A 57,671-nucleotide genomic window follows, 5' to 3' on the forward strand; every position below is an offset into this window, starting at 1 on the left:
TGCTGGTTGTTGTCTCGGTCATCATGACTCCTCCTGCCCTTGCGGGCGATGGAGCCACTTACACCATTTCCAGGACAGTCCCGTGCCCTGGCGGGTCCCGGCATCGATCTCGGCCTGGTTCACCCACCGGCGCAAGGATTCCTTGCCAACCCCCTCCTGACGGGCCACCGCCTCCAACGCCTTCGACACCGTCGGGTACTCCGCTCGGTGCTCCTGCACCAACCGCACCGCCCGGGCACGGACCTTCTCATCGACAACTTTCGGCATGCTGACATCCTCTCGAACTCACAAGGATGCGGCATCAAACCTGGGGCGCTTCAACGACGGCGTCGACTGGCGCACCACACCGACCATCAAGACCGCACTGGCAGGCGGCCACTGCCTTCGCGCGCCAGCCCAAGGAGCCTGCAGCTACGCCAACATCTGCGAGAACTGCACCAGCTTCCACACCACCCGCACCTACCTGCCCGTCCTCCAAGCCCAACGCGACGACGCCAGAGCCCTCGCCGACGACGCCCAACACCGCGGATGGGACCCCGAAACCGAACGCCACCTCCGCCTGATCAACCGCCTCAACACCCTCATGGACCACATCGCCTGAACAGAGCACCGAAACAGGCCCTGACCAGCCCCGATTAGCCGGATAATGCTTCGACAACGCCGCCGCCGAGGCGTTCTTCTCCTCCCTGGAGTGGGAAGTCCTGTCCCGGCACGAGTTCGACACCCGGGCCCAGGCCCGGGCCGTCGTCATCGACTGGGCCTACGGGTTCTACAACCACCAACGCCGGCACAGCGCCGCTGGCATGATGCCACCGGTCAATTACGAGCAGACCACCGCGACGCCCGTCCCGGACGCCGCGTAGCCGCAAGCCCTCCACGATCTGGGGGGAACCGCAGACGGCCATGACCTACGACACGTGGGGTCGTCAGCTCACCTACACCAACACCCCCGCCGGGCAGCCGGCCGACACAGCGACGACCACCTACGACGCGCTCGGCCAAGTCACCAAGGTGGCCGACAACAACGGCAGCCAGACCTTCACCTACGACGGCACGGATGCCAACGGTCACGCCGAGACCCGTGGCCTGGTCACCAAGACCGAGGTCAGTTCCGGTGGCATCACACACTCGGCGACGGCCGCCTACGACGCCCAGGGCGCCGCGACGGTGGAGAAGCTGCCGGGTGGGATCATTCGTCGGCACTCCTATGACCCGGCCGGTGAGCTGGTCGATTTGACATATTCCGGGAAGGGTACGGATCCGGAGACGGGCGCGGCGGTGGCTGATCAGCAGTGGTTTGGCTGGTCAAGTCGTAGTGATGCTGCGGGCCGGACGGTGCGGGAGTGGTCCACCGATGGCGGGTCGGCCTACACCGCCGCCGAGGGGGCGCGGGCCGTCAGTTCGGATCGCCGGTTCGGTTATGACAAGGCCGGCCGTCTGACCAGGGTTGACGAAACCCTCAACACACAGGCCGGGGCGCCGTTGTGTACGCGTCGTGGGTACAGGTTCGATGTGAATGGCAATCGCACCAGCCAGAGCAGCTCCAGCAACCCGGTTGACTGCGCCGACACTGGAGCGGCGACGGTGACGCGGGCCTACAACCAGGCCGATCAGCCCACCACCGGCGCCAATGGGCAGGGCAGCTACGTGTACGACCCATTGGGTCGTCAGACCAGTATCCCCGCCGCGGACACCATCAAGCCCGCCAACGGGGCGATGAGCTTGGCGTACTACGACTCCGACGCGGCGCAGTCCGTAGCGCAGGGCGATGTGAAGGTCACGTTCACCCTGGATGGTGCCGGCAGGCGCCTGCTGCAGAACACCACCGTCGGACCCGTCATCACACCCAATGTGGTGGCGGGGGCGGTGACGCGACACTACACCGATGCGTCGGACAACCCCGCCTGGACCGTCGACCAGCGTGGCGGCCAGCAGGTGACCACCCGGTTTGCTGGGTTGACCGGGGACGGGATGGGCATCACCTTCACCACGATCAACGGCACCACCACCGCGGAGTTGGCCCTGGCCGGTCTGCGAGGGGATGTGAACGCGACCGTCAAGCTCGACGGCACCAACCCCGCCAACGGGATCGACACCTGGAGTGACTACACCGAATACGGCCAACCCACCACCACCAAGACCGCCACCGCGGGTGGCGCGGCCAGTGCCGGCTACGGCTGGCTCGGAGCCCACGAACGCGCCACCCTCGACGCCCTCGGCATCACCCTGATGGGCGCCCGGTTGTACAACCAGGCCACCGGCCTGTTCACCTCCTTGGACCCCATCTATGGCGGGAACGAGTCACCATATGGGTATCCGAATGACCCCATCAATTCAACAGACATTTCGGGCCAAGGGCGTCTTCGAGACTTCTGGAGGAATCATCGACGGGCGATCATTCGTGAAGCGGCGTTCACTGCCATCGGATTCATCCCGGGTGTCGGGGCTGCAGCATGGGGATACCGCGCTTACCGTGGGTACAAGCTGGCTCGGGGTGGAGTTTATGTTGTGAGAACTGCGAGGGGTGGCAGCTACGTAGGGCAGTCTGGTCATGTTGGACGGAGACTGTCTCGGCACGTTGCGTCTGGCAAGATTACCAAATGGCAGGCGCGAACGGCTCGTGTCTATCGGGTGAAGGGTGGGAAGACACGACGTGAGGTTGCAGAGCAGAGGATGATAAATCGATTGGGTGGTATTCGAAGACTTGATAATCGGGTGAATCCCATTGGCCGGAGGCGCCAGCATTTGATGTCTTATTACCATAGAAACTGGAGAGGACTCTAGTAAATGCCGATCAGAAGAATTGGTGGAGCCAGGTACTGGGTTGTTGAAAATGGCGCCGACGTACGTCTGCCTCGTTTCGCCCCGCGCAACATTCAAGTCGATTCAGATCGACCATTGCCGGATCTGGGGTGGGTGCCGCTATCTACGCGTAAGTTGATGGTGGGAAGTGCTGTGGACGACCTCTCACGTATTCAAGACCTGCGCCATCTGGTAGAGCTGGATATTTTTCCAGGGAGGACGCGGACGCAGGGCTTGGATTTATCTCAACTGAAATCGCTGGAAGTTCTTGCGTCGGGGAGGGGGTTGGTGGACTATTTGACGGTCTGCGCATCTTCTTTGAGATTCCTCCAGGTGGAGGGGGTGGGAAGTCGAGATGAATACGGACATCTCTCTCAGCTTGAAGTGTTGCGGGTCACGCGGCTGAGTCGCAATTTGATGGTCCCGTCTGGTCTTCATGAGCTTGAGCTGACCCATATGACTTGGAGGGGGGGAATTACGGTCCCTTGTCGGCCGGTGCGGCTTGCGCTGGATTCCGTTCACGGCCTGCGTGACTTGGCGGATCTAGGGATCGATCTGGAGGCGGTCGAAAATCTCTACATCGAGAACTGTCCAGAATTGATGCACGCGACAGGGTTGTCGCAGAGGGCGCAAGTTCGTGTTGTGAATGTACCGAATTGGGTGGGCTGAACACGGTTATAACTGGCGTTTGGAGAAGCGGATTTAGGTGGGCATATCAGCAGTGGTTTGGCTGGCCTGCCAAGACTGATGCGGCGGGACCCGACCAGTCGGGCCTACCACGACCGCAAACGGGCTCTTCGCCGTTGCGGTGGGGAGTGAGGGGTTCGGCGGGTTGAGCGGCGGGTGGGGGTCGAGGTCCCCGAGGATCAGGAGCGACCAAGCTGCCCGATTCGTTCTCGAGGACCTCGACGTGTCTCACGCTACGGGGTGCGCCGACGCGCGCACGACCACCGATCCCTGCGCTCGCTGCGATCTTCTGTTCGGGCTCGATGGCGTTCGAGTCGAGCGGGTTGATCGCGACCCGATCACCATGCGGGTGACGGTCTCGACGCCCTGGCAGCTGGCGGGCTGCCCGGACTGCGGGGTCGTCGCGCTCAGCCGCGGCCGGCGGGTGCGGGTGCTGCGCGACGTGCCGCACGGCGACGTTCGGGTCCAGATCGTCTGGCGGCAACGACGTTGGCGCTGCGGCGAGGTCGAGTGCCCGCGGGGGACGTTCGCCGAGCAGGTCCCGACCCTGGTCGCCGCTCGCGGCGTCCTGACCCGCCGCGCGGTGAGGTGGGCGGTCGGGCAGCTGCGCCGCGAGCACGCCACGATCGCTGGGCTCGCCCGCCGGTTGGGGGTCGGCTGGGCGACGCTGTGGCGCGCGGTCAAGCCCGAGCTCGAATGTCTGGCCGGTGACCCGACCAGGTTTGCCGGTGTGACGTCTCTGGGGGTCGATGAGCACATCTGGCACCACGGTGACGTGCGTGAGCGCGGCCCGAAGGAGTTGACCGGGATGGTCGACCTGACCCGTGACCAGGCCGGACGCGTGCACGCCCGGCTCCTGGACCTGGTGCCCGGCCGCTCGAAGAAGGCCTACACCGACTGGCTGCTCGACCGCGGCGTCGACTTCCGCGCGCGGATCGAGGTCGCTGCCCTGGACCCGTTCGGTGGCTACAAGTCCGCGATCGACGCCGAGCTCGCCGACGCCACCGCCGTCCTGGACGCGTTCCACGTCGTCAAGCTCGGCACGCAGGTTGTCGACGAGGTACGCCGCCGAGTCCAGCAGGACACCACCGGGCACCGCGGCCGCAAGGGCGACCCCCTGTTCGGAATCCAGACCATCCTGCGCGCCGGCGCCGAGAACCTCACCGACCGCCAGCTCGCCCGCCTCGAGACCGCGATCTTGGCCGATCCCGCCCACGAGGAGGTCTACGTCGCCTGGCGCTGCGCCCAAGACCTCCGAGCCGCCTACCGCGCGAAGGACACGACCAAGGGCCGTCGCCGCGCCGAGAAGATCCTGGACGCGTTCCACACCTGCCCGATCCCCGAGGTCGCCCGCCTGGGACGCACCCTGCGCCGCTGGCGGCAGGCGTTCTTGGCCTACTTCGACACCGACCGCGCGAACAACGGCGGCACCGAGGCCGTCTGTGAGTCTGGGGGTGGCTGGTCCGGGATCGGCTGGTCAGGATGGTGTTGGTCGTGCTGACGCGGATGTGACCCTCGAAGCTATTGGCCCATCACGGTGGTGCCTTTCCGTTGAATTGTCCATCCCGTCGGCGCGGCCGGCATCGTCCGGCCCACCTCGATGACTTGATCAGGAGACTGTCCAACGTAACGGTTGTGACCCATCACAGATGTGTCTCGAAGTGACCTCTTCCCGAACGATGCCGGCCGCGGGCGACCACCGCCCGCCCATTCACCATCCAGGAGGCCACCGATCACCATGACCATCGTCGCTCACCATCACCCGTTCGTCATTGGCGTGGACACCCACGCCCGCACCCACGCGCTGGCGATCCTTGCCTGTCCCACCGCCGAAGTCGTTGACCAGGCACAATTCCCGACCACCACCGCCGGCCTGCGACGAGCGTTGGCCTGGGTCGGTCGTCGCACCGCTGGAGACCTCAATGTCCTGTGGGTCATTGAGGGCACTGGGACCTATGGGGCACGACTGGCGCACGCCGCCACCGAAACCGGCTACACCGTGGTCGAGGCGCCCCGGATGGACTCCCGCAACAACCGCGGCCTGGGCAAGTCCGACCCGCTCGACGCCCAACGCATCGCCGCTGCAGCGTTGCCGCTGGATCATCTCAAGCTACGCATGCCGCGAGCCGACGACGGCGTCAGAGCTGCGATCAAGGTGCTACTGGCCTCCCGCGACCACATGAGTACCGAACGCACCGCCACCATCAACGCCCTGACCGCGCTGCTTCGCATCGTCGATCTGGGCATCGACGCGCGAGGGCCCCTCAACCACAGCCAGATCACTACCGCATCCACCTGGCGACCCCGCAGCGAAGACCTAGCCTCTGCAACCGCCCGCGGTGAAGCCACACGCCTGGCGAGACGGATCATAGACCTCGACCACGACCTTGCCACCGCGACCAGACGCATCCTCGAACTCCTGCGCATGAGCCCTGCCTCCGTGCTGCTCGAGGAACCAGGGATCGGGCCCATCACCGCGGCCGTCGCATTCACAGCATGGTCGCATCCCGGACGGGTCCGCTCCGAAGCCGCCTTCGCCAGCCTCGCCGGGACAAGCCCGATCCCAGCATCCTCCGGCAACACACAACGTCACCGCATCAACCCCGGCGGGGATCGCCGTCTCAACCAAGCACTCCATATGGCAACGGTCACACGCATGCGCATGGATCCCCGCACTCGCGCCTACGTCGAACGCCGCAGCGCCGAAGGACGAACACCCCGAGAGATCCGCCGCTGTCTCAAGCGCTACCTCGCTCGAAACATCTACCGAAAACTCAACACGGCCGCAGCCAACTGCACCCCGAGCCCTGCTTGACAGACATAGGAGATTCAACGGGCTGATCGAACTCCACCGCCGCATCGCCAGAGGCTTCCGCAACCGCGACAACTACCGACTACGCTGCCTACTCATCGCCGGCGGCCTGGACACCTGATCCACCCCCAAGTCCGAAGAGCCGGCATCACCCGAGTGCCCCGGAGTCAGCCGAGCACAAGTGGCTGGCTGAGACCGTCATACGGATTGCACTCGCGGCAGGACACCTCTCCGCCCAGAAAGAGGTGCGACTGGGAGCTGCCGTCCGAGCAGATGTCTTCGTCCCAGATGTTCCCCGAAGCCGCATCGAAATCCAGCGTGGCCAGACTGACATCCAAGAACGCACGAGGCTGCACCCCGACGTCCTGTGGCTCCTGCGGATGTCGCATGACGACGCGAACACGCGCTGGTTGTTCGACCAGCCATGCGTTCAGGTACGCATTCGCCATTGTTCCTTCGCCATGAACTCGGACCGCTTCTTCACGTCGAGGCCCCTACCCCTACAGATTTTCCTGGAGCAGGTGTGGCGAGGGGAACGGGCCTGGGTCCCCCGAGGTCGGTGTCACAGGACAGCCGGATGGGTCTTGACGAAAGACCTCGCGGCACACGACGAATGGTGCGCATCCCGTGCCCAAGCTGCAGCGACGCAGCCTCCAACCGTCATGACAACCGCTCAGGAGAAGCCGATCAGCACGGACGCCGCTTCGAAGGAGCTCGTCGCAGATGAGCCTGCGCCCGAGGTAGCCGTCGAAGACGAGGCCGAGTGCCGGACTGAGCGCCGCCTGACCAGCTCGACAGAAGACGCGACGGTCCTGTCCGACATGACCATTCCTCATTACAACGTGACTACAATCATGAGCTGTAGTCATGAGAGACAGCAGCGGCATGGACGCCAAGGCGGTCGTTGACGAACTGCGCCGGATTGGCGTCGAGACGGCCAGGACCGAGGTGAAGGCCGCAACTGGTGGCTATCCCACGTCGGTCCGCGAAACCCTGTCAGCCTTCGCCAACACCAACGGCGGTACCGTCCTCCTCGGCGTCGACGACACGTCGCTGCAACCCGTGGACATCGACGCGTCCCGCATCCGTGACGCACTTGCCGGGATGGCGGCCAATGACATGACCCCGCCGGTACGCGGCGAAATCTCCATCGAACAGATCGACGGAGACCACCCGGTCGTCGTCATGGAAGTCCCCGAGCTCGCCTCCGAAGAGAAGCCCTGCTACATCACCACCCGCGGCAAGTACGGGGGTTCCTTCACCCGAGTCGACGAGGGAGACCGTCGGCTCACCGACTATGAAGTGGACAGGCTCACCGAGCAGCGCACCCAGCCCACCTGTGACCGCGAACCCGTGCACGACGCCACCGTGGACGATCTGGACCCCACGGCGGTGGCAGCGCTGATCACCCGCATGCAACAGCGCAAGCCACGAGCCTTCGCGGGCCTGGACACGGAGAGCTGTCTGCGCCGCCTCAACGTCGTCTGCCTCGACCACGGCATTCTCCGCCCCACGCTCGCTGGGCTCCTGACCTTCGGAACCTACCCCCAGCAGTTCCATCCCCAGCTGGGCATGTCCGTGATGGTCCACCCAACCGTCGCCAGCGGCGACACGGGCGCCATGGGAGAGCGTTTCACCGACAATCAGACCGTGGACGGATCCCTCGCAGAAATGGTGGAGCGAGCCCTGGAGATCCTGGTCCGCCATATGTCCAGGGCCTCGGTCGTCGAGGCCCACGGCCGGACCGACCGCCTCGAATACCCGCTGGGGGTGGTGCGCGAATTGCTCGTCAACGCGGTCATGCACCGTGACTACTCCCCAGGAGCCCGCGGCACGCAGGTGCAGGTGGAACTGTTCGCAGACCGGCTCGTGGTGCGCAGCCCCGGCGGCTTCTACGGACCGATCGATCCCACACGCTTCGGTCAGCCCGACGTGTCGTCCTCCCGGAACACCGTGTTGGCCCGGCTCCTCTCCGAGAGCCCCACGTCCGATGGACGCATGCTCGCCGAGAACCGCGGCTCGGGAATCCCCACCATCTTCCGCCAGCTGAACCGAGCCGGGATGCTGCCACCGGACTTCGACGGGAACCTGACCCGCGTCCAGGTAACCGTCCCCCACCACGCCCTGATGACTCCCGAGGTCCTCGACTGGATCTCATCCTTGGGTCAAGAAGGCCTCAGCCAACACCAGACGCAGGCCCTCGCACTCCTGCACGCCGGCCGCCCAGTCCGCAACCAGACACTGCAGAACTGGGGCGCCCACCCCAGCGACGCCACGCGCGCACTGGGAGACCTGGTCCACCGAGGACTGGTCCTGAGAACAGGGGGTCGCCGCGGAGCCCAGTACCTGCTCAACCCCGGCGATGAAGCACCACATCGGCGAAGGGCCCGCACCGACCGGCAGGAAGTGGTGCTGACAGCTCTGGAACGAGAAGGGGAACTGACGTCGCACGCCATCGCCGACCTGCTCGAGGTGTCCTATGTCACAGCGGTGAACGAACTCAATGCCCTGATCGACCAAGGGCTCGTCGAAGCCACTGCGCCTCCCCGCAGCCGCAACAGGCGCTACCGGCCCCGCTAAGGCCGAGACGATCACCACGATGAACAAGAACAGAACTTTAGAGGCGTAAAGTTTCGCCAACTGAGCAGGAAACCAACCTTAGGAGCCAGCGATGGGCACGTGGCACGACGCCGAGTGGGTCAACACCCTCAGCTCTGGCGTCCCGGTACGCGACCGTCGATCCGGCCGATTCCAGTGGTTCCTGCCCGGTCCCTTGTGCGGACTGGCCATCCGCCCGCCCGCCACGCTGGACCATCGGCTGGCCCGGGCCGAACGCGCCGTGCGACAGCTGAACAATGGTCCTGGCGCCGAGGACCTTGCGGGTCTGGCGCGGTTCCTGCTGCGTTCCGAGGCGATCGCATCCTCGCGCATCGAGGGCATCGCTCCCGCAGCGCGGCAGGTTGCCTTCGCCGAGCTTGCCCAGGAGGAGGAGATCCACGGATACAGCGAGCAGGCGCAGCTGGTGGCGCGCAACATGACACTCGTCCGCGAGGCATCCACCCGCCTCGCGTCAGCCGACAGCATCAGGGTCGCCGACATCGAGGAACTCCACACCGCGCTACTCTCCGACGAACCGCGCCACCACGGCCTTCGCACCGTGCAGAACTGGATCGGTGGCTCCAACCACCACCCGCTGGACGCCGACTTCGTACCGCCAGCCCCAGAACACGTTCCCGCCATGATGCAGGACCTCGTCGACTACCTGAACGGGGCGAGCCATTCCCCCCTGGTGCAAGCAGCCCTCGTCCACGCACAGTTCGAGACCATCCACCCGTTCACTGACGGAAACGGCCGTGTCGGCCGCGCCCTCATCCACACCGTGCTCTCGCGCCGAGGCCTGACACCCAGCGCCGTGCTGCCAGTGAGTCTTGTTCTGGCGACCTTTCGTGATGACTACGTTCGCGGCCTCACGAAGTTCCGGCATGACGATCCCCGAGCGGCAGAGCAAGCCACGAATGCGTGGATTGAGGAGTTCACCACGGCAGTGCTCCGCGCGGCCGCCCAGGCCGACGAGCTACGCACCCAAGTCACCGAGCTACGGGACCTATGGGCAGCCCGACTCGACGAGCACCGGTCCAAGTCTGGACGCCAGCGCAGCATGCGCAGCGACTCCTCAACCGGACAGATCCTCACAGACCTGCCCAGCACGCCCGTGCTCACCGTCCAGACGGTCGAGCGTATCCACCGGGTGTCCGCGCCAGCCGCCAACAAGGCGCTCACCGAGTTGGAAGCCGCCGGGATTCTGGAACAGAAGTCGGCCGGCCGTCGGACCCGTGCCTTCGTCGCCACCGAAGTGCTCGACCTGATCACCCACACGGAACGCCGCCTGGCCAGCACCCAGTTCGACACCCGCGTGTCAGCACCCAATCGAGACGTTCCTGCCCGTCCCCAACCCCAGGAGAACCGATGACCGACGCCAAACGCCTCGTCGACAAGCTGTGGGCCTTCTGCGACGTGCTGCGCGACGACGGCGTTGGCGTGCTGGAGTACACCGAGCAGCTCACCTACCTGCTCTTCCTCAAGATGGCCCACGAGCGCGCCACCCGCCCGCTGGCTCCCGAGCAGATCCTGCCCGACGAGCCAAGCTGCAGCGGCTCATCCACGACCTGATCAACAAGGAGAACTGGTCGGCCAGCGGCACCGACATCAACGGCGACGCCTACGAGTCGCTGCTGGCCAGGGGCGCCTCCGACAAGGGGTCGGGCGCCGGCCAGTACTTCACACCCCGCCCCCTGATCCAGGCCATCGTCGACGTCATCGATCCGACGGTGGACGACACCGTCACCGACCCGGCCTGCGGCACCGGCGGCTTCCTGCTGACGGCCCACGAACACGCCTCAAAGCACGCCGCAAGCCTCACCCCCACCCAGAAGCAGCATCTGCGCGAAGGCTTCATCCACGGTGGTGAACTCGTCGACGGCACCGCCCGTCTGGCCGCCATGAACCTGCTGCTGCACGGCGTCGGCAGCTACGACGGCCCCTCCCCCATCGACGTGCGCGACTCGCTGGCCAACGATCCCGGCCGCCGCTGGAGCGTCGTCCTCACGAACCCACCCTTCGGGCGCAAGTCGTCGGTCACCACCTTCTACGGCGACGACGGCGAGACCAGCGAGAACACTGTCATTGAACGGTCCGACTTCGTCGCCACCACCAGCAACAAGCAACTCAACTTCCTGCAGCACATCATGACCATCTTGGAGGTGAACGGGCGCGCCGCCGTCGTCCTGCCAGACAACGTGCTCTTCGAGGGTGGCGCCGGCGAGACCATCCGCAGGAAGCTGGTCGACGACTACGACCTGCACACCATGCTGCGGCTGCCCACCGGCATCTTCTACGCCCAAGGTGTCAAGGCCAATGTCCTCTTCTTCGACCGCAAGAAGGCCAACCCCGGCCAGCACTGGACCGAGAAGCTGTGGGTCTACGACCTGCGCACCAACCAGCACTTCACGCTCAAGCAGAACCCGCTGCAGCGTCGCCACCTGGATGACTTCGTCGCGTGCTACAAGCCGGGAGCGCCCCGCAGCACCCGCACCGAATCCGAGCGCTTCCGCGCCTTCAGCTACGACGAGATCATCGCGCGGGACAAGGCAAATCTGGACATCACCTGGCTGAAGGACGACTCCCTCACGGACCTCGACAGCCTGCCGTCACCCGAGGTGATCGCCCGGGAGATCGTCGAGGACCTCACCGCCGCCCTCGCCGAGTTCGAGGCCGTCGCCTCCGCACTGGAGACACAGCTGGGAGAAACCGAAACCGCCAATCCCAGCGATCCCGTGAAAGCGCTCTGAGCCCGTCGTCCCCTGAGCCCCACGTCCCCTGAGCCTGTCGAAGGGACTCCCGAGGCCCCTCGCCGCACCCGCGGCGGGGGCCTCGTGCTTCCCGGGGAGGCGGCTACCGGCACCGGCGTTCACACACCACGTCCAGAGCAGGGCTTACTGCTAATGGTGCACTCACGACTGCCCACACTGTGAGTTGTGTGAACCCCCGGCCGGACGGGCCGAGCTCCTTGTGCCCTGGGCCGTCCGGATGGTTGGTTGGAGTCATGGCCGAGACATGGGACATCGCAGCATTCATGGCGGCTGCCGGGGCAATCCCGATGCGCAACCGCGTGATCACGCTCCCTGCCCCACCCAGCCGGGCCTCGCTGCTGACCGTGCGCTGCGACCTACGCAGCGCCAAGCCACCCATCTGGCGGCGGCTGGAGCTGCGTGGCGACCTGACCCTGGACGCGGTCCACGACGTCATCATGGCCGCCATGGGGTGGAGCGGTGGCCATCTGCACCGTTTCCTCGGGCCTGGCAGCGATCCCCGGCGCAGCTACTTCCTCACCGAGTTGGACGTCTCCGAGGGCGACGAGGGAACCGAGGAGTGCGCGGTGCGGCTCGACCAAGTGCTCTGCAAGCCTAAGGACCGGATCGTCCACGAGTACGACTTCGGCGATGGCTGGGAGCACGTCATCGTCCTGGAGAAGGTCTCGGCCCTGCCCGATGGAGCTCCGGAGGCCGTCGTGACAGCGGGCCGCGGCGCCTGCCCGCCCGAGGACGTGGGCGGCATCCACACCTGGAATGAACTGGCCGAGCTGCTGCGCCGAGATCCAGACCCACGTCGCATGGCCGATCACGAGCACTTCGAGATGTACGCCGACTGGTTGCCCCCGGACCTGGACCCGGACCACTTCTCGGCCGATGAGGCCAATGAGGCAATCGAGCTGATCGATGCCGATCTTGCGACCCTGCTGGCAAAGGTCGAGGGGCTTGACTCGACGCCGCCCCCGGGGTCCGCTCTGGAAGCACTCTTCGACCTTGCGCTGCCTGCAGACATGCTGGAGCTGTCCAGCCTGTGCGCGCGGGCCTGGAGACTCGCCTCCACGATCGACACATTCCGTATCGCCGCCGTGCTCGAGCCATGGCAGGTGCTGCTCGAGGCGGCGCGTCCCGACGGAATCGCTCTGACAAGCGCTGGATGGATGAAACCTGGGGTCTGCGAACACCTGTGGATGGCCGGCGGCCTGCACCGTTCCGGAATCGGCAAGGGCAACCGGGAGCAGCACACCTCCGAACTGCGCGAACTGCGAGAGTCAGCCATCCAGATGAAGCTGCTGCGCAAGCACAAGGGGCACCTGGTACTCACCCCCTTGGGCCGGCGGGCCGTCGGGGATGCCGACCTGCTCTTGCGCACGATCGCGGGCCAGTACGTGGACCATGGCTCCCCCGCCCAGACCGTGGAGGCGACGTTGGCGCTGCTGCTGGTGGCTGCGACTCCCGAGCACGACGTGTCCACGCACCGTGACCGTTGGGAGTTCACGAGCGTGATCCGCACCGAGGTGGCGCAGTGGATGGATCGACTGGGCTGGCGCCGCAGCGACGGCGGACCGGTGGCCTCCACTGACCTGTGGGTGACCCCCAGGGTCGTGGAGCGTCTGGGACTCGAGCGTTGGACAGAGCATCCCGACCTGGCCACGGCCCGCTCGATGTCCCGCCTCGTCCTGTGGGGACGGCAATGACCGGCGCAGACCTGCCCGCTGACTGGGATGAGTCCGACCTGGACATGCTGGTGATGGCCCTTCGGGACCAGGACATGGACACCCATGACATGGCCGTGGTGTTGGACCGTACGACTGGCCGTGTGCACTTGTGGACGTCCGACACCGGCTTGGACGGCGACGAGTCCATTGACGGTGATGTCCTGGACGAGATGGACGTGACGATCGTCGAGGCGCTGCCGCCCCATGTCTGGTTCGGGCACATGGAGTCCTTCGTCGGAGGTCTCGCGCCCGGGAGCGCTCGTGACGACTTGGCCCGGGCCCTGCGCGAGCGCAAGCCCTTTCGTCGCTTTCGGGACGTCTTGCACCAACGCCATCCCGACCTCGTCGCCGCGTGGCGGGAGCACGAGGAGGCCTGCCAGCGGGCCGAGGCACTGTCCTGGGTGGACGACGCCCTGGCGGACTGACTCGTCACTTCTGTCAGACCCAGCGCCTAATGTCCACTGCACCGCGACAGGGAGGCGACCTGATGGAAACCCACGACCACTCGAGTGTCACGTTCACCGAGCTCACCCAGTTCCAACGCAAGGGCCGGCAACGTGCCGCCCAGCTCCTGCACGAGTGTGGCCTTGGCAGCGCGCAGGTTCCCCGACCACAGGACGTGGCGAAGATCCAGCAGCAGGCGCGCGCCGCCGGTGTCCCTGCGGACACGGCCAGAAGGCTCCATGAGAACTACGTCGTCGCGACCTTCGGCGACGAGATGGTGGGTGCGGCGCGATTCCACCCCAGCCTCGAATGGCTCCAGCGGATGACCTCTCGTGGCGCGTCGACGGATGAACTGGCAGCTGCCGGGAGGCGTTCGATGCTGGCACACATGGCTGTCCTTCCCAGCACCGGGGGCGAGGGATCGGTGCGAAGTTGCTTGCATTCATCGTTGGCACAGCTCGCACCAATGGCAGCGACCTGCTCTGGGGCTTCGCCGAGGCCAGCAATGCTCCCGATCGGAAACCTACCCGGGAGGAGAACGATCGCCTGCGTGACTTCTACGTGCAGCAGGGATTCACAGTGGGTGGCGGCTCCTTCGACACGCCGCCAGAAATCTATGGACGCGACGCCGCCTTCACGATCACGCATCGGGTGGGCACGTACTTCTGGAAGGTGCTGTGAGCACGGAACATGAGCAAGATCATGAGCACCTCCCAGGACATGCCGCGTGAGCGCTTGCTGTCGCTGGGGTCAGGCGCCCTGTCCGACGCTGAGTTGGTCGCGATCCACCTGGGAACCGGACGGCAGGGGCAGCACGTCCTTACCCTGGCGCGGGAACTGCTGGGCCACTTCGGTGGTGTCGGCGGGCTGTCCAGGGCCGGGGTCGACGAGCTGGCGCGCATCCCCGGGGTGGGGCAGGCAAAAGCGGCCCGCGTGGTCGCGGCCTTCGCGCTTGCCGACCGGGTCGGCGCCCCCGAACGGCCGGTGATGCGGTCATCGGCCGATCTGGCTGCCCTGGCGCAGCCACGGATCGGACGCTCGCGCAGCGAGCAGGTGCTGCTGATCGTCCTCGACGGGGCGAACCGGGTCCGGCAGGTGCTGCCGCTCGCCACGGGTGGCGCGACCAGCAGCGACCTGCCGGTGCGTGAGGCCCTGGCCCTGACGCTGCGTCACGACGGGGTGGCCATGGGCCTGGCCCACAACCACCCCGGCGGCGACCCGACACCCAGCGTGAAGGACGTCGAGACCACCCGCCGCGTGCGAGCCGCCGCGCAGCAGGTGGGCGTGCGTTTCCTCGACCACGTCGTGGTGACCGCCGACGACTGGCGCAGCGTCAGCGCAGCTGGTTGAAGACCCGATTTCGTGCGGCTTCCATCAGGGCCGTTGCCACCTGTTCCTGCCTCGCATCAGTCCGCCCGTCCTCGACGAGAGAGAGCGTTCGCACCAGACGCGACCGATGTTCCTTGTCAGGAACACGGACGACGATGTCCTCGAAGGCGGCCATTGAAAGCGTGCGGTTGCGGTCTGCGGACCCCGGGGAAGCCTGCCCCAGAGCTCGAAGGCCCGCTGGCGAAAGGAGCCATCGCTGCAGGTACTCAATCTCGACATCGCTGACGGCTTGGTATTGCAGGAACCGATTGGACGCAATCCGCCCATTCTCGCTGGACGAGGTGATTGTCACCGCCCCCTCCCACGCCTTGATATTGCTCAGAACCAAGCGATCCGGTGCCAGCGAGAAGTAACGAAGCTTACTCAGACCGCTTGGCGGCACTGCCGGATACTCGATCATTCCTCGCCCAAAGCCGCGGACTCCGATAGCGATGTACTTCTCGGATTCGTCGGGCTCGATGGGTTCGCGATCAAGTTCGACCAAGTCGCGCATCCGGCGTTCCTCGAACTGCCCGAATTGCCAAATGCCTCTTCCGAGAGCACCCCTCAGTTGCTGGCGACGAGCGATGCCATCAACAACCCGTCGCACACTAACTCCAACCGAATCCAGATGGGCGGCGATCCGGCGCTGTTCCGGAAGGTCGGGCAGGGGGAGCTCGATGGACGAAAACGCCGTTGGATGCACCCTCTCTCGACGTGCCCCCACTCCACGTGAGAGCGCGCGCAGCTGAGCATTGAATCGATCACTGGCCAGATAGTGTCGGAGGTATGCACCCTCAACGTCGGGGTCCACCTCGAAAACAGGGAACTCCGGCGACACGAATCGCTCAGCCCCACCCTCGTCCACAACAGTCACGGCGCCTTCGAAGGCCTTGACCTTGCTGTAGACGATGTCACCCTCGTGAAGCTGGGTCATCCGCTCGTACTTGGTGGCACTTCCCTTGATGGGATCCCGAAGAAGCAAACCTCGTCCAAAGCCGAGCACGCCAGCGATGGGGTATGTGGTGTCCGGTTCCAGAACCGTGCGTGTAGCACGAGGGCTCGTCACGGACTTCAAGTGCACCACCCGTACCGGGGTCACAGCTCAAACCCCTTGATCTCGTCCTCCAACTGGCGCAGCAGCCCCAGCAGCTCGGTCTCGGTCTCGATCAACTCGGCCACGAGCTCGGCCGGGGGCCGGTGTGCCAGCTCGTCGGGCTTGTTCGGATTGTGCAGGTCGAGGTTGTAGCCGTTGGCAATGATCTCAGCAGCGGGCACCGACCAGGCGCGCTCATTCGTCTCACGTCCGACTCGCTCGCGGCCACCCCACCACTGGGCGATCGGCTCCAGCTCCTCGAAGGTCATCGGCCTGGTCTTGGTGTACTGCTTGCGCCCCTCAGGCATGGGGTGCTCGTAGAACCACACCTCGTCCTGCTGGGGGCCGAAGTCGAAGAAGAGCACATTGGACGGAATCACCGTGTACGGCGCGAAGACGCCGTTGGGCAGGCGCAGCACGGTGTGCAGGTTGAAGCGGCTCATCAGCTGCTTCTTCACCTCGCCGCCGATGCCCTGGTCGAAGAGCACCGAGTTCGGCACCACGATGCCGCAGCGCCCCTTCCTCTTCTCCAGCCGCGCCATCACAGCCTGGAGGAAGAGCCACACCGTCTCGGCCGTCTTCGGCTTGAAGTTCTCCTGGATGCCCTTCTCCTCCTCGCCGCCGAAGGGCGGGTTGGTGAGGATGACATCCACCCCGTCACGGCGCATGTCGCCCACTGTGTTGGCCAGCGCATTCGTCTGCACCAGGCGCGGCTGGTTGATCTCGTGCAGCAGGAAGTTCATCTGCGCCAGCAGGAAGGGCAGCGACTTCTTCTCCGTCCCGCGCAGCGAACCCTTCACCTGCTCCCGCTGCCTTCCCGTCGTCGCCTGGGCAATCATGTGCTCGAAGGCCTCCACCAGGAAGCCGCCGGTACCCATCGCCGGGTCCATCACCTCCTCCCCCAACTGGGGGTCGACCATCTGTGTGATGAAGCGCACCAGCGGACGGGGCGTGTAGAACTCGCCCGAATCACCGGCGGCGTCACGCATCTCCTTGAGCATCGACTCGTACAGGTGCGCCATGGTGTGCACGTCGTCGGCATTGGCAAAGTCGATCTTCGACACCTGGTCGACGAGTTCGCGCAGCAGGTAGCCGCTGAGCATCCGGTTGCCGACGTGGGCGAAGATCGCCGCCAGCGTGTCCCGGGGATCGCCCGGGTCGCCCGTGCCCTTGAGCTTCTTCAGGTGTGGGATCAGGTCACCGTTGACGAACTCCAACAGTGCGTCACCCGTGGCCCGCTTCTCCCCAATCGCCCAGTCCTGCCAGCGATAGGGCTTCTGGATGGCGGCGACGTAACCCGCCTTGAGGTCGGCGCGCTCGGCCTCCACCTCGTCGAAGGCGCGAAGGAAGAGCAACCAGGCCAGCTGCGGCAGCCGGTCCAGCTCGCCGTTCAGACCCGCGTCCTTGCGCATGATCTGCCGGGACTCCTTGATGATCGCCTGCAGCCGCGCCCGGTTGGTCTGCGGCTTGGTGGAACCAGTTCTTGCCACGGGGAAGTGCCTTTCAGTTCTGCGCGACGAGTGCCGCGCGATAGAGGTCGTGGACACGGGCAAAGGCCGCATCGCAAGTGGTCAGGGACAGGTCAAGCCCACCGATGAGGTGCTCGTAGCGCGCATCCCAGTCCCGAGGAGGAGTGGGGAGTTCATCAGGCGGTGAAGCGCCATCACGCAGCTCGTGGACGCGCAGGATCCGGGAGCGCAGCGCCGACAAATCGGTGAGGAGGCCGGCATCGAACAGCAAGGCCAGATCCACAAGGTCCTTCACCCGCGAGGAGGGCCGGTCACCGGAATAGACGCGGGACATGGCATGGAACTTCTCCGCCGCATGCTGGTGGACGTCGACGGCCAGGATGGACACCGGCCCAGGCCCCAGCGCCGGCACCGGGGGCGGCACCTCGAGAGGCTCCACGGCGTCGGCCACCTCGTCGAACTGGCTGACGATGTCCAGCTTCAGGCTGCTGAACGGGTGCCCATCGACCCGGACGTCCATCGACACCCGCCATGCCGTGTGCGGATCGCCTGGCGCCCGCATCGCCACCGCGGTGACGGGATCGAAGGTGAAGCCGTCATCGTCGTCCGCGCCAGCCAAGAGGCCATCCAACTCGTCCAACAGGGCGTCGGCAGAGTGGACGGCCTCCCGACGGACGAGATCCATGTCCTTCGTGGTCCTCGCCTGGTTGCCCAGGCGCAGCTCAAGGCAGTAGCCGCCCTTCAGGACCCATCCGGCCCCGGCGAAACGGGCGATCAGCCGCTGGAAGGCCAGCTGACGGCGGACGCGGTTGGGGTCATGCCCCTGCTCCTGGGCCACATTGACGATCCGGGCCGAGATCGACTTGAGCCGGTTCGACTGCTGCGGGCTCATCCCAGGGCCCCCAGTGCACGCTCGACACCCAGCGCAGCCACCGCGGGCGCGTCCGCAGCCTGGCGTCGCAGGCGACGCGGCGTCGTGAGACCACGCGCCACGGCCTCGGCCACCGCCGCATCGACGACCTCCTGTGACTGCGCAGCACCGGCCACGTCGAGCAGTGTGCGCTCCACGGTGGTGACGGCGAATCCCTGCCGTTGCTCGATGTCGGAAGCCGCCAGGTCTGCTCGATGGGTGAGGACCACCTCGTCCTTGGCTCGGAAGCCCGGCGGGACGCTCAGATGGACTTTCGCGGGATTGATGTCGGACAGACCGTGGACGGCCAGGGCGCTGTCATGGGAGATGACGCCCCGGCCCCCGCTCCACGCCACCCAGCGCGCATAGACGTCTTCGGGCGCGGCCGGCCACGCTGGCAGCCGGAAGAGTCCGCGATCGACCCGAAGCCAATTGCCGTGGTCCACGTGGTACTTCTGCGCCTGGTAGCTGTAGCCGACCTTTCGCGCCTGTGCGGCCGTGAAGTAACCCGCCTGCGCGAACGCGACCCCGTGCAGCGCACGTCGCATGTCTTGTCGGTCTCCAGGCATGACCCCAGTTTACTAGAAGAATAACTACATCAATACTTTAGTTTTACGAGATGTCAGCACATCAAGATGCAGTTTCCGTGGAGTAGATCCACCTCTGGAGCTCGGAGATGGCATTCCGCCATCCCTCTCCTCCACCGAAGGCCGCAATCACCTGCCGGCGAGAACCCATCTGCGAGAGGGGCGGAAGGTTCAGCACCTCCGGAGAGGTCACCTCGTCGATGCCCGACTGCTCATAGCGAGTCAGCAGTGCCTCAAAGACATTGCGTGCCGCCTCGGTCTGCCGCTCGATCTCCTCGTGATGACGCTTGCGGACCTGACGAGCACGCTCTGCCCTCGTCCGTGTCGGCTGGTTCCAGGCGAGGTGCACCAAGAGGTCGAAGAGATCGACATCACCACCGGACGGGCCGGCCAACTGGTCCACCTCGAGACCGCCCTCGCGCAGGACCGCCACAGCACGTTCACGCTCACGCGGAGACGCCCACAACTGCGCCAGCTCGGACGGTGACGAGGCCAGCCGCTGCACCTGGTGGGCCACATGGCTGCCAAAGCTGGTCAGGCGCAACTGACCCGTCGAGGTGTCAGGCACCTGCAAGGTCTCCGCCAGGATCTCGAAGTCACCGTCCTCCACGACATACCTCGTCCGCGCAGACACACCGTCGTGGCCAGCCGACATTCCGTCCCCAGACGGACCGTCCTGTCCCGAGGTGACCCCCGAGGGGTCATCCACCGTGAACGGCGGCACCGGCTCACCGACACCAGTCGGATCGTCACCCGGATCTGCGGCGACATCGATGACGCATCCGTCACCATCCACGGTCTCGACCGTGGTGTGCTCCGGATAGCCATCGAAGTCGGGATCCTGGAAATGGGCACTGGCGCCGACGAAGTCAATGATCTCGAAGTGCGTCTTGACCTTGTCGGGATACAGACGCGTGCCGCGTCCCACGATCTGCTTGAACTCGACGGCCGATCCCACCGGACGCACGATGACCACATAGCGAAGGTCCTCCACGTCGATGCCCGTCGCCAGGAGCCGCGAGGTGGTCGCCACCAGCGGACTGTCCCGCTCCGGGTCGCTCAAGTCGTCGATCAGGCGCTTGCGATCCTCCTGGTCGGCCGTGATGCGCACCACCCACTCCGGGTCCTCCCGCGTCCAGTCCGGAGCCAGGGCCACCAGGTCGCGGCGCATTCGCTCCGCATGCTCCATGTCGTAGCAGAAGATGATCGCACGCCCGCGCCGCTCACGCAGACGACCCATCACGTACTGCGCCGCAAGACGAGTCCGGGCCAGCAGGCGCACGGTGCGCTCGAAGTCGCGCGTCCCGTACACACCGGGCTCGATGACCTGCCCACTGACGTCCACCTCGTCGGGATCGGGTTCCCAACCCTCTGCATCCGGACTGAGCACCACGCGCCGCACCCTGTACGGCGCGAGGTAGCCGTCCTGGATGCCCTGTCTCAGCGAGTAGGAGAAGACCGGCTCCCCGAAATACCGATAGGTGTCAATCGTCTCGTCCTGCTTGGGAGTGGCGGTGAGTCCCAGCTGCGCAGCCGAAGAGAAGTGCTCGAGGATGCGACGCCAGGACGACGCCTCGTCCGCCGAACCCCGGTGGCACTCGTCGACGATCACCAGGTCGAAGAAGTCCGATGGATAGCTGCGGAAGAGGTCGTCGACGTCGCCGCCCGAGGCCAGCGACTGGTAGGTGGCGAAGATGATGTCGCGTGATGTGCCGGGATTCCCAGCCCCCACGCGATGAATGGGATCCCGACCGAATGCCGTCCCGAAATCCTTGCGGATCGGCTGTTCGACCAGGGCATCCCGATCGGCGAGGTAGAGCACCCGATAGTTGCCCCGCGGGTTGGCGAGCCGATTCCAGGAACGAAGCTTCTGCACGATCTGCATGGCCGTGAAGGTTTTTCCGGTACCCGTGGCCATGAGCAGGAGCAGACGTTTGTCTCCCTGTGCCAGCCTGGTGAGCACCCGGTTGACCGCCACCTGCTGGTACCAGCGGGGCCGCACCACGACACCCGCAGCCGTGCGCTTGTTCCGGTTGAACGGCTGCTGCAGCATCAGCACCTGTTCCTCGTCGAGCCCCGCCCAGGCGAGGTAGTCCGCCAAAGCCTCCGCAGGGGTACGAAACCCCTCCACGTCACGCTCTTCGCCGGTTTCCAGATTCATCTCGACGGTAGAGCGCCCATTGCTGGTGTAGGCGAGCGGAGTGTCCAGCTGCTGCGCATAGCGCAGCGCCTGCCCCTGGCCCTCGCGCGCCTCGCGGTAGTAGCGCTTGGCCTCCACCACGGCCACCGGCAGTCCCGGGACGATCTCGAGGACATAGTCCACGCGGCCGTCACCCAGCTCACGCTCAACCCCACCGGTCGTCAGCACCCTGCGAGCCTCTACAGGGAACTCCGAAATGATCTGGTCTTCGCGCCACCCAGCCCGCTTCAGTGCGGGAATGATGATCTCGCGGCACGTGTCCTTCTCCAGCGGATTCGGCATGCCGTCATGATGACACCCGCAACTGACATTGAGGATCCTTCATCCACAGGACGCTCCCGAGCCTCCGGACTGGTGAAGAACAAGTCCACGACGGCGCGCCCGGCATCACCAGCAATTCCGAGGACGCCTGAGAACCCCCTTCCTCGAGCCCGTCGAAGGGCGCCCAGACGGCCCCCACCGGAGTCCCGGCGGGGGCCGTCTGCCTTCCCGAGGTGTGGTTACCGGCACCGGCGTCCACAAACCACATCCAGAGCAGGGCTCAGTGCAGATGCTGCAGTCAGCGCAGCTCACGCCGTGGTTTGTGGAGACCCCCCCGGGGATCGGCCCGACCCGGCCGCGCTCAGGACCCGCCCAAGGCCCGTCCGGTAGCCTCGGGGGGTGACCATCACCGTGCGACAGATCACCAGCGAGCAGCACCTGGCCTTCGTCGAGTCCAGAGCCGCCGACCTCTCCTTCGGCGCACCCCAGGCCCCGTCGGACGGCAACCGTCAGGTCGTGAGCTTCCTGCAGCTGCCCGCCTGGGCCCAGGTGAAGCCCGAGTGGGCGCACGAGTCCTTGGGCATCTTCGACGGCAGCGAGCTCGTCGGCACCGCCCTGGCCCTCTACCGCAGCATGCCGAAGATCGGCCGCACCCTGGCCTACCTGCCCGAGGGGCCAGTGGTGGACTGGAGGCGCGACGACATCGAGGAGATCCTGCAGGCGCTGGCCCAGCACGCGAAGCGCAAGGGTGCCTTCGGTCTGCGGATCGGCCCCACCGTCATCGAGCGCGTCTGGGAGGCCGGCACCATCAAGGAGGCCATCGCCGACGAGAAGGTGACCAGCCTCTCGCAGGTGACCCCGGACTTCTCCGACCCGGCCCACGCCGCCCTGGCCGCCCGGTTGCGCCGAATGGGCTGGCGCACGCCCGAGGACGGCGAGGGCTTCGCCGCCGGGCAGCCCCAGTTCAACTTCCAACTGGTGCTCATCCACGAGGACGGCAGCCAGAAGAGCACTGACGAGGTGCTGACGGGCATGAACCAGCAGTGGCGCCGCAACATCAAGAGGGCCGCCAAGGCGGGCGTCGACGTGGTGCGCGGCGGCCGCGAGGACTTGGCCGCCTTCCACGAGGTCTACCTGGTCACCGCCGAGCGCGACGGTTTCACCGGCCGCCCGCTGTCCTACTTCGAGACCATGTGGGATGCGCTGAACGGCGAGCCCAAGGGCGCGATTGTGGAGCAGCCCCATCAGCACGACCGGATGCGCGTCTACCTGGCCAGGCACGAGGGCGACGTGGTGGCGGCCACGACCTGGATCCAGGTGGGCCTGCACACCTGGTACTCCTATGGCGCCTCGGCCAACGAGAAGCGCGAGGTGCGCGGTTCCAATGCCATTCAGTGGCAGATGATCCAGGACTCGCTGGAGGCCGGGGCTGCGGTCTACGACCTGCGCGGCATCGTCCAGGGCGTCGGCGCCGACGATCCCGAGATCGGACTGATCCAGTTCAAGGTGGGCACCGGCGGCCGCGCCGTCGCCTACCTGGGCGAGTGGGACCTGGCGATCAACAAGCCGCTCTATGCGGCCTTCGACCTGTACATGAACCGCAGCCGTCACATGGCCCGGGCCAAGGCGCTCACGCGGAACCCGAAGCGCTTCCTCGGCCCGCTCAAGAAGTTCGTCGGCAGCGCGAAGGGGGCGGTGAAGTGAGCCTCACCCTGCACATCGACACCGAGGCCTGGCGCAGCCACCTGCGCGGCGTCGCCGAGAAGACCCCCGGCCTGGTGCCGGTGGCCAAGGGCAATGGCTACGGCTTCGGGCTGGAGCGCCTGGCCCGGGAGGCGGCCGAGCTGGGCAGCGACGTGCTGGCCGTCGGCATCCAGGGCGAGGTCCGCACGGTGCGCGAGGCTGGCTGGGCCGGCGACGTGGTCGTCCTGACCCCGTGGAGCCCGGCCGACGGCACCGAGGTGCTGCACGACGAGCACGTGGTCAGCACCATCGCACGCCTGGACGACCTGGCCGCGGCGAAGCAGGCTGCCCCGCAGGCGCGGGTCATCCTGGAGATGCGCACCTCGATGCGCCGTCACGGGCTGGCCGTCGACGAGCTGGCCCGCGCCGTCGACGCCCTGGGCGAGCTGCGGCTGGAGGGCTGGACCATTCACCTGCCGATGGTGGCCGAGGACCGCCTGGGCGAGGCACGGGCCCTGGCCGCGGCGGCGCTGGCGGCCCGCCGGGCACCGCTGTGGCTCTCGCACCTGTCGAACGACGAGTACGCCACCCTGTCCGGCGAGGTCGGCGTCGGGACCCACCTGCGCGTGGGCACCAAGCTGTGGCTCGGGGCGCCCGGAGCCACGCGTGTGACGGCGCGCGTGCTCGACATGCACCCGGTCTCGCGCGGTGAGCGGATCGGCTACTGGCAGCGGCGGATGCCGGTTGACGGCTGGGTGGTGGTGCTCAGCGGCGGCACCGCCAATGGCATCGCCCTGGAGGCACCCAGCGCCGCCTCGAGCCTGCGCCAGCGCGCCATCACGGCGGTGACCGGCGGCATGGACGCGATGGGCCTGGCCCTGAGCCCCTACACGGTCGCGGGCAAGAAGCGTTTCTTCGTCGAGCCCCCGCACATGCAGAGCTCGCTGGTGCTGCTGCCCGGATGCGGTGCGGTGGCGATCGGCGACGAGGTTCCGGTGCAGGTGCGTGCCACGACGGCGACGGTGGACCGCATCGTCGGCTGAGGCGCGCTCGTCACACCCGAAGCTGACATGCAGCAGGCCCGCCCGGAATCTTCCGGGCGGGCCTGCTGCGTCGTGCAATGGATCACTGACCGGTGGCGGGGTCCTGGTCGTGGACCGTCGGCACCCGGACCACCTCGGGCTGGCGGGCCCGCAGGATGGCCAGCACGCTGAACAGCACCCCGCCCAGCAGCCAGGCGAGCAGCAGCATCAGGCTGGGGCCCGGGACGTCGGCACCGGTCATCAGGGAGCGCACCCAGTCGACGGCCGGGGTCACCGGCGAGACCTGCCGCAGGATCGCAAGTCCTGCCGGGTAGCCGCTGGTGAGCAGGCTGGCACCGGCCACCAGGGCGAGGGCTGCGGCCACCAGGCGGCCGAAGCCGCGCAGGAAGGCGACCAGGCTGTGGTTCACGGCGGCGAAGGTGAGGGCGCTGAGTACCAGGGCTCCGGTGATGGCCAGGTTCCGTCCGGCGGACAGGTCGAGGGTGGCGGCGGCCACGGCACCCATCGCCAGCCCCTGCACGGTGGCCAGGGCGGCGGCGGGGGCCATCTCGTCGAACAGGGTGCGCCACCAGCTGTCGGTGGAACCGACGGCCCGGCGGCTGACCGGCGTGAAGGTGCTGTGCAGGCCCATCGCCCCGGCCCACAGCGAGAGCAGCAGGAGCATGCTCACCCAGCCGACATTGCGGAACGCGTTGGCCTGGGTGGTGTCGATGGGCTGGCTGACCACCTCGGAGAGCTTCTGTCGTTCGCTGTCGTCATAGGTGGGCACCTCGTCCTGCGCCTCGGTCACGCGTTGGGCGACGACGGTGCTGCGCTCGAGCTGGGCCCGGGCGCCCTCGGCCACCTGGGCGGTTCCGGTGTTGACGACGCCGCTGGACTGCTGCAGGCCGGAGATCTGCTGCTGCAACGCCTCGGTGCGGGTGGCGGCCTGCTCGACGGTGCTGGCCGTGCTGGTGGCGGAGTCGACCAAGGACTCCAGGGTGGCGTTGAGCTGGGTGGTCTGCTCGGCCAGACGGCTCGCATTGTCGCTGACAGCAGTGGTCTGCTCGTCGAGGGTGGCGGCCTGGGTGTCGAGCCCGCCCATCGTCTCCCCGAGGCTGGCCATGCCCTTGCTGAGGCTGCCCAGGCTCTCCTGCAGGGCGGCGACGACCTCGGCCTGGCCGTCGGCGACGCTGCTCATCTGCTCGGCACCGGTGGTCAGGGTGGTGGCCGCGTCGGAGCCGGTCGCCAGCGAGCTGAGCTTGGCCCGGCTGGTCTGCAGCCGCTCGTCGAGCTGGCCCACCTGGGCCTGGACGGTGCTGCTCTGCTCCTCGAGGGCCTCGACGGCCTGGGTGACGGTCTCCTGCTCGAGGACGGCCGGGACGCTCGGGCTCGGCTCAGCGGTCGGCCCAGTGGTCGGGCTGGGCACGTCGCTCGGTTCGGGCGTCGGACTGGACTCGGGCTGTGGACTGGACTCGGGCTGTGGACTGGGCTCGGGCTGTGGACTGGGCGTGGCGGTCACCGTCACGGTGACGGTGGCGGTGGGCTGCGGCGCCGGATCCGCGGTGACGGTCACGGTGGGCCCGGGGATCGTCACGGTCTCGGTCGCGGTCGCCTGGGGCTGGGGCTGCGGGTCGGTCTCGAGCGCGGCCACTCGGTCGGCCAGCGCCCTCAGCGTGGCGACGGTCTGGCTGTTGGTCTGCTGCAGTTCCCGGGCACTGGCGAGGGTCTGGTTCGCGTCGGAGACCAGGGCGTCGATCCGGCCGGAGACTCCTTGGGCGGCGAGCGCGGCATTCACCTCGTCGACGGCGGCGTTGTAGCCGGCGGCGTAGCCCTGCTTGCAGGCGCGGATCTCGTCGGGAGTGCCCTGGTCGCAGGCCGCGGGGGCATTGCCGAGGCCATTGTTGAGGCTGATCGGGTTGGTCGGCAGGTTGGCCACCAGGCTGGCGAAGCTCGACTGCACCTGCATCGCGGCCTGGCTGGTGCTGGTGGCCTGGTCCTGCAGGGCGGCCAGGGTCTGCTGCTGGCCCTGCAGGCGGTCGGCTGCGGTGCGCAGCTCGGCGGCGATGCGGTCGCGCTCGGCGCTGACGGTGGGGTCCGCGGCGGGCATGACGCGCTGCGGGGCGGCGGCGATGATGGCCCGCGCCCCACCGCGCGAGGCGGCTGCCTGACGGGAGGAGACAGCGCTGGGCACCGGCTGGGAATCCTGCTGCCCACCGCTCGCCTCGGCTTGCTCCCCGGTCGCTTCGGCCGAGGGCTGTGTGGATGCGGGCTGTGTGGATGCGGGCTGGGCGGGGACCGCCGGCTGGGCAGGCACCCCAGGCGCATCCGCGGCGGGCTGGGCAGGCACCCCAGGCGCATCCGCGGCGGGCTGGGCCGGCACGGCAGGGATCAGCGGCACGGCAGGAATGGCCGCAGGCTGCGTCACGGCGCCCTGGGCACGCATCCGCTCGGCCACCTCGGGCGCCAGCACGGCCGGCAGCGGCAGGTCGACCAGCTGACGGGTGGTGGCCTGGCGGGGTGCGACCTCACGATCGACGACCTCGGAGGCCTCGCCCTCGACGGTGGCGCCCTGGCCCTCGACAGTGGTGGTGCGAACCTGCTGGACCGCCTTGGTCACGGTCTGCACATTGGCGACGTAGCTCTCCAGGGACTTCTGGATGGTGCCGAGCTGCTCCTGCAGCCTGGCCTGCTCCTCGACGGCCTCGCCCACGGCGCCCGTGTACTGACGCGCGGCCTCACGGTTCGCCTTCGCCGCCTTGGCGACCTCGTCGGCCCGTTCGGCGGTCTGCGCGCCGCGCTCCCGAGCGGCGGTGGCGTCCTTGGCGGCCTGGTCGGAGTCCTCGCGGGCCGCATCGACGGAGGCCGACACGTCGCGGGCCGCGCCGGAGGCCTGCTCCAGCGCCGCGGACTGTTCCTTCTGGGCAGCCTCGGCCGACTGTCCGCCGATCCGCGCGGCCTGGCCCTGCTGGCCCAGTTCGCGGGCACCCTGGGCGGCCTGCTGGGCCGTCTCGGCGGTGGTGGAGGCCTCCTTGCCGGCCCGGCCGGCCCGACCGGCCATCTGCGCGGAGTCGTCCGAGACTTCCTCGGCGCGTCCCTGAAGGGCGTCGGCGGCGGCGCGAGCCTCCTGGGCGACGGTGGCGGTGCGGCCGAGCTTCTCGCCGACCGAGGTGGTGGTCACCATGATCTGGTCGAGGTAGGTGCGCGTCACCGAACTGGAGATCGCACCGCTGGCGGCATTGGACAGGTGCTGGAAGACCAGCTGGTCGCTCACGCCGGAGACGGGCGAGCGTTCGACGACCAGGGTGGCCCGTTCGGCGCTGCTGCCCTTGCTGGTGCCGGTGAGCACCCGGGAGAAGCCGTCAGGGATCACCACGGCCGCGGCATAGCGTCCCGAGGCCAGGCCGTTCCGGGCCTCGCTGGCCGAGATGCCGTAGCGCCAGGTGAAATTGGGGCCCTGCTGGTTCTTCAGCTCCAGGGCATAGTCCTGGCCGAGCCGCACGGGCTTGCCGTCGACCACGGCCCCCTCGTCGAGGTTGACGATGGCCGCCTCGGCCTGGGTGAGGCGGCCCTGGGAACCGGAGGTGACCCACAGGCAGCCGGCGGCCAGCAGCAGCGGCAGTAGGATGATGCCCAGGGTGCTGAGGAGCCGGGCCCCCAGGGGCAACCCGCGCAGGCGGGAGGTCCGGGAGCGCACAGGGGCTGGGCGAGCACTCATCCGCCGACCCCCCTTCCGGGCACGCGCCCGATCCCCGCATACGCCCACAGACCAAGGCGATGCGCCGTACTCTTCTTTCCTCGTGGAGAAATCTGCCAGTCAGCAGCGAGCCGGTCCACCTGCAAGAACTGGCTGACCCCGAAGCCTTCCCCCCTGCGTCCACACCCTCTCGACCAGAGGGGGACGATCGGCAGCACGCTCGGTGCAACCGACCCGTGGAGAAGTGAGCTCAAGGTGTTCCCGTCTTGTGACTTGGGAGCCGATCCAGACCCGACTGGTTCGCGTCCCCCACGTTCTCAAGATTAACCGCCCTGTGGCGGCATCAAAGCTTTTCCGATCGTGTTTGGCGACGGCAATCACGAACTTCCCCGTTGCCACGATGCCGAAGCTCCGCACAGGCCCCAAGGGGCTTCAGCCAATATTCAGGCACGCCGCCTGCAAGGAGACACGCCCCGTGGCGAAGCTCCTTGTCAGAAGAAGAATCCCATGGAGATCCTGCAGACATCCCTCAGCTTCCACCCGGTCTTTTGGGCTGACACCATTTCCACCAATCCAAATGGGCCGCCGTTTTTTTGGACAATTGCCCCATTTCTTTCAATGGTTTTCGGTGGGGTGTGCCCAATGGTGCACCTCCTACGGGCAAGGCTGCCGGTGATGCCCAGTCCGCAGGCCCCGCCCGGCGCCGACCGTCGAGGGGGAGGCTACGACTAGACTGGGCGGGCCCCCGCGGCACCGCCAGCGAGGTCAGCGACGAAAGGCCGCAGATGCGCACATCTTCCCCCCGGCACCAGCCCGACAGCTGTCTGCTGGTGGCGCACAACTACCACCCCGCCGTGGGGGCCGCCGCCACGCGTCTGCAGCTGCTCACCGAGGCCCTCGTGGAGCAGGGCCACCAGGTCACGGTGCTCACCTCGTCCGCCATCGGGCACCACACCGGCCCCACCGGCGAGCAGGTGGTGGGCACCGGCGCCGACTGGATGCCCGGATCACGGATCCTGCGCACCTCGGTGCTCGCCGCCCGTGCCCTGGCCGAGGCCTCCTCCGGCCGTCACCGCGTCGTCGTCAGCGACCCGCCGCCCTATGTGGCCGCGGCCGCCATGGTGGGCGCACGGATCGGGCGCGCCGTCGGCGTCTTCTACTACTGCGACTCCTGGGCCTCGGTCGCCGCCTCGCGCGACTCGGCAGCCTGGAGGTGGGCCGGTCGCCTGTTCGCCCGACTGGAGTCGATGGCCTCACGCCTGGCCAGGCTCACCGTCGCCAGCACCCCGGCGCTCGAGCAGCGTGCCCGCCGCAGCAGCCGGTGCGTCCAGCTGGTGCGCAATGGCACCGACCTGCGCATCTACTCCCCCGAGGGTGAGGGCTTCACCGGCACCCAGCTGCCCGAGCCCTATTTCGTCTACGCCGGCACCATGGGGTTGGTCCACGGCGCCCATGTCTTCATCGAGGCCGCCGAGCAGCTGTGGGCCGAGGGGCACGAGTTCGGCCTGGTCTTCGTCGGCTCCGGAGCAGAGTCCCAGCAGATGGAGGAGGCGGCCCGGGCCAATCCTGGCCGCATCACCTACCTGGAGCCTGTCCCCCCAACCGAGGTCGCCCAGCTCTACCGTGGCAGCCTCGGAGCCCTCGTCTCCATGCGCCCCATCGCGGGCTACGAGGACGCCTGGCCCGTCAAGACCCTGGCCGCGATGTCCTGCGGCTCCATCCCCGTCTACGTCTCCGACGGCGACCTGGCCGCCACGTTGCGCGCCGAGGGACTCGGCTTCGTCGAGAGCCATGGAGTCGACGGCGCCCGTCGCGCCATGCTCGGAGTCCTGGAGCTCGATGAGGACGCCCGCCGCGACCTGGCAGAACGTTGCCGCAGCCATGCGGCTGAGCACTTCGACCAGCGCCGAGCGGCGCAGAGCGTCGCGCGCACCATCGCCGAGCTGTCGCCACGACCCCACAGTGGTGAGCAGCACTAGACTTGGCGCAATTCCGCCAGACCGGGAGTCCTGAGCCCGGCAGGTGGCGCACGGAAGGGATGTACGTGGCCCGCAAGGACAACTTCGCCAAGGCCGAGAAGCTGCTGATGGTGGTCGCCGACATGGCGGTCTTCACCGCATCGCTCTTCCTGTCGGTCTGGCTGCGCTTCGGCGGGGTCTTTCCCGCCCGAAACATGGCGGCAATCAGCTCCACCCTGGTGTGGGCCCTGCTCGGTTTCGTCGTGGTGAGCGCCTTCTCCGGCATCTACGTCCTGTACAACAAGACCCGGCTCGACCTGGTGATCATCACGCTGATCGACCAGATCATCGTCACCGGCATCATCGCCGCCGCCACCTTCGCGGGCAACTGGTTCGCCTTCCCCCGCGGCGTGATCCTGATCAACCTGCTGGTCAGCACCGTCGCGCTCTCCTTGGTCAGGGTCGTGGTCTACGGCGTCTACCGTCGCGTACGCGGCAACACCCGCGTCATGGTGCTCACCGTGCCCGACCACGACTCGCGCGCCGTGCGCAATTTCCTGAGCAACCGCAGCCCGCGCCACCAGCTCACCCACGTGGTCGACGGAAACCACCTGGAGCACGTACTGGCCCACCTCGACGAGGTGGACTCGGTCCACGTCAGCGACCGCATCGACGAGGCCACCCGCGGGCGGATCTACGACCTGCTGCTGGAGCACAACAAGGAGATCTTCCTCACCGCCGACTTCCAGCGCCTGCTGATGATCAACCCCAACATCATGAGCATCGAGGACGAGTCCATCGTGCTGGTGAGCCCCTTCAAGATCCCGGGTGAGCACGACCTGCTCAAGCGCAGCGGCGACTTCCTGGCCGCCCTCGTGGGCCTGGTCCTGGTGAGCCCGATCATGCTGGTCACCGCCGTGCTGGTGAAGGCGACATCGAAGGGGCCGGTCTTCTACAAGCAGGTGCGCGTCACCAAGGACAACCGCGAGTTCGAGATCCTCAAGTTCCGTTCCATGGCTGCCAATGCGGAGGCGAAGTCCGGGCCCATGCTGGCCACCAGCAATGACGCCCGCGTCACCGGTCTGGGCAAGCACCTGCGCAGCATGCGCATCGACGAGCTGCCCCAGCTGATCAATGTGCTGCGCGGCGACATGAGCCTGATCGGGCCCCGCCCCGAGCGGCCCTTCTTCGTCGAGCAGTTCACGAAGATCAACCCGCACTACCCGCTGCGCCACAATGTGCGCGCCGGTGTCACCGGCTATGCGCAGGTCTACGGCAAGTACGCCAGTGACTTCCAGTCCAAGCTGAACTTCGACCTGCTCTACATCAAGACCTACTCGCCGATGCTGGACCTCAAGATCGGCCTGCAGACCGTCAAGATCCTCTTCGACAAGGTCTCCAGCCAGGGTGCCGACGAGGAACAGGGCACCGAGGTGGTGCTGTCCGAGGGCGTGCAGGTCCTGCACTGACATTGAGCTGCTCGCTGCGCTGGGCGCCCCTCTGGGCCGGTCTGCCAGCCCTCAGCCGAGAAGCTGGCGGGTGAGGCGCACCAGGCGGGCGGCATCCAGGTCGAAGCCGAAGTGCTCCTCGACGGCCCGGCGCCCGTTGGCCCCCAGCCGGGAGCACTCCTCGGGATCGGTGAGCAGCCGCTCCAGCGCTTCGCGCACCGCCGCGGGATCGTCGACGTCGACGAAGACCCCTGCGTCGACATCCTCGAAGAGCTGGCGCCAGTAGGGGAAGTCCGTGGCCAGGAAGGGGATCCCACTGGCCATGTACTCCACCAGCTTGGTGGGTAGTGAATGGGCATAGTTGGGCAGCCGGTCCAGCAGCACCAGCCCCAGACGGGCCCGGGCCAGGATGCCCGGCAGCTCGCCGGGGGGCACCAGGCCGAGCATCTCGACCTCCGGGTGGCTGCCGGTGCGGCTGGTGGGCACCAGCGAGCGACCGGCCAGCACCAGCCGGGCCCCGGGAACCTGCTCGACGGCCTTGACCATTCGTGAGAAACCGCGCTCCTCGGAGATGTCGCCGGTGTAGACCGCCACCGGGTCATTGCACCGCACGGATACCGGCGGGAAGTCCGCCACCCAGGGCAGGTTGCGCACCACCACGACGGGTCGGGGCCGGCCCATGCGGGTGGTCGAGAAGTGCTGGGCGATCTCGTCGATGACGGTCACCACCGCATCACAGCGTCGGTCGGCCAGGCCCACCAGTGCCCTGGCGGCGCCCCGGGCCAGCACCCGCTGCCGGCCACGCAGGTAGGGCTTGGTCTCGATCTGCTTGACCAGGTCCTCATGGGCGTCGTAGATGATCCGGCAGCGCCCGAGCCGCCCCCACAGCACCATCAGCGGGATCAGTTCCGGGTCGTGCACGTGCAGCACCGCGGGCCGCAGCCGCCGCAGCCACTGCAAGGCCTCCCACTGGGAGACCACCAGACGGGCCAGGCGTCCACGGCGACGGATCGCATGGACGGGCACGCCGTGGCCGGTGCGGTCCTCGTCGGCAGAGATCACCAGGTGGGTGTCGATTCCCGCCTCGGCCAGGGCACGGCACTCCTTGTTCAGGATCCGGTTGTCCCACGAGTGGTGGACGGTCGACAGGTGCACGACCCGTCCGGCGACGGGCCCGCTCACGCCTGGGCGACCTCGGCATTGAACTCGCGCGGGTCCGGTCCGACGAGCCGGCCTGCCCCGTCCACGCTCCAGGCCTGCAGGGCCCGTGCCACCTGGGCGGCGGCCTGGCCGGTACCGTAGGGCATGGAGCGCTCGGCGGTGGGGCGGGGACGCACAGCCACCTCGCCGACCTGGGTGAGGTCGGGGTCGAGGATGTTCCATCCGTCGACCAGCGTCTCGACCCACTCGGTCTCGGTGCGCAGGGTGGTGCAGGGGGCGCCCAGCAGGTAGGCCTCCTTCTGCAGCCCGCCCGAGTCGGTGACCACGCCCACCGAGCGCACGACGGCATTGACCATGTCGGGATAGGCCAGCGGGTCGACGGCCACCAGGTTGCCGGCTGCAATGTCGAGGCCGAACTCGGCGGCCTTGGCACGCAACCGGGGGTGGACCGGCAGGATGGTCTTGACCGGGAGCGCCGCCAGCGTCTCCAGGATCGTCTTCAGGCGGGCCGGGTCGTCGGTGTTGTCGGCGCGGTGGATGGTGGCCAGGATGAACTGGTCACCGTCGTTGATGCCCTCGATGGCCAACGGACGGTCCTTCACGGCGTCACGCACCTGGAAGCAGACGTCCACCATCACGTCGCCGACCAGCACGGCGCGCTCGGCCAGGCCCTCCTGGGTGAGGTGGTCGACGGCAACCTGCGTGGGTGCCAGGCAGATGTCGGCGGCATGGTCGGTCATCACCCGGTTGTGCTCCTCGGGCATGCGACGGTTGTAGCTGCGCAGGCCCGCCTCGAGGTGGGCGGTGGGGATGTGCATCTTCACCGCGGCCAGGGTGCCGGCGATGGTGGAGTTGGTGTCGCCGTAGACCAGCACCCAGTCGGGCTGGAGCGTGGTGAAGGCCTCGTCCATCTGGGCCAGCATCGAGCCGGTCTGGGCGCCGTGGCTGCCGGAGCCGACACCCAGGTGCACATCCGGGTCCGGAATGCCCAGCTCGACGAAGAAGCTGTCCGACATGTTCACGTCGTAGTGCTGGCCGGTGTGGACGATCCGGTGCTCGATGCCCGCTGCCTCGAGCGCCTTGGCGACGGGTGCGAGCTTCACGAACTGGGGACGGGCACCGACGATGCTGACGACGCGCATGGCAACTCCTTGGGTGGACGACGTGCCCAACTCTAGTGGCCTCGACGCCCAGCGACCCGCACCCGTGGGGGGATGCGGGCCGCAGCGCAACGGGATGGGTGTGGCTCAGGCGGCCGGTCACTGAGGCTGGGCGCGAGCCGCCAGCTCCTCCTCCAGCACGCTTGGCGGGAAGGTGCCCACCCGGCGCCGCACCAGGAAGAAGGCGACCGTGAGCAGCAGGATGTAGGGCACCCCGGTCGGCAGGGCGATGCTGAGGCCCTTGATGAAGCCCAGCGCCACGTAGATGGCGGCGAAGCAGGCCAGGGCGAAGCCGGCCGTCGCCGCCCCACCCATCAGGCGGGCCGGGGCGTCGGGCAGGCCCAGGCGGCGGCGTCGCACCGTGAAGGCGATGTAGGTCATGGTGACCAGCACCCACGTGGTGAGCAGGCCGAAGACGAGAATGCCGTAGGGGGTCATGAAGGCCCCCTTGGGGTCGATGATCGACAGCACCGAGGCGAAGGCCATGCCGACGGTGGCCAGCGCCACGGCATTGCGGGGGGCGCCGTGGGCCGAGGTGCGGGCGATGGCACGCGGTGCCATCCGGTCCAGGGCCAGTGAGTGCAGCATTCGGGTCGACGCGTAGAGGCAGCCATTGCCGGCGCTCAGGGCGGCGGTGATCAACACGAAGGTCATCAGGTGCGCAGCCCCGGGCACATTGGCCATCTCGAGCACCTTGACGAAGGGGCTGGTCATCACGCCGCCGTCGCTGGCCCCGCTCTGCTTCCACGGCTGCAGGCCGATCACGATGGCGATGGCGCCGACGTAGAAGACCACCAGGCGCACGCCCATGGCGCGGGCGGCGCGGGGCACGTCGCGCTCGGGATTCTCGCTCTCGGCCGAGGCGACGGCGACGTTCTCGGCCCCGCCGAAGCTGAACACGGCCATCACCGCGCCCACCAGGATGCCCTTGAGGCCAAAGGGCGCGAAGCCCTCCCAACCCTGGCCGCCGGTGAAGTTGCCGATGCCGATCGGGGTGCGGCCGGGCAGGCCCAGGAAGAGCAGCACCAGGCCCAGGATGATGAAGGCGACCACGGTGGCCACCTTGATGATGCTGAACCAGTACTCGCTGGTGCCGTGGGCCTTGACGGTGGCCATGTTGATCAGCACGATCAGCACCGAGCTGAGCACCGTGCCCGCACCGATGCCGAGCTGGGGCCAGAACCAGTGCAGGTAGCTGCCGGTGGCCACCACCTCCACCCCGACGGCGATGCACATCACCACGGCGACATTCCAGCGCATCAGCCAGCCGCCGAGCGGGCCGAGGTAGGCGTGGGCGGTGGCCCCGAAGCCCCCGGCGACGGGATGGACCACCGTCATCTCGGCCAGCGCCCAGACCACGATGAGCATCAGCAGGCCGGTGAGCGTGTAGGACAGGATGACGCCGGGGCCGGCCACCTTGATCATGGAGGCCGAGCCGAGGAACAGCCCGGTGCCCAGGGCCCCGGACAGTCCGATCATCGCCACCTGCCCGCTGGTCAGGCCACGCTGGAGGGCGTGGGCCTCGTCATTCCGGTTCGGCGGGATCTCGGTGGTGAGGTCCATCTCTTGCGTCTGCACGCAGGGATGCTACTCCTGGGTCCACCATGTGAACTATTTTGGCTCACGTAGCGACCTCGGAAGGCCCCCTGGAAGGGGGCTCAGGGACGCAGTACCAGCTGCTCGGGCACCAGCTCGGCACCCTCAACACCCTCCAGCAGGCGGGCGTCGATCCGCTGCCCGCGGCGCACGATGGTCAGCTGCCCACGCGGCTCCAGGATGACCAGGGCAGCCTCGTCGGGGCTGAGCAGGCCGGCCGTGCGCAGCCGGGCCAGCACCTCGGGCTCGCCCAGACGGCGTCGCCGCAGCACCTCAGGGCGGGCCCTGCCCTGGACGACGACCACCACCGGGGAGCGCCCCCAGTGCGCGCGGTGGGCATGCCGGGCAGACCGGTGCGCGAAGCGGACCCGCCCCAGCGCCCCCTCCAGCACCAACAGGGTGGCCACCGCCAGCAGGGCCCCGACCATGGTCGGCGAGTTGCCCAGCATCGCGCGGGCGAACAGGCTCGCCAGCATGGCGCTGAGGCTGAAGGCCAGCACGCCGGGGGTGCCCATCAGGCGCGCACCGACCAGGTGCAGCACCCCGGCGAAGACCAGGTAGAGCACGCTCGTCGCCAGCACCACCGAGAGCGCCCCGGCCGGGCTCGTGCCGACATGCCACCACACCTGTCCCCAGAAGCTCATGGAGCCATTGTCCTGCGGGGAAGCCGTGCTCAGCGCTCCAGCAGCAGCCCGTCGGCCCCGGTGATCACGAAGCGACGGGCGGGGATGTCCAGGGACACCTCGATCCACTCGCCCCCGTCGCCGGTGACGCGGTAGCGGTAGGCCTCATTGCGCAGCTCCAGCTGCTGCACCCGCCCGCGCACCAGCCAGGGGTGGCGTCGTCGCAGGCCCACCAGGTCCTGGTGCAGGCGACGCACCTCGGCGCCCAGTGGCGAGAGCCCGTCGGGCCCCGAGGGGAAGGTGGGGCGGACCTCGTCGTCGCCACCCTCGCGCTCGTACTTGGTGGCGGTGAAGCCCTCCTCGTCACCGGAATAGATGCTGGGCACGCCTGCAACGGTGAACAGCACCGCCAGGGCCAGCGGCAGCTTGTCCTGCCCGACGAGGGTGGCGATCCGGGTCACGTCATGGTTGCCGACGAAGGTCTGCGGCACGAAGTGCTCCAGCCACTGGTTGTGGCGCTGGAGGGTCCAGTCGAGCTCGAAGAAGTTCTCGTCCTGCAGGGCACTCCAGGTCGACTTCCACAGCTCGTACTGGGTCACCGAGTCAAGGCCGGAGCGGTTCACGTAGTCGGCATAGTCTCCGTGGATCATCTCGCCGACGAACCAGGCCTCGCCGACGTCGGGGCGCACCCGCTCCAGCACCCCGCGCCAGAACTCGGGACGGATGGCATAGGCGGCATCCAGGCGCCAGCCATCGAGGCCACGCGAGAGCCAGTGGCTCATCACGTCGGCCACCAACTCGGCGACGGCCGGCTCGTCGTGGTTGAGCGCCACCAGGGACCCGTGGCCCTCGAAGACGGCCGCTCGCGGCGGCTGCTGGGTCCAGTCGATGCGGAAGAGGCGGGCCTCGTCGCTGTCGGGGCCCTTCTCGAGCGCCGCCCGGTAGAGGGGATGCTCGGCGCCGACGTGGTTGAAGACACCGTCGAACAGGATCTTGATGCCCCTCTCGTGGCAGGCGGCCACCAGCGCGTCGAAATCACCTTCGCCGCCGAGCCGCGGGTCGATGGTGAAGTGGTCGAGGGTGTCATAGCCGTGGGTGGAGCTGGTGAAGACCGGCCCCAGCATGAGCCCATTGCAGCCCAGCGACTGGGCGTGCTCCAGCCAGTTGTGCAGGTGGCCCAGCCGGTGGGTCAGGACACGTTCGTGCTCGCCCGAGGGACGCACCGGCGCCCCGGTGAAGCCCAGGGGGTAGACCTGCCAGAAGATCGCGTGCTCGGACCAGTGCATGACGAACCTTTCCTCGACGATGTTGGTGAGTCACACTCACCATCGTTGGTGAGTCTAGCTCACCACAGGCCTAGGATGGTGGCATGAGCGAACCCGAGAGAGGGGCGCGTCGACTCGACCCGGCGACGCGTCGAGCGGCGATCCTTGCCAGCGCGCGGATCGCCTTCGCCTCACGACCCTATGCCCAGGTCTCCCTGGCCGCCGTGGGGCGCGACGCCGGCGTCTCGGAGGCCCTGGTCCACAAGTACTTCGACGGCAAGGCCGGCCTCTTCGCAGAACTCACCCAGGAGGCCGTCGACCTGCTGCTCACCGCCCAGGCCGAGGCCCAGGCCGCCCTGCCGCCGGGCAGCTCGCGCCGCGACCGGGTGCGCACCTCGCTGCTGGTCCACCTGGACCACGTTGCCAGCCACCCGGCCGGCTGGGCCGCACCCTTGATGGGCAGCGCGGACGACCCGGAGGCTGCACGCGCCGTCCGCCAGGCCGCCACCCAGCAGCACGTCGCCCTGCTGCAGGAACTCCTCGGTGGACGCCAGGACCTGCGCAGCAACTACGCCATCCACGGCTACCTCGGGCATGTCCAGGCGGCCTGCCTGAGCTGGAGCCAGCGGGGCTGCCCCGACGAGGAGCGGTGGCCGTTGGTCGAGGCAGCCCTCGGCGCGCTGGAGGGTGCCCTCGGCGACTGGGGCTGAGGACACCCCCGGGGGTCAACCCTGAAGCGGCTGGTTGATCTGGAACTGGGCCCCCTGCGGGTCGGCGACCGTCGCCACCCGTCCGAAGAGGGAGTCCATCGGGCCATCGAGCAGGCTGCCGCCCAGCTCCTTGACCTTCTCGATCGTGGCATCGGCATCCTCGACGCACAGGTACATCCGCCAGTAGGACGGCACCTAGTCGGGCAACCAGGCATTCGCCTCGCAGAGCCCCGCGCCGCCGGAGCCATCGGCACCGTTGGTGGCATAGCGGGGCTCGCCATCGCCGGACGGCATGGCCACCAGGTCTCAGCCGAAGACCTCGGTGTAGAAGCGGCTGGCGGCGTCGAAGTCCTTGCTCATCGACTCGAACCAGACCGGCGTGCCCACCGACAAGTCCAGCGCGAAGCCCTCGTACTGGAGCGGCTGCCACATGCCGACGACGGCCCCGGCGGCATCACCGACCAAGGCCATCCGGCCGGCATCGCCCACGTCCATCGCGGGGAGCATGATGCTGCCGCCGGCGGCCTCCACCTTCGCCAGGGCGGCGTCAATGTCGGCCACGTGCAGGTAGATCGTCCAGCTGGTGGGGTACTGGGGCTCGTCGGCCATGCCGTCCGGCGTCATGAGTGAGCTCATGACGCCAGCCACGAAGCCGTCGCCCTTCCTGATCCTGGTGTAGCCGCCGAAGTCGTCGCCCTGGTCGACGAATTCCCAGCCGAAGAGCTCGGAGTAGAAGGCCTTCGCGCCCTCGAGGTCGTGGGTGCCCAGGTCCATCCAGGTGGGGTTTCCGGGGGTGGTCATGCCGCCTCCAAAGAAGGGTGGTCGTCACCTCACACGACAGGGCAGCTCCCTTCGGACTCCCCTGCGCCACAACAGACGTATTTCTGCACCCCAATCCGTTTTGAACCTGCCAACGCCCAGATCCGTCTGTTTCCGCTGTCCACAGGCTGCAGCCCAACCCAGCACCTGGGGACAGCTGACTGTTTTCGGCCCAGGATCCACATAACTAAGGCATGGACCCACGAGACGGCGTCTGGCGGACGCAAGTGCTGCAACGATCCGGCTGGCAGCGACGAGACATCCAGCGGGCAGTCAAGGAGGGGAGCCTGCTGCACGTGAGGCGGGGGTGGTATGGCGCTCCCCAGGCCGACCCGCGCGTGCTGCGGGCCGTCAAGGCGGGCGGGGCCCTCACCTGTGCGTCAGCCCTGGCCCATCACGGCGCCTGGGACGTCACGGGCACGCTCGTCCACGTACGCCGCGACCACAACTTCACCAGCCCGCTGTCCGCCGGGCTGAAGCACTGCCACAGCGCCGGCGGCACCCGTGGCGCGCCACTGAGGGCGGTCGACGACCTCGCCACAGCGCTGCGCGCTGCGTGGGGGTGCCTGGGGCCAGAGGAACTCGTCCAGGTCTGTGATTCCCTGCTCCACAGGCGGATGATGACCCTGGACGAGTTGGCCGCCATCCTGCCGCCCGGTCGGCGCACCGACCTGCTGCTGCGCCGCTGCGACCTCGCCGAGTCGGGGACCGAGACCCTGGTCCGGCTTCGGCTGAGGAGGAGGGGCATCCAGCTGCGCCCACAGGTCTGGATCACCCCGGGCGACCGCGTCGACCTCCTGGTCGGAGACCGCCTGGTGATCGAGGTGGACAGTCGAGCCCACCACACCGGGCTTGAGCACTATGCGTCGGACAGGGAGCGCGACCTGCGCCTGCGCAGCCTGGGCTACATCGTCGTGCGCCTGACCTACCAGCAGGTGGTCCATGGCTGGCCGGCCGTCGAGCAGTCGCTGCTGGCGATGGTCCGTCGGGGCGACCATCGCTGGCGGGTGCGCCCCGAGCGCCCTGCCTGATGCCCAAACAGCCGCAATTCGGCGTCTCGATCTGCTGTTCACCTGCAAATCCCCAGATTCGTCTGTTTCGGCGCCCTCGGGCCTGGTGGCAAGGGCAGGGGCCGCCACCGCGGTGCGGTGGCGGCCCCTCGGGACGATGTGGTTCAGGCCTCGCCGTCGCCGATCACGAAGCGCTTGACGCCCTCCCACTTGGCGGCGTCGGTGCAGTTGCGGCCGTCGACCAGCACCTGCACGCCGGGGAAGTCGGCTGCGCCGAGCTCGCCGAACTCGGGGTGGTTGGCCTGCACGATGACCGCATCGACCTGGTCGCCATCGGTGTGCGGGTTGAGGTCCAGCCTGGCCAGCTCGTCGGCGGTGTACATCGGGTCGCTGACGGTGGCCACCGCGCCGCGGGCGCTGAGCACCTGGAAGACCGGGAAGACGCCACTGAAGGCGGTCTCCTTCACCTTGCCGCGGTAGGAGGCGCCCAGGATGAGCACCTTCTTGCCCTCCAGGCCGCCGAGGGCGCCCTCGACCAGGGTGACGGCATGCTCAGGCATGGTCATGTTGGCCTCGCGCGCGGTGCGCACGATGGTGGCGTCGGGGTCGGTGTAGAGGTACAGGCGCGGGTAGACCGGGATGCAGTGGCCGCCCACGGCGATGCCGGGCAGGTGGATGTGGCTGTAGGGCTGCGAGTTGCTGGCCTTGATGACCTTGTAGACGTCGATGCCGTTCTTCTCGGCGAACTTGCCGAACTGGTTGGCCAGACCGATGTTGACGTCGCGGTAGGTGGTCTCGGCGAGCTTGGCCATCTCGGCGGCCTCGGCGGTGCCCATGTCCCAGACGCCATTGCCCTCGGGCAGGTCGGGGCGCTCATCGAAGTCGAGCACGGCCTCGTAGAAGTCGATGGCCTTCTTGGTGCCCTCCTCCGAGAGGCCGCCGACAAGCTTGGGGTACTTGCGCAGGTCGGCGAAGACACGGCCGGTGAGCACGCGCTCGGGGCTGAAGACGAGGTGGAAGTCCTTGCCCTCGACCAGGCCGGAGAGCTCTTCGACCATCGGCTTCCAGCGGTTGCGGGTGGTGCCGACCGGCAGCGTGGTCTCGTAGGAGATGAGCGTGCCGGGCGTCAGGTGCTCGGAGAAGGACTTGGTGGCGTCTTCCATCCAGGCGAAGTCGGGCTGCCAGGTCTCGTCGTTGACGAAGAGCGGGACGACGATGACGATGGCGTCGATGCCGGGGATCGCCTCGGAGTAGTCGGTGGTGGCCTTCAGGTTGCCCGCGGGCACCAGCTCGGCCAGCTTCTCCCCCAGGTGGGCTTCACCGGGGAAGGGCTCGCGACCCTCGTTGATCGTGTCCACGACGCGCTGCTGCACGTCCACACCGAAGACCTCGTGGCCCTTCGACGCGAACTGGACGGCGAGGGGAAGGCCGATCTTGCCCATCCCGATGACGGCGATCTTCATGGAGGTCCTTTCAGGAGCACGGGGGAAGTGCTGAAGTCTTCCCAGAGCCTACCGCCGCGGGCCGGGGTGGGTGGGAAGGACGCCCCGCATGGTCACTGCCCTCCGGGACACTGCCGGCCGTGGCCAGTGCCGGGATCCGTGCGTGCGTCACGCCCGGGAGTGAAAGTTGAGAGCATTTCCGTGTCACCTGTTCGCGTGACACTGGAAACCCCACATTTGTCCCCTGTTCATGGGACACGGACCCCTTTTTGTCCCCCGACCAGGGGACAAAAAGGGCCTGTTTCATGCATTCCAGCCAAAGTGATCAAGCCTGCAATCACTTTTTCCATTTGAGGCACCCCCCTCCGGGCGGGAGTATTGAGTCATCGCCACGGCGGATCGGGGGATCTGCAGGGCGAGTCCAGTTCGGGGGAACTGGAAGCCACGGAGGCTTCGGGGGAAGCAGCCACGACACGAGGACATCGCGAGATGGACTCACTCCTGTGAAACATCGGGGGATGGACAACAGGACGGCTCGAAGGCATCGGGGGATGCGACGAGCCACCGCTGCACGAGGATCGGGGGATCCGACGCAGCAGACCATGCGGGCCCGGACGGCATCAGCCTCCGGGCCCGAAGTCTGTCCAGGGCAGGCCATCGCCACAGCGGCGCAATGGGACTCGAGCACCGCTCGCCCTGCACCCACCCCGACAGGAGGACCATGGACATCGCCGAAGACCCCACCGTCCAGGACCCCGGGACCGCACCGGCTGCCCCGAAGACCATCCCCGATCCTGATTCCCGGCGGCTTCTGCAGCGCTACCTGCAGCGTCTGGGACTCGACACCACGACGGCCCGGGCACGGGACCGCGCCGCCTCTGGCGGCCGCTCGGCGCTCGGACTGCTCGACGACCAGCGCGGCGGCTACTGCCACGAGCATGCGGCACTGGTGCGCCAGGTGCTCGCGGCCCTGCAGGTGCCCTCCGAGCCCGTGCTGGCCCGCATCCTGCTGCGGCCGAACCCCGAGCTCGGACCGTTGACCCACCAGGCCACCCTCGCCGAGGTGGACGGCAGGCCGGTGCTGGTGGACCCGGGCTTCGGCGCCGGCACCCCGACCGTCGCCCTGCCGTTGGACGATCCCACGCCGCGCAGCACCGTCCACGGCTGGTTCCGGCTGGTTCCGGCCAAGGAGCTGCGCGAGGTCTTCGGGCTGCGGGTCGACGATGCGCTGGTGGCCGCGGCCTGGCAGGTGGCCTCGCGCGACTGAGCGGGAACGGCAGACGGGGGCGGACACCAGGTGGTGTCCGCCCCCGCCATTGTCCCCGCCAGGCCGGGGTGGGATCAGTTGATCTCGACGAACTGGTTCGTCTTCGAGCTCTCGATCATGGCCTCGCACACCTGCACGACGCGAGCGCCCTGCATTAGCGTGACGATGTCCGCGTCCTTGCCCAGCACGGCATCACGGAAGTTCTCGTGCTCGGTGCGCAGCGGCTCGGGCTTCGGGATGGCGAAGCGAGTGACGTCACCCTCGCTGACACCACGGAACTGGGCCAGGTCCTCCCATGTCTCGTGGGCGGTGCCATTGCCGTAGAAGGTCAGGTCGGCGGTCAGGGTGTCTGCGACGAACATGCCCTTCTCGCCGGTGACGATGCACAGCCGCTCCTTGGCGGGGGTCAGCCAGTTGACGAGGTGGTTGCTCATCAGGCCGCCCGAGAGCTGGCAGGTGGCCGAGACCATGTCCTCGTACTGGCGGCCCGACTTGAACATCGAGCGGGCCGCGACCAGTTCGTAGTCGCGCTGGGTCACCCAGGCGGTCAGGTCGATGTCGTGGCTGCCGAGGTCCTTGATGACGCCGACGTCGGCGATCCGGTTCGGGAAGGGTCCCTGGCGGCGGGTGGCCACCTGGTACAGGTCGCCCAGCTCGCCGGCCTCCAGGCGCTTGCGCAGGTTCTGCAGCGCCGGGTTGTAGCGCTCGATGTGGCCGACGGCACCCACCAGGCCCTTCTTGGCGAAGAGCTCCGCCAGACCCTTGGCCGAGGAGGTGTCCTTGGCCAGCGGCTTCTCGATCAGAGCGTGCACGCCGGCCTCGGCCAGCTTGGTGCCGATCTCGTCGTGGTAGACGGTCGGGGCGGCCACGACGCAGTAGTCGAGGCCGAGCGCGATCAGCTCGTCGATGTCCTTCTTGACCTCGAGGTTGCCGGCCACGCCGTGCGGGTCACCCATCGCGTCGGCGACACCGACCAGCTCGACGCCGTCGATGGAGCGCAGGTTGCGGGCGTGGTGGCGGCCCATCATGCCCAGGCCGATCAGGCCCGCGCGCAGCTTCTTGGTCTCGGCCATGGCTCAGGCACCTGCCTTGGCGAGGCTGTTGACTGCCTCGACGATGCGTTCCAGGTCGCCCTGCTCCAGCGAGGGGTGCACGGGCAGGCTGAGGCACTCCTTGGCGGCCTTCTCCGTCTCGGGCAGTTCGACGGGGCTCTGGAAGGGCTCCAGGCGGTGGTTGGGCACCGGGTAGAACATGCCCGAACCCACCTGGAACTGCTCCTTGAGGGCGGAGGAGAAGCCGTCGCGGTCCTCGGGGACGCGGATCGTGTACTGGTGGTAGACGTGCACCGCACCCTCGGCGACCGGCGGGACGGTGACGCCCTGCAGGTTCTCGTCGAGGAACTTGGCATTGGCCTGGCGCCGGGCCGTCCAGTCGCCCACCTTGGTGAGCTGCACGCGGCCGATGGCGGCGTGGATGTTGGTCATGCGGTTGTTCAGGCCGACGACCTCGTTGTGGTACTGCTTCAGCATTCCCTGGTTGCGGTACAGCTGGCAGCGACGCTCCACCTCGGCGTCGGCGACGGTGATCATGCCGCCCTCGCCCGAGGTCATGTTCTTGGTGGGGTACAGGCTGAAGGCGCCGAAGGTGCCGAAGGCGCCCACCGGGGTGCCGTCGAGCGAGGCACCGTGGGCCTGGGCGGCGTCCTCGAAGAGCTGCAGGCCGTGCTTGTCGGCGATCTCCTGGAGGGCCTTCATGTTGGCCGGGTGACCGTACAGGTGCACCGGCATGATGCCCTTGGTGCGCTCGGTGATGGAGGCCTCGACGCTCTTGGGGTCCAGGCAGAAGCTGTCGGGGTCGATGTCGGCGAAGACGGGCGTGGCGCCGGTCAGGGCCACCGAGTTGGCGGTGGCGGCGAAGGTGAAGGAGGGCACGATGACCTCGTCACCGGCGGTGATGCCGCTGGCGAGCAGGCCGATGTGCAGGCCCGAGGTGCCGGAGTTCACGGCGACGGCCTTGCGGCCGGGGGTGAACTGGGCGGCGAACTCGGTCTCGAAGTCGGCGACCTCCTGGCCCTGGGCCAGCATTCCGGTGCGCATGATGCGCGCGACGGCCTCGATCTCCTCCTCACCGATCAGCGGCTTGGCGGGCGGAATGAACGACTGGGTCACTTGTTTTCCTCCGTGTTCGCGGCGGCAGAGCCCTCTGCCGTCGAGCTGTTGGGGCCTTCGCCTTCGGCGACGAGGGTCAGGATTTCGTCAGCCTCGACGAAGACGTCTCCGGTCTTCTCGTCGAGGAACTTCTTGTTGCCGTGGGCATCGGTGCCGTGCTCGACCAGCGGGAAGCCGGAACGGCCCACCCACTTGATCCGACGGGCGGGGACCCCGGCCACCAGGGCGAAGTCCGGGACGTCCTTGACCACCACGGAACCGGCCGCGACGGTTGCCCAGCGGCCGATCGTGACGGGGGCGACGCAGGTGGCGCGGGCACCGACCGAGCAGCCCTCCTTGAGGGTGACGCCCACGGGCTCCCAGTCGGCGGCGCTCTTCGCGGAGCCGTCCGGGTTCACCGCGCGGGGGAAGTGGTCATTGGTGAGCACGACGGCCGGTCCGATGAAGACGCCGTCCTCGAGGACGGCCGGCTCGTAGACCAGCGCGTAGTTCTGGATCTTGCAGTTGTCGCCGACGTGGACGCCCTCGCCGATGTAGGCACCACGGCCGACGATCACGTTGCGGCCCAGCTCTGCTCCATGGCGCACCTGCGCCAGGTGCCACACCGATGAACCGTCACCGATGGTGACGCCCTCGTCGAGATCGGCGGTGGGTTGAATTCGTACGTTGTTCACGTGGCCTCCACGTCATCGGTTGCTTGGCCAAGGCTATCGCGTCGAAGCACGAGGCCCCAGCAACGCGACCCTGAACGCGTCGGCGTCGACCGTCGGGGCAGGGCTGCGGCCTGCCTTGCGCCACCAAGGAGCCGCCTGACGTACTATCACGGGGTGGAATCTGAAGACACCCTCGACCTTCTGGCCTACCTCGCCCGGTTGAAGCGATACCTGGTGCCCGCCACCATCGTCGGTCTCGCTCTGGGCGTGCTGGTCGGGGGTCTGGGATTCGCGAGGCCCCCCCAGAACAGCTGGAGGAGCCAGGCCCACGTCCTGGTGGTGCCCGCCAAGCCGGCCGATCCGGCCGAGGCCGAGCGTCAGGCCTCGCTGCTGTCCAATCTGATGCGAACCTATGTCGCCCTTGAGGACATCCCCCTGTTGACCGAACGTGCGGCGAAGCAGACCGGGGGCAAGTTCACTGCACAGCAGGTTGCCGACATGACCAGTGTCTACTGGGGCGGTGGTTCCCTGCTGCTGGCCGTGAATACCACCGCTCCTGATGAGGCGGACGCCATCATGCTCAGTACCGCGATGAGCGATGCACTGGTGGAGGAGTCCGACCGGATCGTCGGCAGCGAACTCTTCGACGCCACCCTGTCCGTGGCCGAGGAGGCGCACATCGACCCCGACCTGTCCACCGTGGGCTCCCGTTCCAATGCATTGGTACCTGCGGTGGGCGCGGCCCTGCTGGGTGGCTTCCTCACCGCCTTCCTGTTGGAACTTCTCAACAGCAGGCGTCGGCGTGACCGGGCTGCCGTCACCCGATGAACCGCCGGGTGCGGTGGAGCGGGCCTGTCGGTGAGCGCGATGTGACCTCCCTGCTCACCGTGGCCGCGGCGATGAGCGCCGCCAAGATGCCACTGGGATTCCTGGCACTGCTCGGACTCCCGTTGGTCGTCGTGCTCGTCCAGGGCATTCGCCCCCGCGCCCCGTGGCCCCGCCCCCTGGCGTGGATCCTTGGCCTGGGACTGGCCAGTTCCCTGGTCGCGGCCCTGGTGTGGATCCCCGCCCAGCTGGCGGGGACCAACAACAGTTTCATCGTCATGGTCTGCCTCACGGGCGTGTCGGCAGCGGTCTTCGCCGCGGGCAGGCCGGACCGGGCCGTCCACCGAATCCTCGACGGACTGTTCGCGGGACTGGTGTTCACCTGGGCCATGGCCATCTTCGAGGTGGTCACGGGTCTCAAGTTCATGCCGATGCTCTACCCCCAGGCCAACACCGCGGCCGCCGTGGCCGGCAATCGTTTCGTGGTCAGCGGCCTGTACCCGAACTACAACGACTTCTCCGTGGCGATGACGCTGCTGTGCACCTGCCTGCTGGCCAAGATCTTCTTCCATCCCCGGGTCGGCCCGCTGCGGACCGTCGGACGCCTGGCGGTGCTGCTCAGCGCCACCTTCCTGATCACCTACATGGGCTCGCGTGGTTGCCTGCTGGCGCTGGTGCTGGCGCTCGGTTGCATCGTGCTGCTGTCGGTGCGCACGCTCCACCCCCAGGTCTTCACCACCCGCGGGCTCGTGCTCTGCGTGGGGCTGGCGGTGACGGCCTTCGGTGCCCTGGCCACCAGCCCGTACGTGCGTGACAACTCCACGGCCCAGCGCGGGGTGATCATCGCCAATGCCGTCGACATGATGGTCGAGAGACCGGCCCACCTGCTGCTGGGCTACGGAGCCCTGTCCGAGTACTCCAGCCAGGCCGCCGCACGTTTCGGCGGCAGGCTGATGGACCCGCACAATGTCCTGCTGGAGATCGTCCTGTGGTACGGCCTCCCCGTCCTGGTGGCCTACCTGGTCGCCTGGTGGGTGGTGGTGCGCCGGGGGCTGTTGACGGCACGCCCCAATCCCGGGTGGCGCTTCGTCGCCCCGATGGTGATCAGCGGCCTGTATCCCCTGCTGGGGGTCGTCACCTCCTCGACGCTGCGCTACCACCAGCTGTGGCTGTGGCTCATCGTGGCGCTGGCCCACCTGCAGCAGTCCCGGCGCGCCCGGCCGACCGAAGGGCTTTCGTCCGGCCGGCCGCTGGGGCAGCTCAGCCCATCTGCACCAGCTGGTCCATCAGCCGGGTGAAGTTCTTGGCCTGGTCATAGCTGCGGTTGACGACCTCTCGGGCCACCTGCCGCTGCTCGGGCTGCTTGGCCCGTTCGTGCCAGCGCCACAGTGCCTCGGCCACCTCGGCCGCCTCGGGCTGGGAGGAGAGCAGCTCTCCGCCAGGCCCCTCGGCCGGGACGATGTCACCAATTCCGCCCACGGCCGGCGCAAGGGTTGGCACGCCATGGGCCATCGCCTCCATGATCGAGACCGGCACCCCTTCAGACAAGGACGTGTTGACGAAGACGTCGACCGGCTGCTGCGCCAGGTGACGGGTGATCACGTCATTGGTCACATTGCCCGGCAGGTCCACGGTGAGGTTGGCCGGGGATCCCAGACCATCGACGCGCTGCACCATCTCGTCGTACAGCGCCCCGCCGCCGAAATGGGTCCAGTGCACCTGTAGTTCCGGATGCTCGCGGCACAGCATCCCCAGGCCGTCGACCAGCCGGTCGATCCGCTTGACCGGGTTCATCAGGGCCGTGCTCAGTACGTGCAACTCCCCCTCCCCGGAGGTCCGGGAGGTCTCCTCGGGCACGTGCACGCCCAGGGGTGCCAGTTGCACCATCGAGTCGGGCAGTCCGTACTGCTCGATGGCAGCGCGCCGGCCGTCCTCGGAGATGGCGAACTGGACGTCCAGCTGGGGGCCGAGCTGGCGCTTGAGCCCGAGGTAGCCGCTGGGATGCTTGTCCTCGTACAGGTCATAGCGGTGCGCCCGACTGACCACATGGCCGATGCCGCGGCCCTTGAGCAGCTGCGCACCATAGGTCCACACATCCCACCAGTAGGTGTAGACCACGTCGATCGGCCCATTCTGCTCGATCCATTCCGCCAGGGCATCGCGATGGGCAAGTGCTCCACCCACCGCCCGCACCGCTTCCTGCGCCGTGGCCCGCGTGAGGCGGCGGTGCCGGGCCAGCCAGCCGATCTCGCGCCAGAACAGGCCCGTGCCCAAGGCGGCCAGGCGTGCGCGCTGGCGACGCCGGCGGCCGATCCTGGCGATGCAGTCGTCCACCCGCACCGACTCGGGCACGGGGCGGGGCTCGCCGTCCATCTTCCAGGGCATGACGATCACGTCGGCGTCGTCACGCTCCCAGAAGGGCGCCTCCGGCTCGATGAATGCCTCACCGGGAAGGAAGGGAAAGGCGCGGGTGATGATGACGATGCGACTCACTGAGCCACCTCCGGGGGTCGACGGGACGGATCCGATGCGGTAGTGCGCAGTCCCCAGGTGGAGGCCAGGACGAGCCACCACCAGAAACTGACCGCGAAGTTCTTCAACAGGTAGTGGTCGAGGGCGAAGGCCACCAGGGTGGAGGCGAGCGCCAGCGGCACCACCAGGGCAGACAGGGCCTCGCCGAGTTCACTCCCGGATGCTTCCCGCCCCACGCGAGCCAGCGTGCGCCAGGCCTTCACCACATGCCACAGCACGCCCACCACCAGCACGGCCAACAGCGCTGCGCCGACAATTCCCAGTTCGGCGAGCACGCCGAGGTAGAGCGAGTGGGGATTGGTGAGCGACCGGCCGAATCCGGTCTGGATCACCCCACGCCAGGGCACCGGGGCAGCGCCGGACTCGAAGAAGTACCACGGCCACATCCGCCCCGAGCCGACACCCAGCCACAGGTTGTGGGAACTCTCCTGCCAGGTGCGCAGGGCCGTCTGGTAGTTGGCCATGCGGAACTGCTCGTGTGGTTCCAGCAGGCGGCGCAGCGGTGGCACCAGCCACATCGCGGTCACCAGCAGCACCGCCAGCCCGACGAGCATCGTCAGCACGATCCGCGAACGTCCTCGCAGCACCAGCACCCCTGCCAGCGCGCCCAGGAAGACCAGCAGGGTCAACAGACCGGCGCGCGAACCCGTGAAGACCACGCCCAACAGGCAGATGAGCGCACCGGCCAGGCTCCATCGACGCCGGTCACCACACAGGACGGCGGCCAGCAGCACCGCCCCCGCCAGCAACAACACCACGTGGTAGATGGCCGCGCCGCCCATGCCGGTACCCAGCCGCAGGGTGTGGGTGGACAGCATGGTGCGGGGCCCTGCGATGAGCGTCGAGGCCGCCAGGAGCATCGAGCAGCGCCACAGCACTTCCGTGCGGCGGCGTGCCCCGACTGCCGCAGCCAGGCCCCAGGCCGCGGTGGTGGTCACCAGGGCCGTCACCACCGGCACCACCAGGTGGATCCGCCCCACCTGCACCGGCGGGGTGAACATGCGTGGCAGCGGAGTGCGACAGGCGGACCACAGGGACCAGCACAACAGCAGCAGGATGCTGCCCAGGACAGCATGGCCCCAGCTCGTGCGCAGGCCGGGCCGCAGGAGCCACGGCAGGGTGAACAGGGTGACCATCGTGAAGCCGATCAGGAACAGGGAGACGGTGGCGGGCCGTCCGTCCATTCCCACGCGCAGGTTGACCAGCTGCATCACCGCCAGTCCGAGCAGCGCCGCCCCGCTGGCCAACCTTTCCATGGGTGCAGTCGTGGATTGCACCTCGTTCTGGTCTGCCACGCAATCATCCTAGACCGGTGGCCCTTGCCGCCCCGTGGAGCGTGCCCGCATCGCTAGGATCGACGACATGGGCGAAGCGAAGATCGATGCGACGGGCGAGGCGCCGGGCTGTGCCGTTGGCGCAGGGCAGACCGGTGACACGCACGGGGCGCAGGCCGGTACCAGAGCGCGCATGGTCTTCCACGCCCCCTACCCCCTCAACCGCCAGGCCACCAGCGCCAGCGGGATCCGGCCCGTCGCCATGCGCGATGCCTTCGAGGAACTGGGCTACGAAGTGTGGGAGGTGACCGGCAGCAGCCAGGAGAGGGTGGCAGCCGCCTCGCGGGTCAGCCGCGCCCTGGCAGAGGGGATCATCTTCGACTTCTGCTATTCGGAGTCCTCCACCATGCCGACGCTGCTCACCGACCCGGACCACCGGCCCCGCCATCCCCTGGTGGACTTCGCACTGCTGCGCAGGCTTCGCGCCCATGGAACACGCGTGGGCCTGTTCTACCGTGACATCTACTGGCGTTTTCCCGACTATGGAAAGGGCCTGCCGAAGCTGCGCAAGCACCTGGCCCTGGCGGCCTACCGGCATGACCTGCGCGCCTACCGCAGCGCCACCGACATCGTCTTCCTGCCCAGCACCCAGATGGAGCCGCACGTCGGCGATCCGGCCCTGCGGCACCACCCGCTCCCGCCGGGCCACCGTTCACCGGAGCTGGTGGAGGCGGCACCGTCCCCGGTGAACCTGTTCTACGTGGGAGGAATCGGCACCCACTACCGACTCCACGCGCTCGTCGAGGCAATGGCCGAGGTGCCCGAGGCCCAGCTGACGATCTGCTGCCGCGAGGCGGAGTGGCAGGCCGCGCGCCAGGAGTACGAGCCCCTGCCCCCCAATGTGCAGGTGGTGCACCGCTCGGGAGCGGAGCTCGACGAGCTCTACCGGGCGGCCAATGTGGCCGTCATCTACACCGAGCCGGCCAGTTACCGGGGGTTCGCCGCCCCGGTGAAGCTCTATGAGTACATCGGCCAGGGCAAGCCCATCTTGGCGAGCCAGGGCTCCCTGGTGGGGGACTTCGTCGGCGACAACGCCCTGGGCTGGACGATCCCCTACTCCCGCGAGGATGCCGTCGCCCTGCTCCGTACCCTGATCGACGACCCCTCCCAGGTGCAGGCGGCCCACCAGCGGGTGCTCCACGCCCGGGAGGAGCACAGCTGGCTGGAGAGGGCCCGCACCGTGGCGCGGCTGCTGTCGCGGCCGGACCCGGCACCGGGCGAGGCCGGGACCCCGGTGGAACGCGTCCTGCTCGTCTCCGCGGCCAACTCGATCCACACTGCCCGGTGGGCCAATGACCTGGCGGGGCGTGGGATCGACGTGCACGTGGCGAGCGTGCATCCTGCCGATGAGCAGGACTACGACGAGCGGGTGGCGATCCACCGGCTTCCCAGTCCCGCGGGCGGTGGCTACCTGGTGGCTGCCCCGGCGCTGCGTTCCCTGGTGACCGCACTGCGTCCCGACCTGGTCAACACCCATTTCGCGAGCGGCTACGGCACCCTGTCACGCCTGGCCCTGGCCGGCCTGCAGGTCCCCCACCTGGTGTCGGTGTGGGGTTCCGACGTGTACGAGTTCCCGGATCGCAACCGGCTGGCCCGCAAGGTGCTGGAGTCGAATCTCGCCGCGGCCACCCGGATCGCCTCCACCAGCCGGGCGATGGCCCGTCGGACCTCCCGGTTCACCGACCTGCCCATCGACATCACCCCCTTCGGTGTCGACACATCCCTCTTCCGGCCCGGCGACCGGGACGCTACGGGGGACGAGGTGGTGGTCGGGACCGTCAAGCTGCTCAAGCCCGTCTACGGCATCGACGTGCTGATGAAGGCCTTCGCGCGTGCCCAGAAAGTGGTGCAGGAGGCCGGCGGCCCGCGCCTGCGACTGCGCATCACGGGAGATGGACCGGCCCGGGAGGAGCTCTCTGTCCTCGCGCGGGAGCTGGGCCTGCCCGAGACCGTGCTGTGCGGGCCGGTCCCCCACGAGCAGGTGCCGCAGGCCCTGCACGAGCTCGACGTCTACGTGGCACTGAGCCGGCAGGAGAGCTTCGGGGCCGCCATCCTGGAGGCCAGTGCCTGCGGCCTGCCCGTGGTGGTCTCCGACGCGGAAGGCCCCAAGGAGGTCACGGTCGACGAACAGAGCGGCATCATCGTGGGAATCGACGACGTCGAGGCCGCCGCCCAGGCCATTGCGAGACTGGCCCTCGATGCCGACCTGCGTCGCCAGATGGGCCGCGCGGGCCGCGAACACGTGGAGCAGCACTACTCCTGGAGCCACTCGGTGGACACCATGCTGGAGGCCTACCGCGCCACCATGACCCAGGCGCTGCGCGCATGAGCGCTGCTCCTCCGCCAGGGCCCACCAGCCGATTGCAGACACTGCGCTCCAGCAGTTTCCTGCGCCACGTGCTCACGCTCATGACCGGCACGGCGGTGGCCCAGGCCCTGCCCCTGTTGGCGCGGCCCCTGATGACCCGCATGTACACCACGCAGGAGTGGGGGCTGTACTCGATCTACATGTCCCTGGCCGCCGGCATCGTGACCGTCGGCGCGCTGCGCTATGACCTGGCCGTGGTGGTGCCGGAGAGTGATTCGGATGCGCGGGGCCTGGTGAAGCTGGCGAGCAGGCTCGCGCTGGTCACCTCCTCGATCGCCACCCTCGTCCTCGCCTTCTTCGCCAAGCCGCTGGCGCGGCTCTTGGGCAACGAGGCCGCCGCCCAGTACCTGCCCCTGGTGGGCCTGCTGGTCTTCGCCATGACCCAGATCTCGTGCCGCCAGTACTGGCTCAACCGACGCAAACGGTACAAGGAGATGGCCCGCAACCGGATGGGACAGTCGCTGGGCACCACCGCGACCCAGCTGGGTGTCGGCGTGCTCGGGGCTCCCGGCGCCTGGGGCCTCGTCCTGGGCCCGATCGTCGGGCAGTGGTTCAGCTTCCTGAACCTGTGGCGCCTGACGCGACACGAAACCACGCCACAACCCGGGGACTCTGCGCTGGCCATGGCGCGTGAGCATCGAAAGATGCCCTTGGTCAACGGGCCCAATGCGCTGGTGGACACCATCCGGCTCAACGGCATCAACCTGATGACCGCGGCCTACTTCAGCCAGGCCATGCTGGGGCAGTTCGCACAGGCCTGGACCCTGCTCCAGATGCCGATGGGACTGATCAACGGCGCCCTGAGCCAGGTCTTCTTCCAGAAGCTGGCCACGACCCCCCGGGGCCGAATGTTCCCCGTCGTGCGCGACGCGATCGTGCGGTCACTGGCCATCGGTGCCATCCCCTTCGCCCTGATCTGGTTGCTCGCCCCATGGCTTTTCCCCTTCGTCCTGGGCAGCACCGGCGACCACGACTGGACGGTGGCAGGGCAGATCGCCCGCATCCTGGTGCCCTGGCTCTACCTGAACTTCGTCACCTCCCCCATCTCCATGCTCTTCGTGACGGTCGGGCGACAAGGTGTGATGCTGTGCCAGGGAATCGTGTACATGGCGGTGCCACTCGCCCTGATCGCACGCTTCCATTCCTCGCTGCACCAGACCATGACCTATGTGTCGTGGAGCATGGCGGGCCTGCTGGTGGTCTTCATGGGCCTGGCACTCATGGTGGCGTGGCAGTACGACCACGGTCACGGCCAGCGTCAGGACGAGACCCCGGTGGCGCCCGGATCCTGAGCAGCCGCCGGCTGGGAGGAGGTGAGACTCCCACGCGGGGCTTCCAGCCCCAGGCCGAAGGCGACCACGAGCCACCACCAGAAACTCACCGCGTGGTTCTTGAACAGGTAGTAGTCCAGGAAGAAGGACGGCAGCAGGCAGACCAGTGCCAACTGCACGACGAGCACACTCCGCTGGCGTGGTGGGTGACGAAAGAGCGAGAGCACAGGGCTCGCGAACATGACCAGCAGCGGGATCATCGCAAAGGGGCCAAGCTCCACCAGCATCGACAGGAAGATCGAGTGCGGATTGGTGAGGGCCACCCCGAACTCGGTGGCCCCGATGCCCCGATAGGGAATCGGCACCAGGCCTCCCTCGAAGGCCATCCACGGCCACAGCCGCCCCGAGCCGACACCCAGCAGCAGCGAGTGCGTCGACGCGGTCCAGGCCTGCAGCGCCGTCTCCATGTTCATCACCCGCAGCGGGTCGGAGAAGCTGAGCATGCGCCTGGTGCTGGGGAAGATCGAGATCACTGCGACCAGGGCGAGCGACCCACCCAGGAGCCAGAGCACGGCCCGGCGCACCAGGTGGCGGGGCACCAGCCACAGCACGCCCACCAGCGAGACGAGTGCGAGGTCGATCAGCCCGGCGCGTGATCCCGAGGCCAGGGCCAGCGCAATGCTGACGACCGCCAGCACCCAGCTGGTACGGCGACGGTAACCATCGAGCGCGGCCGCCACGAAGATCGCGGCGCACAGGAAGAGGGCGACGTGGACCACGGCGGCGCCGCCGAGGGCGCTCGAGAGCCGATGGGTTCCTGAGTTGTTGAGTACCCGCCACCAGGCGGGCGGGGTGCAGGCCACCATCGCCAGGGCCGCCCACCACAGGGCCGGTCGTCGCCGCCACGAGGGGATGGCGCAGGCCACCCCCCAGGCGGCGAGTGCCGTCAGCACCCCCTGCAGGGCCGGCACCAGCCGGTAGCGTCGCGGCACCAGGACACCGTGGATGGTGGGTGAGGGGGTCAGCGCGACACTGGCCATCGACCACAGGCCCAGCACCAGGAAGCTCGCCAGCATCACGCGCCCCGGCCGGGTGATGCGGTGGCGCTGCCGCCACAGGGCCGGGGCAGTGACCAGCACGATGGCAAGGGTGACCAGCAGCTCGGTGCTCGGGATGCCGTAGCGACCGCAGACGGTGCGGCGCAGGTCGAACAGGGTCAGGCAGGCCGTCCAGGCCATCAGCAGCCAGCCGAGCACACTCCCGGCTCGGGACGCCACGCCCCCACGGCGCGGGGCGGGGGCGTGAGCTGTCACCCGTCAAGTCTACAAGCCAGTCTCCACGATGGTTCGCGAGACTGGGGCGGGGGCCGGGCAGGGCTCAGCTCGCCCAGGCGCCGGTGAAGAAGAGCCAGGCCCACCACAGCATCGCCGCCGCGCTCACGCCGGCGAAGAGCACCACACCGCAGCGCGCGGCCACCCGGCTGGCCGCACCCACCGGCAACACCGCGGCGCCCTCGCGTCGCACCCCCCAGCCGTGCCGGGCGGCCTCGGCCACCAGCAGCCACAGCGGGAACCACAGCAGCACCGCACGGTTGACGCTCATGAACCAGTAGCTGGTGGCGAAGGCGAAGACCTGCACCCCCACCCAGCCGGCCTCGGCCCACCGCCGGCGCGCCAGCAGCACCACCGTCAGCACCGTGCCGACCAGCATCGAGACCACCTCGAGGGCGAAGACCCAGGCCACCATCGGCCGGTCGGGCCAGCGTGACGGCCTGGCCGACTCCAGCGTGTGCTTCAACGCATCGACCGGCGACGTGAACCCCCGGTTCCAGCCCGCCTGCTGCGCCTCGAACCAGGCCGTCCAGGAGCCTGTCAGGTGGTGCAACCAGGCGGCGTGGGCCAACAGCACCAGCGCCGCGCAGGCGATCAGGAAGCCGTTGCGGACCCGCCGCCCCCAGGAATCCCTCACCCGGGTCAGCGCCAGCAGGCCCAGGCCGCCGATCAGGAAGAGCCCCGAGATGCGAAAGGTGCAGGCCACCCCCGCCAGCAGAGCGGCCTGCCCCCAGCGGCCCCGCATGGCGCGCTCCCAGGACCAGAAGGCGGCGGCGCAGAAGGGGGCCTCGGTGTAGGCGACAGAGGTGAAGACCGTCGTCGGGGCGAAGAGCCACAAGCAGGCCGCCACCGCACCACCGAGCCGGTACAGGGCCCAGGCGGCCAGCGCCGACCCGAGGGCCCCGATGCCGACACCGGCCAGGCCCATCGGGATCGAGAGCGCATCGACCAGGCGCAGCAGCAGCGGCAGCCCGGGGAAGAAGGCGCGGTCCAGCGGATCGGCATAGCCATGGGTGGCGATCGCCTCGAAGTGGGCGACGTCCCAGGCGCTGAGCAGCTCGTGCCCGGTGCGTCCGGTGCGAATCATCACCAGCAGGGCGACGGCCAGCAAAAGTCCGCGGCTGGCCAGCCAGGCGCGCACCACCCACCACCAGCCCAGGGATGCTGTGTGGGCGTGGGCGGGGGGCACGCTGCTCACGCGGGGCCTTTCGCTCGGGGGTGGTCAGGCCAGCTCGTCGCCGTCCTCGTCGAGCACCAGCCTAGGACGGTCATCACAGGAGGGGCCCGGGTCGGCCACCAGCTGAGCGGCCTCGGGCTCGTGGTCGGGGGCATGGTCGAGCACTCCCCCGGCCGGGTCGTCCACCGAGGGACCGCGCACCGGGTCGGTCCACGGCCGTCGCACCTGGCCGACGACGCAGCCCACCAGCCACAGCAGGCCGGCGATGCGCAGCAGCAGCGCGGCCAGGTAGACCACATCCGTCTGGCTGCCGTCGGCCGGGGCCGACTGCCCGCCCAGATGGGCCCAGACCGCCCACCAGTAGAGGAACTCGGTCACGCACCAGAGCGCCCATTGCCCCACCCGCGGCCTCGCCAGGGCCACCAGCGGCACCAGCCAGAGCACCTGCTGCGGGCTGTAGCCCTTGCCGACCAGCAGCCAGCCGGCCACCAGCAGCAGGGCCACCTGCCCGACCCGGGGCCGTCGCGGCGCGCGTCGCACCAGGTCGGCCACCCACAGCGCCCAGGCGGCCATCAGGGCCAGCACCAGCACCGACAAGGCGGGGATCTGGACACCGAGGGTCTCCAGCAGCAGCCACAGCGAGCCGAGGTCCGCCTCACGGCGCCACCAGGCCAGCACCTGCGTGGACAGCAGGTCGGACTGCACCGGCATCGCCGCCAGCCAGACCAGCGCCCAGACGGCCACTGCCACCCGGGCGGTGGACAGCGCCTCGCGCATCCGGCCGGCACGGGCGGCCAACAGCAGCCAGGCCAGCACCACCAGCACCGGCCACGTGCCGGCGCCCATCGCCAGACCGGCCAGCAGCCCGGCCAGCCGCTGGCGCCGCAGTGCCCAGGCCAGCAGCGCGCAGCTGGCCAGGCTGGCGGTGAACAGGTCCCAGCTGACCATGCCGCTGGTCACCACGAGCGGGCAGCCGGCCACCAGCACGGCATCCCAGCTGCGGGTGCGCTGCCCCGGACGGGTGGCCAGGCTGCGGGCGGAGTCACGCCCCAGGAGCAGGTGGCAGGCGCACATCACCAGCAGGCAGGCGAAGAGCATCGCCGCTGAGACGGTGGTGAAGATGCGGGTGCCGTCCACCATTTGCTGCGGGGAGCTGCCGGTGGCGCCGAACAGTCGGGACAGGGCCGTCGCCAGCGCGACGAAGGCGCCCGTCAGTGGCGGCGGGTCGAAGACGAGGTCACGGTAGAGCCATCCACCGGTGCCCAGCGGAGTGGTCTGGTACAGGATCGGGATGTCGGAATAGCACAGCCGCACGAAGCCGTCGACGGGATTGTCCGGGCTGCTCTGGGCGCACAGGGAGCGGTGGCCCAGGGCGACCAGCCAACCCAGTGTGGCCAGCGCCATCGTCCACGGGGCGGGGTTTCGCCAGAA

47 protein-coding genes and 2 pseudogenes (1 of these 49 running past the window's edge) are annotated in these 57,671 nt (G+C 68.2%); 25 read left to right on the forward strand and 24 right to left on the reverse strand.

Annotation, left to right across the window (positions count from 1 at the left end):
• Positions 1-84: 84 nt before the first annotated feature.
• Positions 85-267 (reverse strand): annotated as a pseudogene (locus tag ACYVKA_RS05035) (IS3-like element ISPfr13 family transposase); the annotation flags it as partial.
• Here ACYVKA_RS05035 and ACYVKA_RS05040 point away from each other — a divergent pair.
• The 6 genes and pseudogenes from ACYVKA_RS05040 (at position 266) to ACYVKA_RS05065 (ending at position 6,304) form a co-directional block, all read left to right on the forward strand.
• Entirely contained in the window at positions 266-601 is a 336-nt protein-coding gene (locus ACYVKA_RS05040) for a hypothetical protein (RefSeq protein WP_460703492.1), read from the forward strand. The pseudogene ACYVKA_RS05035 and the gene ACYVKA_RS05040 overlap by 2 nt on opposite strands.
• Before the next feature lie 64 nt (positions 602-665).
• Positions 666-863 (forward strand): annotated as a pseudogene (locus tag ACYVKA_RS05045) (IS3 family transposase); the annotation flags it as partial.
• A 40-nt stretch (positions 864-903) separates the two neighbouring features.
• A complete protein-coding gene (locus tag ACYVKA_RS05050) occupies positions 904-2,784 on the forward strand; it encodes an RHS repeat-associated core domain-containing protein (RefSeq protein ID WP_460703494.1) in 1,881 nt (626 codons plus the stop codon).
• A gap of 3 nt (positions 2,785-2,787) precedes the next feature.
• On the forward strand, positions 2,788-3,471 hold the full coding sequence (locus ACYVKA_RS05055; RefSeq protein ID WP_460703496.1) for a hypothetical protein: 684 nt from the start codon (positions 2,788-2,790) through the stop codon (positions 3,469-3,471).
• A gap of 241 nt (positions 3,472-3,712) precedes the next feature.
• Positions 3,713-4,990, forward strand: a complete 1,278-nt coding sequence (locus ACYVKA_RS05060; RefSeq protein ID WP_460703498.1) for an ISL3 family transposase — start codon at positions 3,713-3,715, stop codon at positions 4,988-4,990.
• A gap of 237 nt (positions 4,991-5,227) precedes the next feature.
• On the forward strand, positions 5,228-6,304 hold the full coding sequence (locus tag ACYVKA_RS05065) for an IS110 family RNA-guided transposase (protein WP_460703500.1): 1,077 nt from the start codon (positions 5,228-5,230) through the stop codon (positions 6,302-6,304).
• A 164-nt stretch (positions 6,305-6,468) separates the two neighbouring features.
• Here ACYVKA_RS05065 and ACYVKA_RS05070 read toward each other — a convergent pair whose 3' ends face one another.
• On the reverse strand, positions 6,469-6,750 hold the full coding sequence (locus ACYVKA_RS05070) for a hypothetical protein (protein WP_460703502.1): 282 nt from the start codon (positions 6,748-6,750) through the stop codon (positions 6,469-6,471).
• Between the two features lie 418 nt (positions 6,751-7,168).
• On the opposite strand from ACYVKA_RS05070, the gene ACYVKA_RS05075 reads away from it, so the two are divergent.
• The 8 genes from ACYVKA_RS05075 to ACYVKA_RS05110 all read left to right on the forward strand — a co-directional run bounded on the left by ACYVKA_RS05075 (position 7,169) and on the right by ACYVKA_RS05110 (position 15,179).
• Positions 7,169-8,881: an ATP-binding protein gene (locus ACYVKA_RS05075; RefSeq protein ID WP_460703504.1), complete on the forward strand. Its 1,713-nt coding sequence runs from the start codon at positions 7,169-7,171 to the stop codon at positions 8,879-8,881.
• 91 nt (positions 8,882-8,972) lie between these two features.
• A complete protein-coding gene (locus tag ACYVKA_RS05080; protein WP_460703506.1) occupies positions 8,973-10,271 on the forward strand; it encodes a Fic family protein in 1,299 nt (432 codons plus the stop codon).
• Positions 10,268-10,471 (forward strand): type I restriction-modification system subunit M N-terminal domain-containing protein, encoded by a 204-nt coding sequence (locus tag ACYVKA_RS05085; RefSeq protein WP_460703508.1) that lies wholly within the window; start codon positions 10,268-10,270, stop codon positions 10,469-10,471. The genes ACYVKA_RS05080 and ACYVKA_RS05085 overlap by 4 nt, the downstream gene beginning before the upstream one ends.
• A gap of 35 nt (positions 10,472-10,506) precedes the next feature.
• Complete coding sequence (locus ACYVKA_RS05090) at positions 10,507-11,649, forward strand: HsdM family class I SAM-dependent methyltransferase (protein ID WP_460703735.1); 1,143 nt, start codon at positions 10,507-10,509, stop codon at positions 11,647-11,649.
• A gap of 254 nt (positions 11,650-11,903) precedes the next feature.
• Positions 11,904-13,364 (forward strand): plasmid pRiA4b ORF-3 family protein, encoded by a 1,461-nt coding sequence (locus ACYVKA_RS05095; RefSeq protein ID WP_460703510.1) that lies wholly within the window; start codon positions 11,904-11,906, stop codon positions 13,362-13,364.
• Positions 13,361-13,810 (forward strand): hypothetical protein, encoded by a 450-nt coding sequence (locus ACYVKA_RS05100; RefSeq protein WP_460703512.1) that lies wholly within the window; start codon positions 13,361-13,363, stop codon positions 13,808-13,810. Before ACYVKA_RS05095 ends, ACYVKA_RS05100 begins: the two co-directional genes overlap by 4 nt.
• A 451-nt stretch (positions 13,811-14,261) precedes the next feature.
• Entirely contained in the window at positions 14,262-14,510 is a 249-nt protein-coding gene (locus ACYVKA_RS05105) for a hypothetical protein (protein WP_460703514.1), read from the forward strand.
• Positions 14,511-14,531: 21 nt separating this feature from the next.
• A complete protein-coding gene (locus ACYVKA_RS05110; RefSeq protein WP_460703516.1) occupies positions 14,532-15,179 on the forward strand; it encodes a JAB domain-containing protein in 648 nt (215 codons plus the stop codon).
• Here the strand turns inward: ACYVKA_RS05110 and ACYVKA_RS05115 are convergent.
• From ACYVKA_RS05115 to hsdR, 5 genes are all read right to left on the reverse strand, one after another.
• The gene (locus ACYVKA_RS05115; RefSeq protein ID WP_460703518.1) at positions 15,163-16,299 is read right to left on the reverse strand and encodes a restriction endonuclease subunit S; all 1,137 of its coding nucleotides are present in this window, start codon (positions 16,297-16,299) and stop codon (positions 15,163-15,165) included. The genes ACYVKA_RS05110 and ACYVKA_RS05115 overlap by 17 nt on opposite strands.
• Positions 16,296-17,783 (reverse strand): class I SAM-dependent DNA methyltransferase, encoded by a 1,488-nt coding sequence (locus ACYVKA_RS05120; protein ID WP_460703520.1) that lies wholly within the window; start codon positions 17,781-17,783, stop codon positions 16,296-16,298. The genes ACYVKA_RS05115 and ACYVKA_RS05120 overlap by 4 nt, the downstream gene beginning before the upstream one ends.
• Positions 17,784-17,796: 13 nt before the next feature.
• Positions 17,797-18,600 (reverse strand): nucleotidyl transferase AbiEii/AbiGii toxin family protein, encoded by an 804-nt coding sequence (locus tag ACYVKA_RS05125; RefSeq protein ID WP_460703522.1) that lies wholly within the window; start codon positions 18,598-18,600, stop codon positions 17,797-17,799.
• Between the two features lie 50 nt (positions 18,601-18,650).
• Positions 18,651-19,241 (reverse strand): type IV toxin-antitoxin system AbiEi family antitoxin domain-containing protein, encoded by a 591-nt coding sequence (locus tag ACYVKA_RS05130; RefSeq protein WP_460703524.1) that lies wholly within the window; start codon positions 19,239-19,241, stop codon positions 18,651-18,653.
• A gap of 61 nt (positions 19,242-19,302) precedes the next feature.
• The gene (gene hsdR / locus ACYVKA_RS05135; protein ID WP_460703526.1) at positions 19,303-21,741 is read right to left on the reverse strand and encodes an EcoAI/FtnUII family type I restriction enzme subunit R; all 2,439 of its coding nucleotides are present in this window, start codon (positions 21,739-21,741) and stop codon (positions 19,303-19,305) included.
• Positions 21,742-22,119: 378 nt separating this feature from the next.
• Here hsdR and ACYVKA_RS05140 point away from each other — a divergent pair, with 378 nt between their 5' ends.
• Both ACYVKA_RS05140 and ACYVKA_RS05145 read left to right on the forward strand, forming a co-directional pair.
• A complete protein-coding gene (locus tag ACYVKA_RS05140; protein WP_460703528.1) occupies positions 22,120-23,424 on the forward strand; it encodes a lipid II:glycine glycyltransferase FemX in 1,305 nt (434 codons plus the stop codon).
• Positions 23,421-24,446: an alanine racemase gene (locus tag ACYVKA_RS05145; RefSeq protein WP_460703530.1), complete on the forward strand. Its 1,026-nt coding sequence runs from the start codon at positions 23,421-23,423 to the stop codon at positions 24,444-24,446. The genes ACYVKA_RS05140 and ACYVKA_RS05145 overlap by 4 nt, the downstream gene beginning before the upstream one ends.
• Positions 24,447-24,528: 82 nt before the next feature.
• Here the strand turns inward: ACYVKA_RS05145 and ACYVKA_RS05150 are convergent, their stop codons facing one another.
• Complete coding sequence (locus ACYVKA_RS05150) at positions 24,529-28,143, reverse strand: hypothetical protein (RefSeq protein ID WP_460703532.1); 3,615 nt, start codon at positions 28,141-28,143, stop codon at positions 24,529-24,531.
• A gap of 764 nt (positions 28,144-28,907) precedes the next feature.
• On the opposite strand from ACYVKA_RS05150, the gene ACYVKA_RS05155 reads away from it, so the two are divergent.
• Both ACYVKA_RS05155 and ACYVKA_RS05160 read left to right on the forward strand, forming a co-directional pair.
• Positions 28,908-30,101, forward strand: coding sequence for a glycosyltransferase (locus tag ACYVKA_RS05155; RefSeq protein ID WP_460703534.1), 1,194 nt, complete (start codon positions 28,908-28,910; stop codon positions 30,099-30,101).
• A gap of 59 nt (positions 30,102-30,160) precedes the next feature.
• Positions 30,161-31,549: a sugar transferase gene (locus ACYVKA_RS05160; protein ID WP_460703536.1), complete on the forward strand. Its 1,389-nt coding sequence runs from the start codon at positions 30,161-30,163 to the stop codon at positions 31,547-31,549.
• A gap of 51 nt (positions 31,550-31,600) precedes the next feature.
• Here ACYVKA_RS05160 and ACYVKA_RS05165 read toward each other — a convergent pair whose 3' ends face one another.
• The 5 genes from ACYVKA_RS05165 to ACYVKA_RS05185 form a co-directional block, all read right to left on the reverse strand.
• The gene (locus ACYVKA_RS05165; protein WP_460703539.1) at positions 31,601-32,710 is read right to left on the reverse strand and encodes a glycosyltransferase family 4 protein; all 1,110 of its coding nucleotides are present in this window, start codon (positions 32,708-32,710) and stop codon (positions 31,601-31,603) included.
• Positions 32,707-33,831 carry a non-hydrolyzing UDP-N-acetylglucosamine 2-epimerase gene (wecB, locus tag ACYVKA_RS05170; RefSeq protein ID WP_460703540.1) on the reverse strand — a complete coding sequence of 375 codons (1,125 nt, stop codon included), beginning with the start codon at positions 33,829-33,831 and terminating at the stop codon, positions 32,707-32,709. The genes ACYVKA_RS05165 and wecB overlap by 4 nt, the downstream gene beginning before the upstream one ends.
• Positions 33,832-33,948: 117 nt before the next feature.
• Positions 33,949-35,427 (reverse strand): amino acid permease, encoded by a 1,479-nt coding sequence (locus ACYVKA_RS05175; RefSeq protein ID WP_460703542.1) that lies wholly within the window; start codon positions 35,425-35,427, stop codon positions 33,949-33,951.
• Positions 35,428-35,507: 80 nt separating this feature from the next.
• Positions 35,508-36,089 (reverse strand): YetF domain-containing protein, encoded by a 582-nt coding sequence (locus tag ACYVKA_RS05180; protein WP_460703544.1) that lies wholly within the window; start codon positions 36,087-36,089, stop codon positions 35,508-35,510.
• Between the two features lie 29 nt (positions 36,090-36,118).
• Positions 36,119-37,354 carry an alpha-amylase family protein gene (locus ACYVKA_RS05185; RefSeq protein WP_460703546.1) on the reverse strand — a complete coding sequence of 412 codons (1,236 nt, stop codon included), beginning with the start codon at positions 37,352-37,354 and terminating at the stop codon, positions 36,119-36,121.
• 83 nt (positions 37,355-37,437) lie between these two features.
• On the opposite strand from ACYVKA_RS05185, the gene ACYVKA_RS05190 reads away from it, so the two are divergent.
• A complete protein-coding gene (locus tag ACYVKA_RS05190; protein WP_460703548.1) occupies positions 37,438-38,043 on the forward strand; it encodes a TetR/AcrR family transcriptional regulator in 606 nt (201 codons plus the stop codon).
• A 15-nt stretch (positions 38,044-38,058) separates the two neighbouring features.
• Here the strand turns inward: ACYVKA_RS05190 and ACYVKA_RS05195 are convergent, their stop codons facing one another.
• Positions 38,059-38,238 (reverse strand): VOC family protein, encoded by a 180-nt coding sequence (locus tag ACYVKA_RS05195; protein ID WP_460703550.1) that lies wholly within the window; start codon positions 38,236-38,238, stop codon positions 38,059-38,061.
• 111 nt (positions 38,239-38,349) lie between these two features.
• Positions 38,350-38,844 (reverse strand): VOC family protein, encoded by a 495-nt coding sequence (locus tag ACYVKA_RS05200; protein WP_460703552.1) that lies wholly within the window; start codon positions 38,842-38,844, stop codon positions 38,350-38,352.
• 212 nt (positions 38,845-39,056) lie between these two features.
• Between ACYVKA_RS05200 and ACYVKA_RS05205 the strand changes: the two genes are divergently transcribed.
• Positions 39,057-39,893: an endonuclease domain-containing protein gene (locus ACYVKA_RS05205; RefSeq protein WP_460703554.1), complete on the forward strand. Its 837-nt coding sequence runs from the start codon at positions 39,057-39,059 to the stop codon at positions 39,891-39,893.
• A gap of 143 nt (positions 39,894-40,036) precedes the next feature.
• Here ACYVKA_RS05205 and ACYVKA_RS05210 read toward each other — a convergent pair whose 3' ends face one another.
• Positions 40,037-41,335 (reverse strand): nucleotide sugar dehydrogenase, encoded by a 1,299-nt coding sequence (locus ACYVKA_RS05210; RefSeq protein WP_460703556.1) that lies wholly within the window; start codon positions 41,333-41,335, stop codon positions 40,037-40,039.
• Positions 41,336-42,035: 700 nt separating this feature from the next.
• Between ACYVKA_RS05210 and ACYVKA_RS05215 the strand changes: the two genes are divergently transcribed.
• Entirely contained in the window at positions 42,036-42,581 is a 546-nt protein-coding gene (locus ACYVKA_RS05215; protein WP_460703558.1) for an arylamine N-acetyltransferase, read from the forward strand.
• A 74-nt stretch (positions 42,582-42,655) separates the two neighbouring features.
• On the opposite strand, the gene ACYVKA_RS05220 is transcribed toward ACYVKA_RS05215, so the two are convergent.
• The 3 genes from ACYVKA_RS05220 to ACYVKA_RS05230 are packed head-to-tail and all read right to left on the reverse strand — an operon-like array spanning position 42,656 to position 45,423.
• Positions 42,656-43,654, reverse strand: a complete 999-nt coding sequence (locus ACYVKA_RS05220) for a Gfo/Idh/MocA family protein (RefSeq protein WP_460703560.1) — start codon at positions 43,652-43,654, stop codon at positions 42,656-42,658.
• A 3-nt stretch (positions 43,655-43,657) separates the two neighbouring features.
• A complete protein-coding gene (locus tag ACYVKA_RS05225; RefSeq protein ID WP_460703562.1) occupies positions 43,658-44,749 on the reverse strand; it encodes a DegT/DnrJ/EryC1/StrS family aminotransferase in 1,092 nt (363 codons plus the stop codon).
• Positions 44,746-45,423: an acyltransferase gene (locus ACYVKA_RS05230; protein ID WP_460703564.1), complete on the reverse strand. Its 678-nt coding sequence runs from the start codon at positions 45,421-45,423 to the stop codon at positions 44,746-44,748. The genes ACYVKA_RS05225 and ACYVKA_RS05230 overlap by 4 nt, the downstream gene beginning before the upstream one ends.
• 153 nt (positions 45,424-45,576) lie before the next feature.
• Here ACYVKA_RS05230 and ACYVKA_RS05235 point away from each other — a divergent pair, with 153 nt between their 5' ends.
• Positions 45,577-46,230 (forward strand): YveK family protein, encoded by a 654-nt coding sequence (locus ACYVKA_RS05235; protein ID WP_460703566.1) that lies wholly within the window; start codon positions 45,577-45,579, stop codon positions 46,228-46,230.
• Positions 46,227-47,525 carry an O-antigen ligase family protein gene (locus ACYVKA_RS05240; RefSeq protein ID WP_460703568.1) on the forward strand — a complete coding sequence of 433 codons (1,299 nt, stop codon included), beginning with the start codon at positions 46,227-46,229 and terminating at the stop codon, positions 47,523-47,525. The genes ACYVKA_RS05235 and ACYVKA_RS05240 overlap by 4 nt, the downstream gene beginning before the upstream one ends.
• Here ACYVKA_RS05240 and ACYVKA_RS05245 read toward each other — a convergent pair.
• Positions 47,488-48,720, reverse strand: a complete 1,233-nt coding sequence (locus tag ACYVKA_RS05245) for a glycosyltransferase (RefSeq protein WP_460703570.1) — start codon at positions 48,718-48,720, stop codon at positions 47,488-47,490. The genes ACYVKA_RS05240 and ACYVKA_RS05245 overlap by 38 nt on opposite strands.
• Positions 48,717-50,054, reverse strand: coding sequence for an O-antigen ligase family protein (locus ACYVKA_RS05250; protein WP_460703572.1), 1,338 nt, complete (start codon positions 50,052-50,054; stop codon positions 48,717-48,719). The genes ACYVKA_RS05245 and ACYVKA_RS05250 overlap by 4 nt, the downstream gene beginning before the upstream one ends.
• A gap of 67 nt (positions 50,055-50,121) precedes the next feature.
• On the opposite strand from ACYVKA_RS05250, the gene ACYVKA_RS05255 reads away from it, so the two are divergent.
• Together ACYVKA_RS05255 and ACYVKA_RS05260 are read left to right on the forward strand one after the other, a co-directional pair.
• Complete coding sequence (locus ACYVKA_RS05255; protein ID WP_460703574.1) at positions 50,122-52,422, forward strand: glycosyltransferase; 2,301 nt, start codon at positions 50,122-50,124, stop codon at positions 52,420-52,422.
• On the forward strand, positions 52,419-53,753 hold the full coding sequence (locus ACYVKA_RS05260) for a lipopolysaccharide biosynthesis protein (RefSeq protein ID WP_460703576.1): 1,335 nt from the start codon (positions 52,419-52,421) through the stop codon (positions 53,751-53,753). Before ACYVKA_RS05255 ends, ACYVKA_RS05260 begins: the two co-directional genes overlap by 4 nt.
• Here the strand turns inward: ACYVKA_RS05260 and ACYVKA_RS05265 are convergent.
• The 3 genes from ACYVKA_RS05265 to ACYVKA_RS05275 form a co-directional block, all read right to left on the reverse strand.
• Positions 53,720-55,045: an O-antigen ligase family protein gene (locus ACYVKA_RS05265; protein WP_460703578.1), complete on the reverse strand. Its 1,326-nt coding sequence runs from the start codon at positions 55,043-55,045 to the stop codon at positions 53,720-53,722. The genes ACYVKA_RS05260 and ACYVKA_RS05265 overlap by 34 nt on opposite strands.
• A 64-nt stretch (positions 55,046-55,109) precedes the next feature.
• Positions 55,110-56,150, reverse strand: coding sequence for a hypothetical protein (locus ACYVKA_RS05270; protein WP_460703737.1), 1,041 nt, complete (start codon positions 56,148-56,150; stop codon positions 55,110-55,112).
• Positions 56,151-56,285: 135 nt separating this feature from the next.
• Positions 56,286-57,671: the 3' portion of a hypothetical protein gene (locus tag ACYVKA_RS05275; RefSeq protein WP_460703580.1), read on the reverse strand. The gene runs 81 nt beyond the window's last position; only the last 1,386 of its 1,467 coding nucleotides appear in the window; the start codon falls outside the window, past its right edge; it ends in the stop codon at positions 56,286-56,288.

The sequence above is a fragment of the Luteococcus sediminum genome (assembly GCF_054783495.1).

Coding starts and splice junctions, on each gene's coding strand:
- ACYVKA_RS05040 (WP_460703492.1), top strand. CDS start 266: ATGCTGACATCCTCTCGAACTCACAAGGATGCGGCATCAAACCTGGGG.
- ACYVKA_RS05050 (WP_460703494.1), top strand. CDS start 904: ATGACCTACGACACGTGGGGTCGTCAGCTCACCTACACCAACACCCCC.
- ACYVKA_RS05055 (WP_460703496.1), top strand. CDS start 2,788: ATGCCGATCAGAAGAATTGGTGGAGCCAGGTACTGGGTTGTTGAAAAT.
- ACYVKA_RS05065 (WP_460703500.1), top strand. CDS start 5,228: ATGACCATCGTCGCTCACCATCACCCGTTCGTCATTGGCGTGGACACC.
- ACYVKA_RS05070 (WP_460703502.1), bottom strand. CDS start 6,750: ATGGCGAATGCGTACCTGAACGCATGGCTGGTCGAACAACCAGCGCGT.
- ACYVKA_RS05075 (WP_460703504.1), top strand. CDS start 7,169: ATGAGAGACAGCAGCGGCATGGACGCCAAGGCGGTCGTTGACGAACTG.
- ACYVKA_RS05080 (WP_460703506.1), top strand. CDS start 8,973: ATGGGCACGTGGCACGACGCCGAGTGGGTCAACACCCTCAGCTCTGGC.
- ACYVKA_RS05085 (WP_460703508.1), top strand. CDS start 10,268: ATGACCGACGCCAAACGCCTCGTCGACAAGCTGTGGGCCTTCTGCGAC.
- ACYVKA_RS05095 (WP_460703510.1), top strand. CDS start 11,904: ATGGCCGAGACATGGGACATCGCAGCATTCATGGCGGCTGCCGGGGCA.
- ACYVKA_RS05100 (WP_460703512.1), top strand. CDS start 13,361: ATGACCGGCGCAGACCTGCCCGCTGACTGGGATGAGTCCGACCTGGAC.
- ACYVKA_RS05110 (WP_460703516.1), top strand. CDS start 14,532: ATGAGCACCTCCCAGGACATGCCGCGTGAGCGCTTGCTGTCGCTGGGG.
- ACYVKA_RS05130 (WP_460703524.1), bottom strand. CDS start 19,241: ATGCCTGGAGACCGACAAGACATGCGACGTGCGCTGCACGGGGTCGCG.
- hsdR (WP_460703526.1), bottom strand. CDS start 21,741: ATGCCGAATCCGCTGGAGAAGGACACGTGCCGCGAGATCATCATTCCC.
- ACYVKA_RS05150 (WP_460703532.1), bottom strand. CDS start 28,143: ATGAGTGCTCGCCCAGCCCCTGTGCGCTCCCGGACCTCCCGCCTGCGC.
- ACYVKA_RS05155 (WP_460703534.1), top strand. CDS start 28,908: ATGCGCACATCTTCCCCCCGGCACCAGCCCGACAGCTGTCTGCTGGTG.
- ACYVKA_RS05160 (WP_460703536.1), top strand. CDS start 30,161: ATGTACGTGGCCCGCAAGGACAACTTCGCCAAGGCCGAGAAGCTGCTG.
- wecB (WP_460703540.1), bottom strand. CDS start 33,831: ATGCGCGTCGTCAGCATCGTCGGTGCCCGTCCCCAGTTCGTGAAGCTC.
- ACYVKA_RS05180 (WP_460703544.1), bottom strand. CDS start 36,089: ATGAGCTTCTGGGGACAGGTGTGGTGGCATGTCGGCACGAGCCCGGCC.
- ACYVKA_RS05185 (WP_460703546.1), bottom strand. CDS start 37,354: ATGCACTGGTCCGAGCACGCGATCTTCTGGCAGGTCTACCCCCTGGGC.
- ACYVKA_RS05190 (WP_460703548.1), top strand. CDS start 37,438: ATGAGCGAACCCGAGAGAGGGGCGCGTCGACTCGACCCGGCGACGCGT.
- ACYVKA_RS05200 (WP_460703552.1), bottom strand. CDS start 38,844: ATGACCACCCCCGGAAACCCCACCTGGATGGACCTGGGCACCCACGAC.
- ACYVKA_RS05205 (WP_460703554.1), top strand. CDS start 39,057: ATGGACCCACGAGACGGCGTCTGGCGGACGCAAGTGCTGCAACGATCC.
- ACYVKA_RS05210 (WP_460703556.1), bottom strand. CDS start 41,335: ATGAAGATCGCCGTCATCGGGATGGGCAAGATCGGCCTTCCCCTCGCC.
- ACYVKA_RS05215 (WP_460703558.1), top strand. CDS start 42,036: ATGGACATCGCCGAAGACCCCACCGTCCAGGACCCCGGGACCGCACCG.
- ACYVKA_RS05220 (WP_460703560.1), bottom strand. CDS start 43,654: ATGGCCGAGACCAAGAAGCTGCGCGCGGGCCTGATCGGCCTGGGCATG.
- ACYVKA_RS05240 (WP_460703568.1), top strand. CDS start 46,227: ATGAACCGCCGGGTGCGGTGGAGCGGGCCTGTCGGTGAGCGCGATGTG.
- ACYVKA_RS05255 (WP_460703574.1), top strand. CDS start 50,122: ATGGGCGAAGCGAAGATCGATGCGACGGGCGAGGCGCCGGGCTGTGCC.
- ACYVKA_RS05260 (WP_460703576.1), top strand. CDS start 52,419: ATGAGCGCTGCTCCTCCGCCAGGGCCCACCAGCCGATTGCAGACACTG.
- ACYVKA_RS05270 (WP_460703737.1), bottom strand. CDS start 56,150: ATGATTCGCACCGGACGCACCGGGCACGAGCTGCTCAGCGCCTGGGAC.